The organism is Alkalilimnicola sp. S0819 (genome assembly GCF_009295635.1).
In the GTDB taxonomy this organism is placed as follows: Bacteria; Pseudomonadota; Gammaproteobacteria; order Nitrococcales; family WHIW01; genus S0819.
Genome location: NZ_WHIW01000016.1, coordinates 1 through 56,355 on the forward strand (window position 1 = coordinate 1; position 56,355 = coordinate 56,355).

Here is a 56,355-nt window from a genome sequence, read left to right on the forward strand (position 1 = left end):
TGATCGAGTACAACGAGGAGCGGCCGCACGACGCCTTGGGCGAACGCACACCGCTCGAACATTTTACCCACTACGCCATGGGTTCTAGTTTGGAGGTGTCTACTTGACGGGGGAGCTTACGATCCGCCCTCCCACCCGGCGAGCGCTGGTCGGTCGAGCGAAGGTGGATGGGCAGTGGAAGCTCTGCCGTCTGATGCACAACATCGAGAAGCTTGCCCACCAAAAGCTCGCGCCATTGCATCCGCCGAGGGTCGCCCCGCAGGGCCGGAGAACGCGTCGTCAGGCCACAGAAGTGGGCGTTTTAACCGTTTTGGGCCAGACTAGGCCCAGGAACTGTAAAAAGGCTGTTTGGCTCGTCCGCCAGGCCAGCAAGGCGCAACATCAGCCCCCCTCCCCCTGCCTGCTCGGATACGGGCTTTTCTACGGCCGCGTTAGGGCACGCGAGTAACCGCAACCTCAGGTGAGCCGCCATGGGTTCGAACAAGATGAACAATCCTCGGCCGCGGCAAGTGCGCCCATCCTTCCCACCAGGGCCGCTGGGTCTTGCGGTGGCTGTGTGTCTGGCGCTTCCGATTGGCGCTCTGGTGTGGTGTGAAGCCGTTTACCTCTTCTTCGGCATCACCGGCGAGGATGCACCCGACGCCGTTGGTTTTCTGGCCGCGGTGGTCGCCTTCGGGCTCGCCGTTGGCTGGCCGCTCTTTCGCGCACATCGCCCCGCCGAAGTCCTGCGGCGAGCTTGCCAGCTTGGCATGCTCGTCTCGGGACTTTTGCCAGTGGTGGCGGTCGCCGTGCTGCTGCTGTGGCAAAACGCCTCGGGCCGCCCGGATCTCGGCATGGGCGGTTTGATGCTCTATGCGCTGCCCTATGTTGCACTGGGCATCGCTGCGCTGCTGGCCATCGTCTTCGGGCTCGGCATCCGCTTATCCGGGCGGCGGCTGCAACGTTTGCCGGCAGCGGAAGAAGAACCTGCAAATGAAGAAAACGGAAAAGCGTTCTAACGACAGCACGCAACCGCCTCCCCCCTCGAATCAGGGCCCCGGAGTACCCATGAGAGCCGGGGAGGCCCTTCGTTAATCGCGGCTTCGCCACACCAGAGTGCGCGTTGCGCATCGTTCAGCAATTCGCGGGCCGGCACGCGTCGCGGCGGCCAGTCCGCGGGGCATGTCCATGAAGACGCCAGCACACAGACACAGCACGGTAGTCGCGGACGCGGATCGCTGGCGCATCCTGGCGGTGCTGTTGGCGGTGATCTTCATGTCGCTGATCGGCGTGAGTATCGTCAACGTCGCCCTGCCCTCGATTCAGCGGGGCCTGGGGGCGGATCAGTCGGATCTCCAATGGGTCCTGTCGGGCTATGCGCTGACCTTCGGGGTGTTCCTGGTGGCCGCGGGGCGGGCTGGCGACATCATGGGCCGTGGCGGCATCTTTCTCATCGGGGTCGGCATCTTCACCGCCTCGTCCATCGCCGCCGGGCTCGCCCCCGACGCGATGTGGCTCAATACCGCGCGGTTCATCCAGGGCATCGGTTCGGGGCTGCTCAATCCGCAGGGCGTGGGGATGATCCAGCAGTATTTCCGGGGGGAGCATCGGGGTCGAGCCTTCGGCTATTTCGGCACCGTCGTCGGGTTCTCCGTCGCGATCGGCCCGGTGCTGGGCGGCTTTCTCATCGAGACCGGTGGCCCCGAGCTGGGCTGGCGCCTGACCTTCCTGGTGAATGTTCCGATCGGCATCATCGCCATGATCCTGGGGCTGCGCTGGTTCCCGAAGCCGCTTTTCTCCCGCCCGCCCGGTGGCGCGGGCGGGCGCAGGGCCCGGGCCGCGGCCTGGCTGAAGGCGCTGGATCCAATCGGCTCCGTGTTGCTGGGGCTCGCCATTCTGGCGGTACTTTATCCGTTCATGGAATCGCGCGGCGAAAGGCTCTGGTGGGCGCTGCTGCCGGTCGGGCTCGGGCTGGTCTGGCTGTGGCTGGCCTGGGAGCGACGTTGCGCGCGCTTCGGTCACAACCCCATGGTGGATCTGGCCATCTTCCGCATCCGCAGTTTCACCAACGGCGCGCTCATCATGATGCTCTATTTCATGGGCATGACCAGTGTCTGGGTGCTGGTGGCGCTCTATGTCCAGAACGGCGAGGGCAAGACGGCCTTCGAGTCGGGTCTTTTCGGGATCCCGGCGGCGTTGCTGTCCGCCTATGCCGCGCACTGGTCGGGCCGCCGGGTCAACCGCCATGGCCGGAGGATCGTCATCGTCGGGCTGGTACTGGCCCTGGTGGGCCTCATGAGCAGCAGCATCGTCGTCCTGCTGCACGAGCGCTTCGAGCTGAGCGTGTGGTGGCTACTGCTGTCGCTGTCCTTCATCGGGCTGGCGCAAGGGGCTGTCATCAGCCCGAACCAGACGCTGACCCTGGAAGAGGTGCCTCTGGCCTATGCGGGAAGCTCGGGCGCGATCGTGCAGACGGGCCAGCGCATCGGGACGTCCGTGGGCATTGCCATGATCACGGCGGCGGTTTTTGCCGCGCTGGCGCTGTGGTCCTGGTCCGTCGCCGTGATCGTCGGCTTCGGCCTGATCGCACTGGTCGTGCTCAGCGCGCTGGGCGTGGCCCTCAAGGATCAGAAGGAGCGCAGCAGACGCATCGCGGGGAAAGCGGCCGCGCGGCACCGGGCTCGCCGAACCCTTGAGGCCGGCGACGGCCACTTCTGAGTGAAAGCCGTTCGGGAGCACGCACTTCAAGCGTTCCGCGCGTGACGGTGCCAGCGGAGCCGCAACGCTTGGCCCTGGGCGCGGTCAGTGCTTGCGCGCTTTCGCCGCTGCGGCCAGGTGAATCATGACGCCTTGCCGTCGGGCTCATCAGCCAAGTGCGTAAGCTCCGGCAGCCGCCAGGACCAGGCCGCGCCGAGCAGGCCCATGCTCCCCAGCAGAAGCAGGGCCCAGGACGTGCCCAGCAGCGCCACGCCGGCACTGAGGCCGCCCGCCACCAGCAGCAGCACGCCTATGACGGTATTGCTCACCGCCGTGTAATCGGTGCGCTTGTTGCCACCGGCCATGTCCACCAGATAGGTCTTGCGACCGATACGCACCCCGGAATGGGCTACGGCGAGCACGAAAAAGGCCAGCGGATAGAACCAGGCCCCACCGCGCCAGGAGGGGGACAGCATCGCCAGGCCGGCGACCAGAAGACACACCATGGCCGCCAGGCCGCCGCCACGGATCATCACCTGGCGACTGGAGGCGTCGGCCAGAAACCCCCACACGCTGGCGCTGATGGCACTGGCCAGTGCGGAGGCGACCACGAAGCTGCCCAGTAGCGCCGTGTCCTGGCTGTGGCGCTGGGCCAATACCACCACGAAGGGCGACCCCAGGGCGGAGGCCATCAAGAAGGCCCGGGCGATGACGAAATGACGAAAGGTCCGGTCGCGCACCAGCAGGTTGAGGCTGCGCACGCCTTGCCGCAAAGCGTTGCCGCCACCGCCGGTCTCTCCGCGAAATTCGTCGACACCGGCAAAGACCGCGCCGGCCAGGAACCAGCACAAGCCCGCCGCCAGCAGCAGGACCGCGTAAAAGCCGATATCCGGGTCCTTGTCGCCGCCGAACAGCAGCAGGCCGACCAGCATCGCCGCCAGACCCGACAGGGTGGCCGCCAGCCCCGCCAGGCGACCACGCCGGGCGCGCGGAATGCATTTGCCCTGGACATCCTTCATCGCCACCGAACAGAAGCCGCGGCTGACACTGAACAGCAGCAACAGGGCGATCACCACCAGCGCGGCGGCGAGCGCATCCAGCAGCCAGACCGCCAGGGCCATGCCCAGCACGGCCAGCCCCTGCAACACCGCCCCCATCACCCAAAAGCCCTTGCGCACCGGGTGCCGGCGCACCCAGGCACCGATCAGCAGTTGCGGAATGAGCGAACCGGATTCCCGGATCGGCACCAGCAGCCCGACCAGCGCCTGGGGCGCGCCCACGGCCACGATGAGCCACGCCAGCACCGTCTTCGGGTTGATCAGCAAATCGCCGATCTTGGTGAACATATTGGCGACTATGATGCGGAAAAAATTGCCCGGCACTTCCCGGCACGCTTCCTCGCTGATGTCGGTACAGACGCGGGCGTCTTCCTCATTGGCGACCAGGGCGTACAGCCGTTCGCTGGGGCGGAGGTTTTTCATGGACGCTCGTGGCCTCGTCGGTTGTAGCCTTTGATCCTACAGGAGGTATGATTCTTCGGCGACGGCACCCGGTTGCGCCACCCTCGGCGGGGCCTGATCAACAGGATGGAACGTGCTAAAAATAAATGGAAAAACTGTCTTCATAACCGGCGGCAGTGGCTATGTGGGGCGGAACCTGGTGCGCGCTCTGCTCAGCGAGGGCGCCAACGTACGCGCTCTGGCGCGCAGCCCACGGGCGGCAAGCATCGTGCAGCAGCTTGGGGCGCAACCAGTTCTCGGCGATCTGCTCGACGAAGCCGCGCTGGCTGCGGGGCTCGAGGGAGCCGACTATCTGATTCACGCCGCAGCGGACACCTCTCACGCTGCCCAAAGCGCCTCGCAAAACACGATCAATATTGCGGGCACGTCACTTCTGTATCGCGTTGCCAGGCGGCAAAAGGTGGCCAGAGCGCTGCACATCAGCACCGAAGCGGTTCTGTTGACGGGCAGCCCCCTGCGAAACGCAACCGAGGACATGCCCATCCCGCCGACCCTGGCAGGGGGCTATTCGCACAGCAAATCAAATGCGGAAAGAATAGCGCGCAACGCCAACGGCCGAGAGATGTCCGTGGTGGTCATTCGGCCACGGTTCGTCTGGGGAAAGGACGATACTACGGCGCTGAAACAACTGTTGTCCGCCAATGCCTCGGGCCGACTGGTCTGGATCGGGGGCGGCGACTACCTGACCTCCACCACCCATGTGGACAATCTGTGCCACGGCGCCCTGCTGGCCCTGCTCAAGGGTCAGGGCGGAGAGGTTTACTTCATCAGTGATGGCCCGCCGGTGCGGTTCAGGGAATTCGTCTCCGAGATGCTCGCAAGCCAAGGCGCCAGGCCAACAGCTAAATCCCTGCCCCGATTCCTGGTCCGACGGCTTGCACAACTGAGTGAGTTGCTGTCGCGGGCGACGGGTGGTCGGCTGCAGGGCCCACTGAGCCTGCAGGAGTATTCCACGCTAGGGGTTGAGGTGACTCTGGATATCAGCAAAGCGCAACGGGAACTCGGTTACCGGCCCCGGGTCAGCAGAGCGCAGGGGCTGGCGGAATTGCGCAACTACCCGCTGCGCCACGACGAGGCATGACAGCCCCCTGCGGGGCTTGCGTGTCAGGCCAGCCGCGTCTCTATGGGCGTGCCGGCATGCACGGTACGAGTGACTGGCGTCTTCCCCGCGATTTCCAATAGACGCGCACGCTGCCCATCGTCCAGCGCGGCGCCAAAACGCAGTACCCGTTCGATCCGCTCCTCGCCCTCATGCATGAAGAACTTCATCTCCAAATGGATCTCACCCAGTTCCCATTGCTTGCGCCGGGCGTACATCTGCAGGGTGATCGCGGTACAGGCGCCCAGGGCCGAGAGCAGCAGCTCGTAGGGTGCGGGGGCGCTGCCGTCACCGCCCTGGGCGACAGGCTCATCGGCTCTCCACTCATGGGGCCCCGCCCGCACCTGCTGCACATGCCCGCTCAGGCTATTCATCGTGATCTCGGCGATGGGTTTGACTCTCACTTCTTCGCTCCCGCTCTCGTTGTCCAGCCCCGGCCCCTGAACCCAACCTTAGCAACGATACGGCGACCGCGGCGAGATTCAACGCCCGGGCCGCGACGGACACGGCCGACACCCGCGGAGCCGCGCGCCCTTGTTGCGGGCGACGCGCGGCGGCACACTTTCGTCAGGATGGCGCCCGTCAGCCACCCGAGGCCACGGGATCCGGAGCAGCCGCGCGCTGTACCACGGCGCGTATTGCGACGGTCGAAAGCAGGGAGCGTATTGTGGTGCACAATTCAGACATGGCGCATTTGCGCCGCTGCGTCGCCTTGGCGGCAGAGGCTCTGGAGGCAGGGGATGAACCCTTCGGTTCCGTGCTCGTGGGCGCGGACGGGGCCGTCCTCATGGAAGCCCGCAATCGGGTGGCCTCAGCCGATCGCACCCGCCACCCCGAGTTCGATCTGGCGCGCTGGGCCGCCGCGAACCTGCGCGCGGACGAACGGGCGGCGGCGACGGTCTACACGTCCGGTGAGCATTGCCCGATGTGCGCGGCCGCACACGGCTGGGCGGGGCTTGGGCGGATCGTCTACATCAGCTCCTCGGAACAACTGGCCGCCTGGCTCGCCGAGTTGGGCGCCTCCCCCGCCCCGGTTCGTTCCTTGCCTATCCAGCAGGTCGTCCCCGGCGCCGTGGTGGAAGGCCCGGTCGCCAGCCTGGTGGAGGCGGTGCACGATCTGCACCGCCGCTTCCACCGCGGCCGCGGTGGGGGTGAGCGCTGACCAGCACCAGAGTTCGACCGGGCGGGTGAGGCAGCCATGGGCGCGAAGGGAATGCCACTGAGAGGCCCACCGATACGGTGCGTATGTGGGCACAGATGCTGGGCAAGATACGCCTGGCCCTGGGCCCCTGGATCAACCACCCCCGGGGCAATGCCCTGTACGTGACACTGCGGGGTCTGACGAGCTCCTCCATCCCCTGCCGGGGTGGAAACTTCGCGCTCGACCTCGATTTCATCGCGCACGGAGTGTTGGCGTCACCGAATGCCACCCGGGGCCTATCAATCCGGGTTGTATTCAGTCGGTTGATCGTCGCTGGAGCCGGGATCAACGCTGATCATTTTCCAGGAACCTCTGACCGTCTGGCGCCGATCAACACATCGCCCGAGCCGCCCTGCACCACCCCGCCGCAGTCCACGGCATCACCCTGGCGCGCCCAGGGCCGACCGTTGACCAGCACGCCGGCCGCGCCGGCGGCGATCATTCGCGGGTGGCTGTTGCAGCGGGAGCAGCCGTGATCGAGCAGTGCATCACCCAGGCGCGCCACCGGGCGGCCGTTGCAGATGACATCAGCACTGCCCTCGATAATGGGCGTTTCGGGGTAGCAGCCGTGGGCACTGCCGATGTCGCCCAGGCGGGCGGCGGGCCTGGTGTCGATATAGGCCATGGGTGCGCTCCTCAGTTGAGGCTCACGGGGCTGCCCTGGATGCGCACCGCCCCACCGGTGATGTCGATGCCGCTCTCGCTGATGACGATGCTGTTGCCCCCCACCCGCAGGGTGATCCGCGCACCGGCGGTGATGGTGAGGCTGTCGGCCACGTCGCGGGTTTCACTGGCGCCCACGGTGCTGCTGAGCTGGCGCCCCACGCGCAGGCTCAAATCGTTCAGGACATCGCTGTTGAAGTCCTTTTCCGCCCGCAGGTAGACCTCTTCCGCGTTCTTGCGGTCGTCGAAGCGCAGCTCGTTCCACTTCCCCGGCGCCGCGCCCCGGGCATCGAAGCTTTCGGTGCGTATGCCGCAGCGCCCGGGCTCGGCGCCGTAGGGCGGCGGCCGCTGGGGATGGGGCAAGGCACCCAGCACGAAGGGGCGGTCCGGATTGCCGTTCTCGAAGGCCACCACCACTTCGTCGCCGACCCGCGGCAGGGCGTAGAAGGCACTCACGCCACGCCCCCCGCCCTGCTGCATGACCCGCAGCCAGCAACTGCTCTGATCGGCCAGGCGCTGCTCGCGATCCCAATGAAAGCGCACCCGCACCCGGCCCAGGGCGTCTTCGCCATGGTCGCTGTGCACGGTGCCCGGCTGCTGCCCGGTGACCACCGCGGTTTGCAGGCCCGAGATGCGCGGCTGCTCGGCCTGGGGATAGACCAGCTCCCCCCGGGGCACGGCATCGAGCACGGTGGCGCAGGCCAGACCCGCGCCGGCCTGGGCGGTCAGCTCCCAGTGCACACCGCTGAGGGTGAAGCCCCGCCCCTCGTCCACGGCGCCGCCGCCAGGGGTGGCGCGCAGACGGAAGCCGTGGCCCGGGCGCAGGCAACGGTAGTCGCCTTCGGCGCGCACGCTCGAACGCTGTTGGGTTTCCCGAGCGGCGCGGCGGGCGAGTTGCAGGCGCCCCTGCTCGGCGTTCAGGTAATCCTCGCTGTCGCGATAGGGCTGCAGCCCGGTACTGTGGGGCGGCTGGTCGTGGGGCGCACCCAGGCGCGCCTCGGCGCGCAGAGCGCTCGGGCCGTGCTGGTAGTTGTAGCTGGACTCGCGAAAGTGCGCGTTGACGAAACGCTCGCGCCGGGACCAGTGGCGCAGGTGCTCCTGGGCGGGGGTGTCGGTGGTGAGTAGCAGGGTTTCCGGGTCCAGCAGCGGCACGGCCAGGGGGTCGTCGATGAAATGCAGGGTGTGGCCGTCGTGCTGGTGCGTGAAGTAGTAGGCGATGCCCTCGCGAGCCGCCCAGCGGTTCAGGGCGTTGAGGTCGGTCTCGTTGTACTGCACCAGGTAGCGATGCACCGGGTGGCGAGCTCGCAGGCGGCTGAAATCCACCCGCCCCAGCCCCTGGTTGACCAGGGGCTGGGTGAGGCGCTCCAGCACCTGGGGAATGCTCAGCCGCTGGAAGACTCGGCAGTCGCTGCGCTGCCCGAGCAGCCACAGCCAGGGCACCAGCTTGAGGCGATAATGGCTGCGCCGGCCGGCCTGACTACGGCCCAGGTCCTCCAGGCCATTCACCAGCGCGTGGAAGTGGCGCGCCGCGCCCTGCTCCGTCGCCAGCCCCAGGCCCACCGGACGGCCGATCAGCTCCGCGGCACCCAGGCCGTGGCGGGTGTCGCTGTACGCTTCCAGCTGGAACTCGAAGCCGGCAGAGAGCCGCTCGCTGCCGCTCAGATGCCGCGGAATCAGCGCATCGGCCCCCAGTGGGGTCTCCAGCCGCAGCAGGCGGCGCTCCTGCGGCCCTGAAATGGGTACACCCATGACGTTCACACTCCCTGTGACTTTCTGGTTCAGCCGCCCGGCACCCCGACGACCACGCAGCTGACGTTATCCGGCGCGCCCCGTTCCAGCGTGGCGCGGATGAGGGCCGATACATAATTCGGGGGCCGCTCCCGGGCAAGGACCTCGGCGATTCGCCGCTCATCAAGGAGGCCACACAAGCCGTCGCTGCAGAGCAGGAACAGATCGCCGCGATACAGCGACCCGGCCCGGGCATCCAGCACCAGCTCGGCCTCGGCCCCCACCGCGCGGGTCAGCCGACCGCCATCGCCGGGGGTACGGTGATCCTCGGTGAGCCGATGCAGGATGCCCCGTCGCCACAGATACGCCCGGCTGTCGCCGGCCCACAGACAATGGAAGCGATCGGCCGCGAGTGCCAACACCACGACCGTGCTGCCGATGATGCAGCCCCCGCCCTGCTCCCGGGCCCGCGCCAGCAATGAGCGGTTGGCCGCGGCCAGTGCGGGGGGGATGCCTGCCAGCAGCCGCGCGCCCCGCCACCGGGCGGCCAAGGTAGAGAGAGCCTCGGCCAGCTGACGGCTGGCCAGCCCACCGTGACTGTGCCCGCCCATGCCATCGGCCACGGCCCACAGGCCCGCTTCGGGCCGGGCCAACACGGCATCCTCGTTATGCGGGCGGCGATAGCCCGGGTGGCTGCCCGCGACACTGAGCAGCTGTTGGGCTTGCAGGGCGGCGCTCACAGGCGCTCCGGCAGGGTGAAGCCCCGCAACAAGCCCAGGTTGGCGCCGGCACGCCCCTCGGGGCGCAGCTCGAACTGCGCCTCCACACCGTCCAGTTCCAAGGCCAGCAGCCAGCCATCGCCTTCCGGGTTCAGGCGTCCGTGGCGCTCCAGCATGCGATACCAGCTCCAGGGGCCTTCGGTGCGCGTGCTGAGCGGCAGCGTACGGCTGGCGAGTTGGAACACCAACCGCGATTCCCCCTCGCTGTCCGTGGGCCAGTACAGCCGCTGGGCGCGGCGTGGGCCGTGGCGATACTCCAGGCGCTGCTCGCCGTGATCCAGGGTGACCCCCAGGGCGGCTTTCGCCAGCCGGCGGGGGCGCAGGGTGAACGCCACCCGGGGCGCGCCGGCTGCATCGAAGAAGTCCCGGCGTACCGCCCGGGCGCGCTGGAACAGCATCAGGGTTTCCTGGGGAATGCCGCTGGCCACACGCCATTGCAGGCTATCGCCCCGCTCGCGCACCAGGGGCGTCAGATGGCGCTGGTAGTACTGCTCCAGCCGCCCGCCGGGACCGAAGAAGGCCGCGAAGTCGCGCAAGCTGAGCTCGTGGGGCGCATCCGGGCGCAGCGGATAGCGATCGGCCAGGGGGCGGAAGGCGGTGAGCACTTCGGCCTGCCACAGGGCGTTGAGCCGGGCGCGGGCGAGGCGACGGGTAAGTGTGGTGCCATCGGCGCGCAGCGACGCGAACCAGGCGCGTACCGGTGCCGGCGCGCGCTGTGCCGCGCGGGCGAACCCCTGCATCTGCGCTCCACCCCCCGCGGCCAGCGCGCGCAGGGCGAGCTCGCCTGGGTCCAGCGCCTGATCAAGGGCGGCCAGATGATCGGCCGCGGCCACCAGGGACTGCTGCAAGCCCGCGAGCGGGCTGCCAGCCCCGGGCGCGGCCCAGTGGTTGAACGTGGCGAAGGCTTGGGCCACCGGGGCACCGGGCAGGACCGCGGGCAATGCCTGGGACAGCGCCGCGGCCTGCTCGGGGAGACGCTCGGCGCCGCCGGCGGCCAGTGTCGCGGTTTCGGTGACGGTGTCGGGCAACTGGTCCAGAGCCGTGTGCCGGCGTATCCGCGCCAGCAGCCGCTGCAGGGGCGCGTCGTCGCCGGCCAGCCGGGCGTAACGTTGGGCGCCCGCCGCCGTGCCGCGGAAACCCCGCAGCCGAAGATCCTCCAGAAAGGCCCGCCAGTGTGCGATGTAACCCTGGAAATACAGGGCCTGGACCCGGCCGGCGAGCTGATCCAGGCTCTCGCCGGCCGGTTCCGCATCGGCGTTGTCGCCGTAGATCCAGCGCTCTTCCGCCAGCTTGCGAGCGAGCTGCCGGCTTTGCAGCTGAAAGCTGCCGTGGAAGGCCTCGTAGCTGTAGAAAGCCGGCACGCCCCGAGCGAGGCTCGCGCCGCTGCGCCGGGTGAACAGCTCCTGGGCGCGATCACCCAGCACGCTCCGGAGGCTGAATTCCGCGGGGTTCTTTTGCAGATACTCCTGCTTGAGCCGACGATAGACCCGCCGTTCCAGGCTGGTTCGAGCCAGGCCCTCCCGGGCGAGCGCAATGGCGCGGGCATCCGCCGGGGGCGGCTCCAGGGCATCCGCCAGGGCCGCGGCAAGATGCTCCTGCAGCGCCTCCCGCCGCTGCGCGTGCTCGGCACCGAGCAGCGACCGCGCCCAGAGCCCCTCGGCCCAGCGCTGGATGCTGGCGGCATCCTGGTGGGCCGGCCGGTGGAGCATGAGGTAGTGGCGCAAGGTCTCGTAGAGTGCCTCTTCGTCCGGCGCATCACCCCGCAACCGCGCTTCCATGGCGCGGGTGAGCGCCGGCAGCAACAAGTGGCGCAAGCCCCGCCGGTAGGCTGCCGCCGCTGCCGGGCCAAGCCGCTCGCCCTCATACAGGCCAAACCCGGTGGTGAGCCACGGTGCGTCCGTGCCCTGGGCAAAGCCGCCGGGCAGGCGACGAAGCTGATCAAGAGCCCCGGCCAGGGCCACCCAGTCGGTGCCCTGGCCCGTGTGCGGCGCAGGCGGTTCACGGTAACCCGCCAGCGCCGTATCGAGACCGCCCAGCCAGTCGCTGTTGCGCTGATGGCTTACTCCCAGGGCCGTGACGGCGATGAGAAAGCTCGCCGCCAGCGCCACCCAGCCGGCCTGGCGTCGGCGTTTGCGCCGCTGCCGCCGTGGGCCGTCCTCGGCCGCCAGATCCCGATCGGCGGGCAGCTGCTCGCGCAGCACGCGCTCGATAAAGCAGGCCGGGCGAGCGCTGAGGAAATACACGCCGCGCAGGATCGCACCCTGCTCGAAACGGGTCGGGGCGACTATTTCCTGCAGGAACACCTGCAGCTCATCGGTCAGGGCGAGCATGCGGCGGGGAAACCCGTGGATCTGCCGGCGATGGGCCAGGCTGGGCTCGGCGTGCAGACGCTCCAGTTGGGCCTGCTCGGCCCGCTGCAGCAGCGCGGTGCAGGCCTCGGGGAAGGACTCCGCGGCACTGTCGGCCAGCGGTAGGCGCACCCCCCAGGGCTGGGCGCGCTCAGAGCCATCCAGGCGAGCGAAGAACTCGTTGAAGCCCGGGAATCGGTCCAGGCGAGTGAACAGCAGGTACACCGGCAGGTCCAGGCGCAGATGGCTGTTCAGTTCCTGAACCCGGCGGCGCAGGGTCGCGGCCTGGGCGGCGCGCTCGGTGGGCGTTTGCGCCATGAAGCTGTCCAGGGCGACGGTGAGGATCACCCCGTTGAGCGCGGGCGCGGCCCGACGGCGGCGGAGTTGGTGCAATAGATCGCGCCAGTCCTCGCCTTCGTCCACATCCGGGTTGGCCTGGCTGGTATAGCGCCCAGCCAGGTCGATGTACACGGCCTCCTCGGCCAGCCACCAGCGAGCATCGGGGTTGGCCCCGCCGATGGGTGCCGGGCTCTCGGCGCCGGGCGTGAAACGCAGGCCGCTTTCCGCCAACAAGCGGCTCTTGCCGACATCGGGCAGCCCGATCAGCAGGTACCAGGGCAGGCGCCCGGCGCCCCGGGCCAGGCCCGCGGCGCTCAGGGCGGCAAGCGTGGGCTCCAGGCCCCGGGCCAGCGGATTGGCCGCCCGGGGGTGGGTGTTTGGCGCCCCGCGGCGGGCGCGCCGGGGCGGGTCGCTTGGTTCAGGCGCCCGGCTCGCTGCCCGGCGCCGGCCAATACGTTTGAGCATTCCTTGCTCCACTGGTTGAGGGGGACACGGCTTCATTCACCGGGGCGTCCGCGCCCGGCCAGGCTTCCCGCCAGGGCCATCGATGAGTGCTTTCTTCCAAGGGGTCAGTTCCAGGGTCACCCGACGATTGCGCGCCCGGCCTTCCCGGCTTTGGTTGTCGGCCACCGGCTGGGTGTCGGCCCGCCCCTCGGGGAGCAGGCGGCCGGCCAGCTGGGCCTCGCGCCCCAGGTAATTGGCCACCGCCGCGGCCCGCGCCAGCGAAAGGTGCCAGTTGGAGGGATATCGGGTGCTGCGTATGGCCTGGTTGTCGGTGTGCCCCGCCACCACCACCTGCCCAGGCACCGCCGCCAGGGCATGGCCGAGCTTGTCGAGCACGGGGTAGTAGGCCGGGGCCAGCTCCGCGCTGGCGGAACCGAACAACTCCGGCGCACGCAGCACCACCGCGACCCCTTCGCCCAGCGGCTCCACGGCCAGCACGCCGCGGGCGATTTCCGGCGCAAGCTGACGGCGTAGCAACGCCAAGCCTGGCGGCTGAGTGGGCGCCGAGGCGGACCCATCGGGCAGCTCGGCCTTCGCCGGGGGCGGCACCAGGGCCGCGAGACGCGCCTGCAGACGGCCGCTCTCACGACCAAGGTCCATGCGCAAGAAGCCGTAGGTGGTAGCGACGATCAAACCCAGGATCAGCGCACTCAGCGTCAGCACGGCCTTGAAGCCGAGCCGGCGCGCGTGGGCGCCGGCCGCGGCGGTGGGCTGCTCGGCGGCTTTCCCATCGGCCGGCGCCGCGCCGCGCAGCTCGCGGTACAAGGCGTCGCGCAGGGCGTCCAGCTCGGCACGTCCTCGCTCCCGCACCCGATACTTGCCCTGGAAGCCCAGGGCCAGACAGCGATAGGCCAGCTGCAGATAGGCGCGGCCCTGCGCCGACGCTTCCCGGGCCCGGGCGATGTCATCGAACACCCGCTCACCGCCCCAGGTCTCGCCATGACACAGACGCAGGAGGCTGCGTCGACTCCAGTCGCTGCGCTCGCCCCAGGGAGTGTTGAGGACGGTCTCGTCCAGGAAGGCGCCCAGCAGATAGGCGGCGCGCTCGGCCACCCAGGGGGCCTCCGCCGTCGCTTCGGCCCGGCGCCGAAAACCGCGCAGCCGGCCGAGCAGATCGGCATGCAGGGCGTCCAGCGCCGGCTCCGCGCGGGTCTGGGCCAAATCCGCCGCGATCTGCAGCAGTTCCGCGGCCTCTTCCAGTAGCCCGCCCTGGGGAAAGCGGGCGATCCGCGCCGGGGTATAGCCGGGCGCCGGGGCGGCCATGGGCCGGAACACGGTAGCGTCGTCCGGCGGCTCGTCTTCGGCCGGGTCTTCGGGCAAGGGCCGCGGGCGGATCAGGGTGGGCTCTTCCGCGACGCCGCGCAGCCGGGTCTTGTCATCATCTGCGGCCATTCCTGGCGGCTCCCCGGGGGCATCCCGCCCCCTCGTTCAGGTTCAGGCGCGAATGGCCCAGAATTCCAGCTCCAGCCCCGGGAACTCCCCGGCGATGTGGAAGGCGAAACCGCCGGACTGGCGCAGGGCCTGCCAAGGCTCGCAGCGGCTGTCCAGCTCGAAGTAGACGAAGCCGGCGTGATAGGGGATCTCGCGCGGCACCACCGGCAGGGGGTTGAGGGTGATGCCCGGCAGCTGGTTGTTCACCAGCTCGCGGATGTTCTCCACCGCGCCGGCCTTGATCAGCGGGCCCAGCTGCTCGCGCAGCTGCTCGGTGGCCAAATCGGCCCGTGCCGCGAGTACGAAACGGGCTTGCTTGAGCAGGCCGCGATCGGCCAGGGGCGCGACCCGCAGGCCGTACTGGCGCTCTTCCAGGGGCAGGGCCACGGCGGTCTGCTCCAGCACGGCGCTGAGCTGGCGGCCCAGCTGCTCGATCAATGGCGCGAAGCTCGCCTCCAGCGCCTGGTGCCGGTAGGCCGCCTGCGCCAGCGGGCGCTTGGCGGCGGTGGTGAAAGTGGCCAGCTCCCCGCTCAGGCCCGTCAATTCCCGGTACAGCACCTCCGGGTGCAGTAGCGGGCGTTGCTGCAGGTGGCGCAGGCGGGGTTCTGCCCGGTTGATCAGCTGCAGCAGCAGAAAGTCGGCAATTGCCGAGCTGCCGCCGCTCTTGCCGGGTTGGGCGAAGCGGGCCGCCAGCGCCTCGCCGCGCTGGCGCAACAGGCCAATCAACTCCTCCAGCCACAGGCGAAGGCGCTGGCTGCAGGCGATGTCCAGACAGGGCGGGATGAACCGCCGCTCCAGCACCACCGCCCCTTCGGGGGTAAGCTCCCGTATCCGGGCCAGGGGCAACAGGGTGTATCCACCCAGATCCTCGCCCTCCAGCAGCAAGCGGGGGCTGAGCACGGCGGTTTCCACGGCCTCCGGCTCGCGAGTCTCGCCGCTGTAGTCATAGACATCTAGCAGGCCCAGGCGGTAGCGGGCGATGCCCTGGGCGGTTTCTTCCCGGGCCAGCCAGCCATTGCCCGCCTGGTAGACCGGCATCGCCAGGTACACGGTGCGCTCGCGGGTATGCTCCGGCACCCGCAGGGGCGGGGGCAGCGGGTCCTCGGCGGGCATCTCGAAGGGGGTTCCGTCGGGCATCAGGCCCGAAGCCTGCCGCAACGCGAAGCGCCCTTCGGCCAGGGCACCACTGTCGATACCCAAGCGGCGCAGACCGTACACTTCGGCGCGGATCGCGCCGGCGCGCTGCTCGATGCGGTGCTCGATGTAGCGCTCCTGCTGCTGGAAGTGATGGGGGAACAGGTACTGGCTCTCCAGCCAGGCGATCTTGTTGTTGAGCATCCGTGCTTCCTTCGGGGCGGTGTTTCAGTCTTCGGCCAGCATCAGGCCGTCGGCTTTCAACACCACCCGGTGACTCTGATACCAGTGGGGGTTCACGTCGTAGACCAGTCGCCAGCGGGAGCCGGCTATATCGCGATAGGCCGCGACCAGGGCGATGTGGCGGGTGCGGGGGTCGAGCTCCAGCTTCTCGTGCAGGGTCTCGCCCGGCTGCAGGGTGCGCTCGCGCGCGGCGCGCAGCTGCTCTCCCAGCAGCCTGGGAGCATGGTCCCAGGCGGCGTCGAAATCCAGATTGTCGAAGCTGGTGCGCTCGCTGAGCTGGTAAACGCGCAGGCTCAGGGGTGACGGTACCTGTTCCACATCCGGGTTCAGCGCGGTACTCGCCTGCAGCTTTAGGCGCTCGTAGGGGGTCAGCACGGCCCGGTTGGCCGCGCAGGCACTCAGCAGGATGCCGAGCATCAGACTTGCGATCACGCGTAAAGGCACGCGCACACCTCCTTGTTTTTATTGTTCCTTATCCCTGGAACAAGCCGAACCGCCGCGCTTAGCGACGGGCGGGCGCTGCCGGCCCCTTGGCGCGTTCAGCGTATAGGGCGATAAATTTCTTTTCAAGCAATTGCCGCACTGCACGATGGCCTTGCGCCTGCTGTGCGGCGTACCAGCGGCGGTAATGCCGCCAGCGGGCACCGGCCGGGTTCCACAGGCCCCCCAGATAGCCGCCGAGCCGGCGCAGCCCGCGCGCTCTGCGCCGCTGCAGGCGGTAACGCCCGCACAACTTCTCCGGCGCGAATTGCTCCACCACCGCCCGGGATGCCTGCTCCAGACAACTGGCCGTACCGACCAGGCGCCCGCGCATGCCGGCAATGAAGTCATGCAGGGCGAACAACAGGCGGTCCCGCTCCGGCTCATCGGCCGCCCGCAGCAAGGCGCGCAGATAGCCCGGCACCCCCTCCTCGCCCGCGATTCGGGGGGCCGTTGCCGGGCGACGCCCCCGGGAGGCACGTCGTTCCACGGCATCGAGCTCCTGGCGCAGTTCAAAGGCCCCCTGCAGGGCTAGGCGCAGGGCTTGGGCCAGGGCGCCCACCAGCTCCGGACCCGGCTCCGGCATCGATAGGGGCTTGTCCTCCAGCCGCAGGCCGGCCAGCAGGGCCCGAGCCGTGGGCGGCGCCAGGGCATTGAGCGCGCCGGCCACGGTGGGTTGCGCGGCAGGCTCGGCGCCTTCTCCCGGCGCCGCTACTTGCAAGTCCCAGTCTTCGGGGATCAGGACGGCCGGGGGCTGAAAAGCCTCCGCCGTGTGGCCCAGATCGGGCGCCGGGCGGGATCGGAAGGGGCCGCTGGCGGCTTCGCGGCGGGAATCCGGATCGGGCGCGGGCTCAGCCGCGAAGGCCTCGGGCGCGAGGGCCTGCTCCGTCGGTGTCGGCGACGGGGCGGGCGGCGGCAGCGGCTCGCTTCCCGGCCCCGGTGCAGACTCTGCCAGCGCCTCGGCGGCGGTCTCGGCTGATTCCACCGCGATGGTGTACTCACCGATGCGCAACTCGTCGCCTACGGCCAAGGCCACCCGCCCCCCCGTGCCTATCGGCTGCGCGGCGCCGTTGTGGAACACGCCGTTGGTGCTGCCGTCGTAGAGGTAGAAGGTATCCGCTTCCAGGCTGACCACCGCGTGCTTGCGCGACACCAGCTTGCGCGCACAGGGCAGCGTCCAGCCGAAGCCCGGCTCGCGGCCGATGACACCGCCCCGCTCATCGAAGACGTGGTTGTTTTCCGGCGCGCCGGAGATGGACGCGGACGCGCCCGTGAGGCTCAGTTTGATCTGCATATCCCTTGCCGCTCCGCCCTCCCGCCCAAGGCGCGCATCCGGCGCGCCGGCCCCTGGAGAGCTGCTGAAGACCCGTGTTATGTTGTTCGCGCCCATGGAGTGGGCGGGAAAATACTAGCACGAAGCACACACGGGTCCAGGCATGGAAGCACTGACCACCGGGGAGGCCCTCGCCTGCCCCGCCGCATCGCCTACCGAGCTCGCCGCCCTGGCACCACCCCTGCCCTGCGATCTGGTGCTGGCCGGACGCTACCGGCTGTGCGAGCGACTGGCCAGCGGCGCCACCAGCCATGTGTACCGCGCGGAAGACCTGCTGAGCCGCGCGCTCAGCGGCCGGGAAGCCCCCGTGGCGCTGAAGGTTTACACCGGGCTGCGCCTGGCGGGGCGCGACCTGGCCCCCAGGCTTGCCTTGGCCGAACTGCACACCGCCCGGCGGCTGCAGCACCCGCACATCCTGCGCATTCACGATCTAGGCTGGGAGCCGCCGGTATGCTTTCTGAGCATGGAGTACATCGCCGGCGAGACCCTGGCCCGGCGTTTGCAGCGCAGCCCCGCGGGCGGCCTGCCGGCGGGGCTGGCCCGGGGCATCGCCCTGGCGCTGGCGGCCGCGGTGGATGCCGCCCATGAAGTCGGCATCGTGCACGGCGATATCAAGCCGGCCAATGTGCTGCTGGGGGACTGTGGCGAGATCAAGCTGATCGACTTCGCCGGGGCCCGCGACCGCGACGCCGGCCGCGACGAACGCGCCTGTCTGTCCTACTCCGCCCGCTACGCCAGCCCGGCGCTACTAGCGGGTGCCGCCCCTGGTCCGCGGGACGATTACTACGCGCTGGCCTGCCTGATCTACCAACTGTTCGCGGGCGCCCTGCCCTACGGCACTAGAGATGCGCTGCAGGGCCTGCGCGTAGGCATGCGGCCACAGCGTCCGCCGGGAATGGGCCGGCGGGGATGGCGAGTTCTGCAAGGCGTGCTGGCACAACGGGCGGACCGGGAAGGCGCCACGGCCTGGGTGCGCCGTGTACTGTAGATGGTCGGCGGTGTTGCGCTCAATTTCCCTGATGCTTTTCCGCCTGCTCTCTGATTTCTCCGCCAAGCTTGGCCAGCATGTCCCGGTGAAGGTTTTCCACGCCGATCTTCACCACCTTGGTCCAGGCATCCAAACCGGCGTATGCGGTGCTGAATGTATGCCTTCCCGAAGCCGTAACGTCGAGGCCACCTTCCGGAAGTTCCGACCTGACCCGCAATTTGCTGTCGAAGCTGACGTCGATATTGAATTTCGGCTGCATCCAAGCCCAAAACTCCAGGACTTCGATGGTGACAGGGATCGCTGAATCGTATTCGGCATGATCAGGCGAAACCACATGATAGCCCGCGCTGGACAAGCTGTTACTGACGATTTTCCGGCACGCACCGAATATATCCTCGTCCCCTACAAACGAAAAATTCCATAGAGCGTACTGGTAGGTACCGTGACGCATCCGGCCGATGGATTTACGCCGTTTTTCCGGGTTATCAATATCATCCCCTTCGATAGACGGTGTGTAGGGAGACGAAGGGGAACGCCGGAAATTCCGATAATCGTCGATCGCGGAGATCCTTACATATCCCTTCGTCACTGCGGCTTCGCTGGCTTCGGGAAGGGTGACGGGTATGACTTTGGTCCCACATCCGACGAGCCCCAGACAAACGACCAACAACCATGAAAACTTCAAATTGAACATCACTATTTTTCTTCTTTGGGTTAAAAGGAAACATTGCAGATCAACGCACAGGCAGTCGCCATGCGTTTCGTGCGTGTGCAAGTTCCCGAAGGCTATTTCACCAATCCACACACCGGTTGGGCACGGCGGTCGTCGTGGAATTGGCGGAGGGTCAGGGATTCGAACCCTGGAGGGGCGTTAACCCCTGCCGGTTTTCAAGACCGGTGCATTCAACCGCTCTGCCAACCCTCCTTGTGGAGACGCCGCGTATTCTCCCCGGCCTTCCCCGCCTTTACAAGCGGCTAACCGGCGGCGCGGATGGCTTCCACGCTCTCGCGCACCAGCGCCGGGCCGCGATAGACCAGGCCACTGTAGAGCTGCACCAGCTGGGCGCCGGCGCGCATCTTCAGCGCCGCCCCGGAGCCGTCGACGATACCGCCAATGCCGATCAAGGGCACCGCCCCTTCCAGCAGCTGCGCCAACTGGCGCAGCACCTCCGTGGAGCGTGTCAGCAGCGGCTTGCCGCTCAAGCCCCCCGGCTCGGCGGCGGCGGCGCACTGCTCGACGCCATCGCGAGAGAGCGTGGTGTTGGTGGCGGCCAGACCGTCCACCTGGTAGGCCCGCAGGCGTTGGGCGAAATCCGCCAGCTGCTCGGCGTCCATATCCGGCGCGATCTTCATCACCAGGGGCACGTAACGGCCGTGCCGCTGGGCGAGCCGCGCCTGGGCCTCGCGCAGTCGGTCAAGCAACTCGTCAAGCAGCTTCCCGTGCTGCAAATCCCGCAGCCCCGGGGTGTTCGGCGAAGAGACATTCACCACCACGTAACCGGCGTGAGGGTAGACTTTCTCCAGGCCGATCAGATAATCGTCCACCGCCCGCTCCACGGGGGTGTCGAAATTCTTGCCGATATTGATCCCCAGCACACCCTGGAAGCGCGCCGCGCGCACCTGCTCCACCAGGTAATCCACGCCCTTGTTGTTGAAACCCATGCGGTTGATCACCGCCTGCTCGCGCGGACAGCGGAACAGCCGCGGCCGGGGGTTGCCCGGCTGGGGCCGGGGCGTGACCGTGCCGATCTCGATGAAGCCGAAGCCGAGTCGAGCGAGCGCCGTGATGTACTCACCGTTCTTGTCCAGGCCCGCCGCCAGCCCCACGGGGTTGGGGAAATCCAGCCCCATGACGCGGCATGGCAAGTGCGGGCGCTCGCCACCGATCAGGCCCAGCGCGGCCGCGCGCTGCAGCAGGGTGAGCGTCAGATGGTGGGCTTTCTCCGCCTCCAGGCGGAACAGCAGCGGGCGCAGCAAGGCGTACATGAATTTCATCCCCCAGGGTAAATCGCGCCCGATACTGCCCTTTCCACCGGCCCCAATCAATTCCCGCCGCGCCGTTTGCCGCTCGACCTGCCCTAACGCTTTGCTTACACTCGGAACGATTGATAGACGGGGAGTGCGACAATTCGATGAAACGGGTGATCTTCAACCAGAAAGGCGGGGTGGGAAAATCTTCCATCACCTGCAATCTGGCCGCCATCAGCGCCGCCCAGGGGCTGCGCACCCTGGTGGTGGACCTGGACCCCCAGGGCAATTCCAGCCAGTACCTGCTGGGCAACGACACCGACGAATTGCCCGACATCATCACGGATTTCTTCGAGCAGATGCTCAGTTTCCGGCTCAACGAGAAGCCGGTGCATGAATTCATCCATGAGACCCCCTTCGAGAACCTGCACCTGATGCCCGCCAACCGTGAGCTGGAAAACCTGCAGGGCAAGCTGGAATCCCGCTACAAGATCTACAAGCTGCGCGACGCGTTGGCGCAGCTGGAAGAGGACTACGACCGGGTCTACGTGGACACGCCACCGGCGCTGAACTTCTTCACTCGTTCGGCGCTGATCGCCGCCGACCGCTGCCTGATCCCCTTCGATTGCGACGACTTTTCCCGCCGCGCCCTGTACGAGCTGATCTACAACGTGCGCGAGATCCGGGAAGATCACAACCGTGACCTGGAAGTGGAAGGCATCATCGTCAACCAGTATCAGGCCCGCGCGTCCCTGCCCCGCCAGGTGGTGGAAGAATTGCGCGAGGAAGGTTTGCCGGTGATCGACGCCTATCTCTCCTCGTCGGTGAAGATCCGCGAATCACACCAGTGCCACAAGCCGCTGATCCATCTGGCGCCGCGGCACAAGCTCACCACGGAATTCCAGGCGCTGCACGACAAGCTCGCCTGAGCGGCGCACCAGGAAAAGCTTCAGCAAACGGCGTGGTCGGCCGATACAAGAAGCATGAAGACCGCACATTCCGGCGCAGCCCGCGCGCGCCGTCAGGGGGGAAAGATGGCTCTGAGGCCTGTGCTGATTGCCTTGATGCTGCTGCTCGCACCGAGCCTCGCGGCCCACGCCGCCGACGAGGTGCGGGTGCTGATCGATGTTTCCGGCAGCATGAAGCGCACCGATCCGAACAATCTGCGGGCCCCCGCCCTGCGCCTGCTGGTAGGGCTGCTGCCCGCCGACAGCCGCGCCGGCGTGTGGACCTTTGGCCAGTATGTGAACAACACCGTGCCGGAGGGCGCGGTGGACCGGGCCTGGCGCGCGCAAGCCCAGCGCGCCGCCGGCGCAATCCACTCCCGAGGGCTTTTCACCGACATCGGCGCGGCCCTGGACCGGGCCACCCGCGACTGGCAGGAACCCGACCCGGACACCCGACGCAGCATCATCCTGCTGAGCGACGGCATGGTGGATGTCTCCAAGGAACCCGGCGCCAATGATCGGGCTCGGCGGAGGTTGCTGAAACAGACTCTCCCCGCGCTGCAGCGCGCCGGCATCAATGTTCACACCATCGCCCTGTCCACGGAGGCGGACGCGGCGCTGCTGGAGCGGCTCGCCACCGGCACCGGCGCGAGCTTCGAGCAGACCGACAGCGCCGAGCGCTTGCAGCGACTGTTCCTGCGGCTTTTCGAGCGGGCCGTGGCGCGGGACAGTCTGCCGCTGGACGACAACCGCTTCACCGTGGACGACAGCATCAGCGAGCTCACCCTGCTCGCCTTCCGCGACCCGGCCGGCGAGCCGGTGCGCCTGCTGCCCCCCGGTGGCGTGGAATACAGCCACCAGCAACACCCGCCCCATGTACGCTGGCACCGCGAGAACGGCTACGAGCTGGTCACGGTGGACAAGCCCGCCGCCGGCGAATGGCGCCTGCTGGCCCAGCTCGATCCGGACAACCGGGTGATGATCGTCACCGACCTACAGCTGCAGACCAGCGAGCTGCCGAACAATTTGCTCGCCGGGGAGAAGCTCCCCTTGAAAGCCAGCCTCACCGAGGACGGCAAGATCATAGACCGCCAGGAGTTCCTGGAGGTGATCGCCCTGCGCGTCGAGCAACATGGCGAGGACGGTACGCCGCCGCGCCAGTGGCGCCTGAGCGACAACGGCCTGGGACATGATCGGCGCGCCGGCGACGGGGTGTTCGAACTGCAGCTGGACGAGAGCCTCAGCCAGGGCGCACACCGGCTCAGCGTGCTGGTGGACGGCCGCACCTTCCAGCGCCAGAAAAACCATACGGTTCGGGTCTACGCCTCGCCGCTCAGCGTGGAGCGGGACGCGCTGCCCGGCGGCGAGGGCTGGCGGCTGGACCTGCGCCGCGCGGTGGACTGGGTGGACGCGGAATCCCTGCGCATCGGCGCGAACCTGCGCCTGCCCGAAGGCGGCGCCGAGCAGCTGGACGCCCGCCGCCAGGGCCCGGAGCACTGGCAGCTGGAAGTCCGCGGCCTGATGCCGGGGCTGAGTTACCCGCTCACCCTGGAGGTGGCCGGGCGCACGGAGGACGGTCGAGAGTTTCGGGTGCAACTGGACACGATCGAACTGCGCGGCCCCGCCGCCCAGGACACTCCGGCGGAACCCCCCGCTGAGCCAACACCCGACGAACCGCACACCGAAGAGAATACGCCCGAGGCGCCCGACGACGAGGGCGGCATCAACTGGCTGTTCGTGGGCGCGGTGGTGGTCGTGGGCAACCTCGCCCTGTTCGGTATCATTGGCATCATCGTCCACATGCTGCGCCAGCGCCGCATGGCCATGCCCAGCGTGGGTGAGGACGAGGAAGCCCCGGAAGCGCCGTCCGACGACGGCTCCAAAGACTGAGGGAGCACCGGACCATGTCCAGTTCCGAATGGATTTCCATGATCGCCATGGCGGAATTCGCCGCCTTGGTGACGCTCGTGCTGACGATCCTGCTCACCCGAGGCTGGCGCGGCCGGCGCCGAGACCGCAGCGCCGCCGACAATCTGGTCAGCCGGGTGCGCGAGCAGCGCGACGTGCGCCGCCAGGAGCTGCAGCAGGTGCTGCAGGAGAAATACGGTTTGGAGGGCGAGGAGCTGCAGGCCCAGACCGAGCGGCTGATGGCCGCCGAGCGTGACTTCTACGACCAGTTCATCAGCACCTACCTCACTCGAAACAGTGAGGCGGTGAGCCAGATGGATGAGCAGCTGCGGGACGTGCTCAAGCCCTATACCGAACTGCAGCCGGAACCGGTCAGCGGCGGCGATGCGCCCGAGCGGGCGCCGGGCGGCCGCGAGCCGGGCATGGACCCGAAGCGAGTGGAAGAGCTGGCCGACGATATCCGCCTTTATCGTCAGACCCTGAACCGGGTTTTCGCGGAATACACCGCCATGTTTGGCGTGCACCTGGACGCCTCCCAGGAACTGACCGCTCGGCAGATCCTGGAGCGCCTGGAGAGCGGGCAGCTCACCGGTGAGGAGGAAGGCGCGGAAGACAGCCCCTCCGAGCCCGGCGCGGAGACGCGCGCCGAGGAAGGCGATACCGCCAATGCTGAAGCCACCGCGATGCTGGAGCTGGATGAATCCCTGTTCGACCTGCCCCCGGAGGACGAGGAGAAAAAAGACTAAGCGTCTTCCTCGTGGCGGCTGCGCAGCATGCTCGCCTGGCGGCGCAGCCCATGCTGCACCAACATCTCCCGGTCCGCCTCGCGCAGATGCTCGAAGGCAACACCGATACGGTGACCGCCATCCGGACAAGCCCGGCAGCGTCTCACCTTCCCCAGCACGCGCACACCGCCGCCGGTGGACAGCAACACGATGCGCAGATCCAGATGCGCGCCTTCCGGGTAGGCCACCGGCCACTCGAAGCCCAGGCCGTCGGCGCTGATGTCCACTTCCACCCGACGGGCTGAACCGCCGGCGACGGACTGCACCAGCAGCACCTCGCAGACCCGGTCCAGCTTGCGATCCAGGGTTTCCAGATAACGCCGCAGGGCCGTGGGCTGGCCGCTCAACTGGCGCTGCAGCACGGCCGTTTCCTGGCGGATCAGGTTGAATTCGGAGGCCAGATAGAAGGCATCCGGGGCCGGCTCCTGCAGCTGCTCGACCAGGCCCTTCACCGCGTGGGCGGGCACCGGCTCCACCTGCAGGCAGACCGTGTCCCGCACTCGGAAATAGCTACGCCGCTCATCGCTCATCAACCCGGCCTCCGCTCAGTTCGTCTGCGCTGCTCTCGCTCTCCACAGGCTTGCCCTTGACGATGCGGATCTCCACCCGGCGATTGCGCGCCCGGTTATCCCAGCTGTCGTTGGGCACCAGGGGGCGGGTATCGGCATGCCCGACCACCGTGATCCGCGCTTCGTCAAATGGCTCGCTCTCCTCCAGCAGGTAGTGGGTCACCGTTACCGCCCGGGCCGCGGACAATTCCCAGTTGGAGCGGAACCGGTCTGTGCGTATGGGCACATTGTCCGTGTGCCCCGCCACCACCACCTGGCCGGGTGTGCTCTCCACCGCCCGGGCGATCTTCCGGATCACCGGCACGAAGGGGCGAATCAACTCCGCCTGCCCCGAGGGGAAAGAGCCCTGCTCGCGGATACGGATGGTCACCACCCGCTCGCCGGCCTCAACCTCCACCAGCCCCTGCTGCACCTCCTGGGAGAGGGACTCCCGGATGCGAGCCGCCTCCCGGGCCACCTGCGCGTCGCCCTCCACCGAATCGGGCATGCGCGGCGCGCCATCGGTACCCTGGTGCTGATCGGCACTGGAGGGTTCGCCCTCGCGCACGATCTCCTGATACTGCTGGGGCTGGGGTGCGACCTGCTGGCGCACCATCGCCAGCGGCGTGGGCTGCGGTGGGCCGGGGGAGAACTTCTGGGCCACGAAGCTCGTCCCCAGGGGGCTTTCCTCGGCGGTAACCTCCCGCTGCACGCCAAAGGCGTCACGCATGCTGCCCATGACCATCTTGTAGCGCTGGATGTCCATCTCGGAGAAGGACAGCAGCAGGACGAAGAAGCACAGCAGCAGGGTCGACAGATCGGCGAAGGTGCTCATCCAGGCCGGCGCACCGGCCGCCTTGTTCTTCTTGCGCCGCGCCATCAGGCCGCCTCCGTCTCCAGGGAGTCGCGCATGTTGCCGGGCAGGTAAGTCTTCAGCAGTTCCTCTATGACCCGCGGATTCAAGCCTTCCTGGATAGAGACCAGGCCTTCCAGGATCAGGGTCCGATTGACCCGTTCTTCCTCGTTGCGGTTACCCAGCTTGTCGGCGATCGGCAGGAAGATGGCGTTGGCCATCACCGCGCCGTAAAGGGTGGTCAGCAGGGCGATGGCCATGGCCGGGCCGATCTGCTTGGGGTCGTCCATATTGGAGAGCATCTGCACCAGGCCGATCAGGGTGCCGATCATGCCCATGGCCGGGGCCACATCGCCCAGAGCGCGGAAAACGTTCTCGCCCTGCTCGTGGCGCTCGATCTGCAGATCGATCTCCTGGGTCAGTACCTTCTTGACGAAATCCGGCTCATGGCCGTCGGCTACCAGCTGGATGCCCTTTTGCAGGAAGGGGTTGTCCACCTCGTAGCTCTCCAGCGCCAACAGCCCTTCCTTGCGCGCCACCTGGGCAAGCTCCACGGTAGTGGCGATCAGCTGGCGCGGATCATCGCTCTTGTAACTGAACGCACGGCCCGCGGTCTTGAAGGCGGTAACGAACTGCGCAACGGGAAACTTGATCAGTGTGGAAGTGACGGTGCCGCCCACCACGATGAGCAGCGAGGGAACATTGAAGAAGGTGCCCGCGCTGCCGCCGACCACAATCGCCCCGACGATGACGCTTATGGCACCGATCAACCCGATTAGTGTAGCCAGATCCATCGTCTGTAGATGCTCCCGTACTTATTGGCATGCGACGACGGCCATCCCTGCGCCGGGGCATTCGCGGGCCGTTCCCTGGGGGTTATCGGCCAAGGGCGCGCCCGCTGAAGTCTTGACGGACGACCTGGAGTCTAGACTGTGATGCGCTCCACAGCGAATCGGGCTCAGGGCGGTAATACGTTCGCCCGCACGGTCCGGCGCACCAGGTCCTGCCGGGTGCCGTCCAACGCCCCCTGCTCCGCGGTGGCGCGCAACCAATACAGGGTGAACGGCTGTGGGTCCTGGTAGACCTGGGCCGTGCAACTGACCCGCACCGTGAAATTCTCCACGTTCAGGGTGCTGGCGGCGTCGCACTGGCTGGCATTCACCGCCCGGTGCCGGCCCCACTCCAGCCCGGCGCGAGCGGCGTAGTAGGCGCGGGCGCCCTGCAGATGGCTCGCGCTGGCCACCACCTCGCTGGTGCTCACCCGCACGACGCCCACGCCAAGCGCGCTGAGTACCACGATGATGAAGATCGCGCTGACCAGGGAGAAACCACCTTGTGGGTCACGCATGGGCTCGCTCCTAGGGGGCATTGGGCTGGTGCACCTGGCGCAGCAGGTGCAACACCTGGCCTTCGTTGTCGCGCAGGCGGACCTCCAGGGTCACCAGGGCGCTGCGCTGGCTGTTGCCCGGTTGGTAGGTGAACGTGCAGCTTTCCACGCTGTCCAGCAGCACATCCCCCTGGCCGGCGAAGCTGGGCTGGTTCACCTGCCAGGGGTAGCCGGTGACCCGGCGCAGGGTGCCGGCCGCGCAGTAGTAACTCACCGGCGGCGTGGCCAGGTAGATGCGCTGGCGGGGCGAGCGGTAGAGGAAGCGATGAGCGGGCATGTCCACCCGGAACTCATTGCCGGTCGCGGTGAGGCTGATGGGGCCCACGTCGCCGGCGGCCCGGCTCGCCACGCCGGGGTTGCGCTCATTGGCCGCATCGCCGTAGATGCGCGGCTGATACTGACCGTTGGCCGGCTCGAAATCGGGAATATTGTAGATCACCAGCCGCTCGCCCGCGGCCAGGTTCCCCGCGCTGGCCAGCGCCGTATTGCCGGCGTAGACATTGAAGGCATCGTCGCTGGCATCGAAGCGCAGGCGGTTTTCGGCATTGACGTGGGGCCCGGCGGGAGTCTCCCGGTAACGCGCCAGATCCCGGGTGGGCACGAATTCCAGCCGAGCGCCCTCCCCGCCCGGCACCCGCAGGCTGTTGGGCAGGGCGGTGGCAAGCTCCCGCGCCATGCGCCGCAGCGCCGTGTCGGCGGCGTAGCTCAGCGCCGCCCGGGAACCCACCAGGGCGGCATTCTGCACCGGCCGGGCGATGAAGCTGCTGATCATGGTGGCGAGAATCCCGGCGATGACGATCACCACGATCAGCTCCACCAGCGTGAAACCCCGCTTAGCCCCCTTCATGGCGCCTCCGCGCGGTATGCGCGCAGCACCACCGGCGTGGCGAGCGCGGTGTTGCGCACCTGCACCTCGATGCGCGCCGCCTGGCCGCTGGCCGCCGTAATATCCCCCAGATCCGCACAGCTGATACTGATACTGACCCGGTAAGCGGCCAACTCCTGGATCAACTCGCCGAACTGGTTGCGCACCCGTCCATCGATCTCCAGGCCGTGATAGTCGGTGATGTCGTCGAAACTGTCGCGCGTCTCGCCAGCCTCGGCGCCCGGCGAGGCGCAACCATCGCTGGGGTCGTCCGGGTCGCGCCAGGCGCGCATCAAGATCTCGTCCAGATAGCTCTCGGCCACGGCCACGGCCTGGGCCTGCACCATGGGCTGCACACTCAGGCGGGTGGCGCGGTTGATGGCCAGCAGCACACCGGTGAGCGCCACCGAAATAATGACAATGCTCACGATCAGCTCGATGAGGGTAGCCCCCCGGGCGCGCTCAGGGCAGATAGACATAGCCTGTCTCCTCCTCCACCCGCAGGCTGCGCCCGCCCACGTTCAACACGGTGCCCCCGCCCGCTTCCGGCTGCCCCAGGGCATTGAAGCGCACAGTCGCGTTAAGGGCCGGCGCGGTCTGCCCCTGATAGGCACCGCTGCCCAGCGGGTCTCGCACGGCAACGTTGCCGCCATCGCAGGGCGTGGCGGTGGCGGTATTCTCGGCCGCCACGGTCAGGCTATACGCACCGCCGGCAATGGTCACCGTCACCGGACACTGGCTGGCGATGGCCAGACGCTGGGCATAGCGCAGCGCCGAGGCCAGTTCCTCCCGGCTGCCCAGCTCATCGAAGGCGCGGGTGCCGGCAAAACGACTGCCCGCCACCGCGGCGATCACACCGATGATCACCAACACCAGGATCAGCTCCACCAGCGTAAAACCCCTGGCCAGGCCGGGGCCGGCGCTCAAGCGCCGGTTCTTATTGGTCGCGCCTGCGCTCATAAACGCTCCAGCAAGCGAAAATCCCGCGTACGGCGGGCGGCGTAGCGCAACATGGCGCTCTGCAGCTCATCGGCCCGCGAGCGCAGCGCCGCCGCGCCCTGCTCATCGCCCCGCGCAAGGCGAACATCGGCGGCCAGACGCAGATAGGCCAGCACCGGCCCGTGGGGCGGGTATCGGTATGCCAAGCCCGCTTCCAGCACCCGGGCGGCCCGCGCCTCCTGTCCCTGGCGTAGAAGATACACCGCGTAGGCGGTGCGCGCCTCCACATGCAGGGGATCCAGCGCCAGGGCCTGGCGATAATCTGACTCGATCACGGCGCCGGCGTCGCCGGAGAGAACCCCGAGCCGGGCGCGCATCAAGGGCACCTGGGCGCGCAAGGGATTGGCCCTTGCGGCCCGGTCCAACAGGGCACGGGCGGTCTGCTGCAATTGCCGGCGACTGTCGCCGGGCACCTCGCCGCGCCCCAGCAATTCCAGCATCAGGCCGGCTCGGGCAAGATGGGCGGCATCCTGCCCGGGCAGCAGCCGCTGGACCCGCTGCAGGCGCCGGTCCGCGGCGATGATCTGGCCCTGCTCGGCCAAGGCCTGCGCCTGTTGCATCTGGTATCGGGCGCTGCCCAGGGCGAGGAAGTACAGCAACGGGAAGGCGGCCAAGAGCACCAGCACCAGGCGCGCGGCGCGGGCACCCAGCCAGTCGGGCCTGACCAGCGGCGTGACGGGGACCACGGCCTCCACCGCGGCGAGTTGCAACAGGCGCCCGACGTACAACCCCGCCAGCAGCAGAATGGCGAGGATGTAGAAATTGAAGGTGAACAGGGTGTGCACGCCCACCGCCAGCAGCCCGGCCCACAGGCCGGCGAATTCCGTGCGCGCCCGCGTATCCCGTGCGCGGTGCAGATAACGCAGCCCCAGCCACAGCAGAGCCAGGGAGAAGGCCGTGAGCAGCAGCAACCCCGGCCAACCCGCCTCCACGGCGAACTGCAGATAATCGTTATGCACGTAGAAGCCGCCGCTGCCGTCGGCGGGCTGGCGAAACGGCGGATAGGCGACCCAGAAGGTGCCCAGGCCCCAGCCCAGCCAGGGCCGCTCCAGGAACATCCGCCAGGCGGATTCCCAGATCACGAAGCGATCGGCCCCGGCGCTACCCGGCTCGGCCAGGCTGGCGAGCCGGGCGCCGGCCAGGCCATCGGTCAGCAACTCCCCCAGCACCAACCCCAGCAGCACGCTGACGAGGGCCAGGCCCAGGCTCCGCCACTGGCGACGAACGGTCAGCGCCAGGCTGTAGGCGGCCAAACCCGCCCCCAGGCCCAGCAAGGCGCCCCGGCTGCCCACCAGGGCAAGCCCCAGGGCCAGCAGGACGATCAGCGCATAGCCGCGGGCACGCCCCGCAGCCAGCAGGCCCAGGGTGGCGAGCAGGATCAGGTTCAGGAAGGCCGCCAGAGAGTTCTTGTTCAGGAATGGGCCGGAGGGCTCCAGTTCCCATCTCAGTTGCCAGAGTTGCCACAGCACCAGCAGCAAGCCCAGGGCCAGCACCCCGCCCATGAAGTACCGCCAGGGGCGGGGCTCCGGCTGCCACTGCCAGAGCAGCGCGGCGGCCAGGGGCAGCGCGCCGAACCACCAGAAGCCGATGGCGCTGAGATACCCCACCTCGCTCCACAGCGTGCTGGCGCCCAGCCACAGCCACAGGGCGGCGAGCGTGTACACCGCGGCGCTGCGGGGCAGGCCCCGCAAGGCGGGCGCGGGCAGGAAGCGAGCGGTGAGCAGCGCCAGCAGCAGGCAGGACAGGGCCGCGGAGAACAGCAACAGGCGTTGGCCGTTGAACAGCACGGCGAACAGCAGCGCGGCGCCGGACAGCAGGCCCAGGGCCAGGGATCGAGGCGGGAAACCAGGCATGCGCACCACTTGGAAAACCCCGGGTCCGTACGAGAAAGGGCCCTCCGGTGGAGGGCCCCCTTATGCCTTCAAGACATCAGGCGATGGATCAGCTGCTGGGATCGCTGTCCACGGTCACCTGGCCGTTGCTCGGATCGTAGCTGATCGACATATTCGCGGTGCCCTGGTAGGTGAACACGCAGGGGCTGGCGCCGGTGATGGAATAATCCGCATTGGCACCGGAGGCGCTGGGCGGGTTGCTCATCACACCGTTCCAGCTGCCGAGGCACTGGGCGTTGCTGCTGCCCGCCGGCCAGCCGCTGGCATTCACCGCTACCGTCGTGCCGTCCATGTTCACGCTGGCGCCGCTCTGGCCTTCGGCGAACCACAGGGCATGAGCCAGCTGCACGCCGGAGGCGAAGCCGCCACCGGCACCTTCCACGGCGGCCACGTGGGCCTCTTCACTCACATCGATGAACCGCGGCAGGGCGGTGGCCGCCAGGATGCCAAGGATGACGATGACGATGACCAGTTCGATCAGGGTAAAACCCGCTTGGACGCGCTTCATTATTGCAAGACTCCGCAAAGTAAGAGGATTTTCTTCGCCGCTGCGCGTCCCTGTTCCCGCGGCGCTTTGTACTTTTTCAAAGCCCGGCCGCCCCACGCGGCCCGACATCGGCCTTCCCTGCCCAGCCTTCACTCATCGGCTCAGTAGGCCACGAATATGACGTGCGAGACACGATCTGTAAACCCCGAATGCGGTCATTGTCCGCATCGAAGGCCCCGTCGCCGTCGCGATCCTCGTAGACCAGGCGCAGGGCGAAGCGCAGCCGATCCCCCGCCTCGATGGCGATGGCATCCGCGGCACGGGGCAAATAGACCAGCTCGCGGCTCCCCAGGTCGAAGTACCAGCTGCCCGGCGGCACCGGCGGCTCGGCGCCCAGAAAGGCGCCGGCGTAATTGACCGGCGGCTCTTGCAGAAGACCGATGGGGTTGTCCCCTGCCCGCTCCGGCAGGCGCGCCACGCGCCCCTCCAGGATATGCTCGGCGACATCCAGACCCACGGCGCTGCGCAGGCTGCCCAGGGTGCGCTCCATGGCCACCCGCTCCGCCTCCACCCGCAGCGCGGCCAGGCGGTCGACGGCGAACATTATGAGCACACTCACCAGCACCACGACGATGACCAGCTCCAGCAGCGTGAAGCCGGCCTGGGCGCCCGCCCGTGTTTCGCGCGGCCCGGCCATCAATTGCGCGCCGCGCTGGCCAGATCCCACATGGGCAGGAACACCCCCAGGGCGAGCACCAGCACCATGATGCCGATGGCGATGATCATGATGGGCTCGATATAGGCGCTGAGCCGCTTGAGGTCGTAATCGACTTCCCGCTCATAGAATTCCGCCACCTCCTGCATCATGTCGTCCACCCGGCCGGTTTCCTCGCCCACGGCAAGCATCTGCAGCACCAGCGGCGTGAACATATCGCTGGTCACGGCGGTGCGGGTAAGGCTCTCGCCGCGCTCGATGCCGTTGCGCATGGTCAGCACCCGGGCGGCCACGTAGGCGTTGTCCACGGCGCGGGCCACCACGGTGAGCGCCTGGATCAGCGGCACGCCGGAACGCATGGAGAGCGCGAAGGAGCGGGCGAAGCGGGCCAGGGTCGCGCGCAGGATCAGATTCCCCACCACCGGCAGGCGCAGCTTGTAGCGATCCCAGCGATACTCGCCGGACTCGGTGCGCACGTACCAGATCAGCCCGGCCACGGCGGCGACGAGCAGCACGCTGATATGCACCCAGTAGGCGAGGAAGAAATTCGAGGTGCCGATCAACAGCCGTGTGGCCCAGGGCAGATCGGCATCGAAACTGGCGAACACCCCGGCGAAAGCGGGAATGACCTTGAGATTGATGATGAACATGGCCGCGGTGATGGCCACGAAGACCATCAGCGGATAACGCAGCGCCGTCTTCACCCGCTCGCGGGTTTCCTTGTCCAGCTCCAGGTGGCGGGCGATCTGCAGGAAGGCCTCTTCCAGGCGGCCGGAGTTCTCCCCCACCTGGATGATGCTCACGTACAGGCTGTTGAACACATCCGGGTGGGCGCGCAGGGATTCCCCCAGCGCCCGGCCCGATTCCAGGCTCTCGGTGATCTCACCGAGCACGCGTTTGAGGCGTGTGCTCTTGGCCGTCTCCGCCAGGCCCTTCATGGCGCGGATGATGGGCACCCCGGCGCGGGTGAGCGTGTACATCTGGCGGCTGAACATCACCAGCTCGTCCAGGCTTACCCGCCGCTCCCAGAGCTGCAGGTTCGACAAATCCAGGCCGCCGCCGGATGCCGCCTTCTCGCGGATATCGATGGGCGTGATGCCGTTGTCCATCAGCTGGCTGGCCACGGCGTCCGCCGAGGCCGCCTCCAGTTCGCCCTCCAGGAACTCGCCCCGGCTGCTCCGGGCCTTGTAGTGGAAATGCGCCACCGATCAGGCCTCCGCCGCCTCGTCGAGCACCGTGGGCGCATCCAGCACCGTGTCCAGCTCCCCGGCGACCCGCAGCACCTCTTCCATGCTGGTCACGCCCTGCAGGGCGTAGTCCGTGGCGACGCGCCCCAGGGGGCGGTAGTCGGGGTTGGCGGCGGCGGCACGGGCGAAGGCGGCCTGGTCGTTGCGGCGCAGGGCATCGGTCATGGCGCCGTCCAGTTCCAGCAGCTCGTAGACACCCACGCGCCCCCGGTAGCCGGTGTTGTTGCAGTGGCTGCAGCCCAGGCCCCGGTGCAGCTCCAGCGGGGTGTCCTCGCTCACCACGCCGCGCAGCCAGGCCCGCTCCTGGGCGTCGGGCTCATACGTCTGGCGACAGCTGTCGCAGATCCGCCGCAGCAGCCGCTGGGCGATGATGCCGCGCAGGGAGGCGGCGAGCAGGAAGCTCTCCGCCCCCATATCCAGCAGCCGGATGGCGGTGGAGACGGCGTCGTTGGTATGCAGGGTGGAGAGCACCAGATGGCCGGTGACGGCGGCGCGCAGGCCGATCTCGGCGGTCTCCTGGTCGCGCATCTCACCGACCATGACGATGTCCGGGTCCTGGCGCAGAGCGGCGCGCAGCACGCCGGCGAAGCTCAGGCCGATGCGCTCGGCCACCTGCACCTGGTTGATGCGCGGCAGGCGATACTCCACCGGGTCTTCCACGGTGATGATCTTCTTGGCCGCCTCGTTGAGCTCCGAAAGCGCGCCGTAGAGCGTGGTGGTCTTGCCCGAGCCGGTGGGGCCGGTGACCAGCACCAGGCCGTGGGGGTGGCGCACCAGGGCGCGGAAGCGGCGCATGACCTCCTCGGGCATGCCCAATTGCGCCAGGTTCAACAGGCCGCTGGACTGATCCAGCAGGCGCATGACCACGGATTCGCCGTGCTGCACGGGCATGGTGGAGACACGCACGTCCACGCTGCGCCCCTTGACCTTGATGTTGAAGCGCCCGTCCTGGGGCAGGCGCTTTTCCGAGATATTCAGCCCCGCCATGAGCTTGAGGCGCAGCACCAGCGCCGGCGCGATGCGGTGCTCCTTCATGACGTGCTCCTGGAGCACGCCGTCCACGCGCTGGCGGATGCGCAGCATGCCCTCGTCGGGCTCGATGTGGATATCGGAGGCGCCCACCTGCACCGCGTCCTCGAACACGGTCTGCAGCAGCTTCACCACCGGGGCGTTGGCGGTTTCCTCGTTCTCCACCAGCTGCTGCAGGTCGAAATCGTCCTCGCCCAGCTCTTCGCCCAATTCCTCCGCGAGGTGGCTGATCTCCTCGGTGCGCCGATAGACCGTGTCCACGGTGCGCAGCAGCTCGGATTCGCGCACCACCGCCAGGCGCACGGGCTTGCGCAGGATGCGAGCCAGTTCGTCGTAGGCGAAGATATCGGTGGCGTCGGCCATGCCCACCAGGAAATCCTCGTCGGTCTCGTCCAGGACGATGGCCCGGTAGCGCCGGGCGTGGGTCTCGGGCAGCTTGCGCACCGTCTCCGGGCGGAACTGATAGGTCTTCAGATCGACGAAGGGCACCGCCAGCTGCTGGGAGAGGAAGTTGAGCAGGTCATCCTCGGTGAGGTACCCCAGCTCGATGAGGGTGCGACCGAGCTTGCGCCCGCTGCGCTTCTGCTCGTCGAGCGCCGATTGCAGCTGCCCCTCGGAGATGATCTTGTTCTGAACCAGCAGGTCACCGATTCGGATTTTCTTGCGCATGGGCCGCTCGCCTCACTGCAGCGCCCGCAGGCGCTCCCTGACAAATTGTTCCGCTTCCGCGCCCAGGCCGTCGGCCTGTAGCGCTGCCCCGTAGGCCTGTGCCGCCGACGTGTAGCTCGCCGCCCCTTCCAGCGCGAGCCCCAGGCCCATCCACCATACCGCGCGTTGCGGATCCACTTCGAGTACCCGTTGGTACCAACGCGCGGACTCGGCGTAATTGCCGCCGCGCTGGAGCAGCGCGGCGAGCAAGGCATGATACTCGCCATCGCCCAGGCGCGCCGGGGCATGCTCTTGCAGCACGGCCACGGCCCGTTCCGTGTCGCCCCGAGCGGCCAGCAGCCGGGCAAGGCGGGCGGCGAAATCCGCCTCGGCGGCGGCGGAGAGCGCCGGGCGGGCCAGGGCGGCGCGCAGCTCGTCCATGGCCTGCGCCTCACGCCCCGCGCGCAGCAACGCGTCCACCAGGCCGCGGCGGGCGGCTTCCAGGCCGGGCCGCCAATCCAGCGCTTCGCGGTAGGCGCCCGCGGCGGCACCCGGGCGCCGGGCGCCGAGCAGCTTGTCGCCCTCGCGCAGCAGCGCCCGGGCCCGGCGTTCCGGCGTGGGGGCGGCGGCCTGTTTGCTGAAACGGGCCTGACTGGCGGCTGCATCGCCGCCCGCGGCGGCCCCGCCGGAGGGTGTTGCCCGCGCCGCATGCGGCGCCTGCTGCGTGCTTGCCTGAGGGCGGGCCGCGGCTGTGGGCTCGGTGGATGTACCCTGGGTGGGCGCACCATGGCGGGGGAGCACGGTGGCCGTGGCAACCGGCGCGTCCTTTGGTTCGCCCCGGGGCGACGGCGTCGGTGCCGGCGTCGGCAGATGGATATCCAGCGCCAGCCGCGCGCCGTCCTGACCGCGCTCCCAGCCCGCCTGCACCCGCACCGGCTCGTTGAAACTCATGGCCAGTTGCACGCCCTGCTCCCCCTGGCGCAGGTCCACCGTTTGCAGGCGCCCATCCAGGGCGGCGATATCGGGTAGCGCGGCAGCCAGTTCGGCGCCGGGCAGGAGCAGTTCCAGGCTGCGCTCACCACGGCTGATGCGGTGGGGCAGCAGGCGATCGGTGTGCAGGCCCAGGCGCAGCCACTCGCCCTCGCGCCGCGCGTTCAAGGTATGCAGGCGCGGCGCGGGAGCCGGGGCCGGGGCCTGACGGGGCGCGCGGGGGCGCGATGCGCCGGGATCGCTGCGCGACTCTTCAATGGCGGATGCCCCATCGGCAGCGGCCGGAGTTATCGCGGAAGGCACGACGGGGGTCGCCGTACCCTCGGGCGCCGCGGCGCTCTGCTGGCCAGCCCCGGGCGCGGTGGTCCACAGCCACCAGCCACCGCCGGTCACGGCGGCGAGCAGCAACAGAATCAGCAGCGCCCATAGGGTGCGACGCGCCCCCCCGCTCCGGTGCTGCACCGGGCGCAGGCCGGCCAGGGCGTCGCTCTGCCCCCGCTGGCGGCGCTCCAGGTCCCGCAGCACATCGTTGATCAGACTCATCGGCTCCACCCCAGGCGAGCAAACCAGCCGGCGGGGCTGGCATCATCGGTGTCGATAATCGCGCGGCGCACATGGGCGGCCCGCACACGGCTGCGTCCTTCCCCGAACGCGGCCATCAGCGCCTTGTGAGCGAGAATATTCACCAGCCGGGGAATGCCCCGGCTGCCGCGCAACAGCAGCCCCTCGGCACGGGGTTCGAACAGGGGCTCGCCCTGGTAGCCGGCGGCCTGCAGCCGGTAGCGCAGATAATCCGCCAGCCCCGCCCGGTCCAGCGGCCGCAGCCGGTGGGAGAAGGCGATACGGCTGCGCAACTGGCGCAGCCCCGGCTCGGCCAGGCGCTGATCCAGCTCCGGCTGGCCGAAGATCACCAGTTGCAGCAGCTTGTGGGTTTCCGTTTCCAGATTGCTCAGCAGGCGCAGCGCTTCCAGGGTCTCCGCCGGCATGGCCTGGACCTCGTCCACCAGCAGCACGGTGCGCTTGCCTTCCCGGGCCAGCTCCACCAGGCGCGCGTTGAGCTGTTGCGAGAGCCGGTGCTGGCCGGCGTTGCGCTGGTAGGCAATGCCCAGTTCGTCGGCCAGGGCCATGCGCAGGGCGTTGGCGCCGAGGAAGGGGTTGGGGATGTAGGCGCTGTAGTGGCTGTCGTCCAGGCTGTTGAGCAACTGCCGGCAGAGCAGTGTCTTGCCGGTGCCTACCTCGCCGGTGATCTTGATGAAGCCCTCACCGCTGCGCAGCGCCACCATCAGCACATTCAGCGCCTCATGGTGGCTGCCCCGGTTGCAGAAGAAGCTGGTGTCCGGGGTCAGGGCAAAGGGCGGTTCGCGTAGACCGAAATGCGCCAGGTACACGGTCGCCGCCCCTCAGCGACCGCGGTCATCCCGCAGCGAGGAGCGGCGACGCAGATCCTCGTAGCGCCGCAGGCTGTCCTGCACTTCCCGCTCCCAAGCCTGGTCATCCACCACCAGGGGCTTGAGCAGGATCACCAGCTCCTTTTTCACCGAGCCGGTGCTGGTGTGGCGAAAGAGGTTGCCCACCAGCGGAATATCGCTGAGGAACGGCGTGCCGCCACGGTTCTCCGCCTGACGCTCCTGCATCAAGCCGCCGATCACCACCATCTGGCCGCTGCGAGCGCGCACGATGCTGTCGGATTCACGAATGGTGCTGAAGGCGAGCGGCAGGCTCTGCTGCTGTCCGGCCACGGTGATGGTCTTCACCAGTTCGGTGACCTCGGTGACCGAGGGGCGGATGTGCAGGGTGACCACGTCCTGCTCGGAGATCTGCGGGGTCACGTCCAGGGCGATGCCCGAGAAGAACGGCGTGAGGGTGATGTCCGGGCTGACCACGGCATTGTCGCCCACGGAGGTGGTATCGCTCTCCACGTCGGTGACGAAAAACTCGTCGCTGCCCACCTTGATCACCGCCTTCTGGTTATTGACGGTGGACACCCGGGGGCTGGAGAGCACCTGCACATCGCCCTGGGTCTGCAGCAGCTCGATGAGCGCGGCGAAATCGCCCAGATCCACCACGGCCAGGTTGAACACACCGCCGAAGGTGCTGAAGTCCGGCCCCACCGGGTTGCCGTTGCCGTCCACGCCGAAAAGCGGCAGCGTCTGGCTGCCGCCGCTACGCTGGTAGGCGCTGTTGTTGCCGGCATTGTTCAGATTGCCACCGCCGCGCTGGGTGGTGGTCCAGGAGGTGTCCTTGCCGCCACGGCCCAGGGCCTGCCAGTTGATCCCGGCCTGGAAGCCCTCGTTCAGCTCCACCTCCAGGATCTTCGCCTCCAGCACCACCTGACGGTGCACGCTGTCCTGCAGACTGTCCAGATATTGCGCCACCTGGCGCTGTATGGCGGGGTTGGCGCGCACCACCAGCAGACCCGCCTGGGGGGTGATGACCACGGAGGCCTGGGGGTCGCTGGCCACCAACGCCTGCAACGCGTCACGCAGTTCAAGCCAGAAATCCGCCTGGTTGCGGGTCTCGACCCGGCTGGCGTCCTGGTTCTCGCGGCTGCGGGTAGTGCCCGAGCCGCCTTCCTGGTTGTCCACCCGCTCGCTCACCTGTCCCGAGCTCACCCGGGTCTGGGACAGGCCGCTGCGCTGCACGTTCAGGTAATCGAGCTGGTAGATACGGCTCTGGGGCTCGCTGGGGAGCACCAGATAGCCATTGTCGCTGCGCTTGTATTCGTAGCCGAAGACTTCCCGCACGGCGCTCATCACCGCGGGCACGGTGACGTTCTTCAGGCTCAGCGAGATTTCGCCGCTCACCGAAGGGTGCACCACCATGTTGTAGGGCGTGCCCTCCACCAGCCCCATGAAGAACTCACGGGCGGGCACGGCGGTCACGGCCAGATCGAAGCGCGGCTCCTCGGGGGCGGCGCGCGCCTGCTCCGCTCGCGACGCCAGCAGCGCCTGCTGCACCGAGGCGGGCACCTGCGGCGGCGCGGGGCGAGCGGCGGGCTGCTCGGCCCGGGGGGGTGCGGGCTTCGGCTCGGGCTGCGCCCTCTCGGCGGGCGGATTGGCGGCGCATCCGGCGAGGATCAGTACCAGCGCCAGTATGCCCGCTCGGCTCATGCAGGGGCGTTTCATGCTCATTGTTTCCGCTCTCGAAAGACTTTGCCCAGGGCAGGCGCTTCGCCACCCCCCAGCATCAATACCAAAGGGCCGTCGGCACGCTGCAGGCGCACCCGGTCCGGGCGGATATCCACCACCCGCGCCCCGTCGATTTCATCGCCTACGCCCAGCCAGCGCTCACCGATACGCGCCCGACGACGCTGCTCGCCGTAGAGAATGGCATTCAGGCGCAACTCGGTGGTGTGCGCGCGGCTGACGGGCGCGGGCGTCTGCCCGACCCAGCCTGCGGCGGGCCGGGTGGGGTCGCGATCCGCCACGGCGGCGCCGCTGCACAGCATAAGGACAAGCGCCAGACCCGCAATACGCTCAGACACCGATCCACTCCCGATACAAGCTGATGGTGTGCACCCGCAGCCGCACCCGCGCCCGCGGATACTCCTGCACCTCGTACTCCAGGCCATCGCGGTTAAGCCGCCAGGGCAGCGCCTGCAGCGCGCGCAGGTAGCGGCGGGTAGCGGGGAAGTCCCCTTCCCAGACCAGCTCCAGGCCATGCCGGTAGACCGGCACGCTGCTCTGCTCCTCGTCCAGGCCCAGATCCACCTGGGCCACCGGCAGGCTCTCCATGCTGATCAGGCGCAGCCCGCGCTGGGCGCGCAGCAGATCACGCAGCAGCGGCGCCATCTGCGAGGGCGCGACGAAGCCCGCGGTGCGCTCGGCGATGCGAGCATCCAGCCCCTCGCGCTCGGCCTCCAGCTGTGCCAGACGCAGACGCAGGCTGCGGTTCGGGTCCTGTTGGGCGCGGGCGGTGACCGCGTCGATCTGCGAGCGCGCGGTCTCCATGGCGTTGCGGGCCTGCTCCCGGCGCAGCTCCAGCTGCTCCAGCGCCTGCTCCCGCGGCTCGTAGAACCCCACGAACCACAGCCCGCCCAGGGCGCTCAGCACCGCCAGGAAAACCAGCAGCCGCTCGCGCAGGCTGAAGCCGTCGATGCGCTGGCCGATACGCTCCAGAAATGCCTTCACTGATCGCCCCCCGCCGCTTCCAGCTCGAAGCGCAGGGCGCGCTCGTCCAGCCGCTCCACCCGCAGCCCCTGGAAGCGCTGCTCGGCCAGGCCGGGTTGTTCACCCAAGCGTTCCATCCACAGCGGCAAGCGGGCCGCATCCAGGGTCAGACCTTGCAGGCTCGCCGCGCCACGGCCATCGAGCACTATACGGGTGAGCCAAAGATCGTCCTCGGCGGCGCGCGCCAGACCATCCAGCACGGCGGCGTAATCCGCTCCCGCCTGGCTGCCCGCGCCGAACACTTCCAGAAAGCGTCGCTTGCGCCGCAGTTCCTCCTCGCCCGCCGCCACCTGGCGCTCCAGCGCGGGGTCTCGGCGCGGCTCGGGAAAGCGGACCTCCAGCACCGTGAGCCGCTGCTGCAGCCCCTGGCGCTGGGCTTCCAGTTCGGCCAATTCCGCTTCCTGCACGCGCAGGCGCCATTCCACCACCGCGGACAGAGCCAGCAAGCCCAAGGCCACCAGCAGCAAACCGAGCAACATGGCCCGGGAGGAGAAGACCTTGGCCTCCCGGCGCAGAATCGGCTGATACAGATTGATCTGCTGGTTCACAGGGCCTTCCGCTCCCGGCGCAGCGCGCCCCCCAGGGCGTAGAGCAGCGGCGCCTGCGCCGCCGGCTCGGGCGTCTGGTCGAATTCCACGACCTGGTGCAGATCCAGGCCGAAGGCCGGCACCCCCAGCTGCTCGTTGAGATACTCCACCAAGCGATCCCGCGGACCGTCCATGGGGGCGACCAGGATGCGCGAGGCGGGCACGCCGGCCAGCTGGCTTTCGTAGTAATCCAGCGAGCGCTGCAACTCCAGCACCAGCGATTCATAGCGCAGGGTGCCCTCGTCGATCAGCGCCTCACTGCCGAAATCCAGCCCGCGCGCCAGATACAGGGCCTGGTCCCGGCACACGGTGATCAGGCCCCGCCGCTCACCCAGCGCCAGCACCACCACGCCACCGGCCTGCTCCGGCACCTGGGCGGCGATATTGCGCAGCCCCAGCTCCGCCACATCCACCGCCTGCAGCCACAGCCCCGAGCCCTGGACGGTATCCACCAGCTCCTGCACCCGGCGCAGCCGCGCGGATACGGCGAACATCATTTTCACGGCACCGCGGTTGACGGATTCAGGGACGGCGAAGGCGTCCACCACCGCATCGTCCACGTGGTAGTCGATCAGGTCCTTGATGCGCCACCGAATGGCGGCGCGCAGTTCGGCGGGATCCACATCGGGTGCTTCCACCTGCAGCAACTGGTAGTCACCGGGGCTCAGCATGCAAACACAGGGCCGGCGCTCCAGGCCATGCTCGCGCACCAGTTCGGCGAGCACCCGGGCGCGCTCGTCCGCGCCTTCCACCGGCCGGCTCAACGCCAGTTCCACCCGGCCGTCATCGTCCCGGCAGCGAACCAACGCGAGCTGCCGATCGGTGAAATGCACGCCCACCAGAGAGCCGCTTTTGGGTTTTTTCCGCAGGAAGCGCAACAGGACCGTACCCCCCCAGTCCGTACCCGTCGGCTTCCCTGCCTGCGGGGGTTTATATGGTTATTCGATGAGCAGCGAGCTTATCCAGCTTTTTGCCCATGGGCAACAGCCAAGACCCCACGCTACAATAGCTTTTGGGCGGCTTGCGGAGACTCCATGAACCCTGACTCACCCCTGTGCGAGGCCCTGCGTAGCCAGCTTTGCGACCCGCCGCCGGCGCGGCTGCTCTGCATCGGCGATGGCGCCCTCAGGCTGGCGAACGCCTGCGGCCTGACGGCGCCATCACGCGCCTTGAGCCCCGCGCAGGCGGCAAGCGCACTGCCCTCGCCGGAGGGCGACGCGCCCGTGGAGCTGGCGCTGCTCTGCGGGCTGACCGAGCTCCAGCGGGCGCAGGCGGGGCCACTGATCGCCGCCCTGCGTGACCGGGGGGCGCGACAACTGATGGTGCTGGTGGATGCCCCGGCCGGGCACTGGGCGCACGATGACATGATCGCCTACGGGCTGACCCGGCGCTTTCGCGAGGCGCGGGATGGCCGGCTGCGCGCCCTGTATGAATTCGCCATCGCCACCTACAAGACCACGCCGGATTGGTTGAATGCCAACAACTGGGCCAATCCGCAGCTGTGGGACAAGTACCGCTGGTGAGCGGCCCCGGGGCATATAACGACCCCACCTACTTTTATACTTAAATATTCCTTTTGAGTATAAGCGGCGACTGTTAGCGTGCGCCCCATCAGCCCCATTCCATGCAGGTTCACGCGCTTCCATGTATCTCTACGATCAATACGACCAGACCCTGGTCGAACAACGTGTCGCCCAGTATCGGGAGCAGACCCGGCGCTATCTCGCCGGTGAGCTCAGCGAGGAGGAATTTCGCCCGCTGCGCCTGATGAACGGCCTCTACATCCAGCGACACGCCCCGATGCTGCGGGTATCCATCCCCTACGGGCTGCTGGCGAGCCGGCAGCTGCGGCGCCTGGCCTCCATCGCCCGGAAATACGACAAGGGCTACGGCCACTTCACCACCCGTCAGAACATCCAGTTCAACTGGCCGGCCCTGGAGCGGGTGCCCGACATCCTCGCCGAGCTGGCCGAGGTGCAGATGCACGCCATCCAGACCAGCGGCAACTGCATCCGCAACGTCACCTCCGACCACCTGGCCGGCGTCAGCCAGGACGAACTGGAAGATCCGCGCCCGTATTGCGAGATCATCCGCCAGTGGGCCACCTTCCACCCCGAGTTCAGTTATCTGCCGCGCAAGTTCAAGATCGCGGTCAGCGGCGCCGACCGTGACCGGGCCGCCACCCGGGTGCACGACATCGGTCTGCAACTGGTGCGCAACGAGGACGGCGAGACCGGCTTCCAGGTGCTGGTGGGCGGCGGACTCGGCCGTACGCCGATCATCGGCGAGGTGATTCGCGAATTCCTGCCCAAGCGCCACCTGCTCTCGTACCTGGAAGCAATCCTGCGGGTCTACAACCTGCACGGCCGCCGGGACAACATCCACAAGGCGCGGATCAAGATTCTGCTGCGCGCCTGGGGCGCCGAGCATTTCGCCCGCGAGGTGGAGGCCGAGTGGGAGCAGCTGCGCGATCAGCCTTCGCTCACCCTGGACGAGGCGGAAGTGCGCCGCATGCAGGCCTTCTTCACCCCGCCCGCCTACGCGACGGATGCCGGTGAAGGCGAGCTGCCGACGCGTATCGACGCCGATCCCGAGTTCGCCCGCTGGGTGCAGCGCAACGTGGTCGCCCACAAGCAGCCCGGCTACGCCGCGGTGTTCGTCTCGCTCAAGGCGCCCGGCGTACCGCCCGGCGACATCACCGCCGAGCAGATGGAAGCCCTCGCCGATCTGGCCGATGAATTCAGCTTCGGCGAGATCCGCGCCAGCCACAACCAGAACCTGCTGCTCACCGACGTGCGTCGCGACCGCCTGTATGCGCTGTGGCAGGGCCTGCGGGCGCAGGAGCTGGCCGCCGCGAACATCGGCACGCTTAGCGACATGATCTGCTGCCCGGGGCTGGATTTCTGCGGCCTGGCCAACGCCAGCTCCCTCTCCATCGCCCGCCAGATCAACGAGCGCTTCGACGATCTGGACCACCTCTATGATCTGGGCGACATACGCCTGAACATATCCGGCTGCATGAACGCCTGCGGGCACCACCATGTGGCCCACATCGGCATTCTGGGCGTGGACAAGAAGGGCGAGGAGTTCTATCAGCTCACCCTGGGCGGCTCCTCCGCCAACGACAGTGCCCTGGGCGACCGGTTGGGCCCGGCCATCGCCAAAGCCGAGGTAGCCGAAGCCCTGGCGCGCATCCTCCAGGTCTACGTGGCGCGCCGCGTGGAAGAAGAACCCTTCGTGGAGACCTATCGCCGGGTGGGCATGGCCCCGTTCAAGGAGGCTGTCTATGCGTAACATCATCAAGGATCGGCAGATCGTCGCCGACCGCTGGCTGCACCTGGACGACGATGCCCTGGTGCCGGATACCGGCGAGCTGATCGTCAGCTGGGCGCGCTGGCAGCGTGAAGGCGAAACGCTACGCGCCCGCCGCCAAGGCGTGGGCGTGCGCATCGACGGCGATGTGCCCGTGGCCGAGGTCGCCGAGCAACTCCTGGACCGGCCCTTGATCGCGCTGGATTTCCCGGTATTCAAGGACGGGCGCTGCCTCACCCACGCCCGGCTGCTGCGCGAACGCTACGGCTACACCGGCGAGCTGCGCGCCGTAGGCGATGTGCTGCGGGATCAGATGTTCTATATGCAGCGCGTGGGCATCAATGCCTTCGAGGTGCGCGAGGACCGTGATCTGGCGGACGCCCTGCAGTCGCTGAATGATTTCAGCCTGAGCTATCAGGCGGCGGCGGACCAGCAGGAGCGGATCTACCAGCGGCGTTTGCGCAGCGCCTGAAGCGCCCGCGCCGCCTGTCCAAGGGGCCATGCGCCGACTGCAGGAACGGCTCATGGCCGCGATTGCCGCCGCCCAGCGACGGCGAGAGAGAATCGCGGTCATGAGCCGCCCCTGGATAACGGACAGGCCACCGATCAGCGCCAGGCAGGCGTCGATCAATCCCTAAAAGCCCCGCTCCCCCAGCCACGTCAGCAGGCAGTCCGCCGCTTCCTGCCAGCGGGTCTCCAACATCATGGCGTGGTTCATGTGCTCGAACAGCACCGCCTCGGTGCCGTAGTGGCGGGCGGTAGCCTCGATCTCCCGGGGCTTGAACAGGCCGTCCTCCACCCCACCCATGACCAGCATGGGCACTTCGTGCAGGCGCGAGCGCCGCGGCAGATCCCCCACGGTCATGTCCCAGATCGCCCGTTGAGATTCGCCCTGGAACCGGTCCATATAGCGACACAGATCGGCCTCGGGCAAATCCTCGGAGAGCACCGCCCGGCGCGCGGTGCGCATATCCGCCAAGGCCGGGCTCACCCCCTGCACCAGGGAGATCTGGGTGAACAGCCAGGGGTCGCCCATCATCAGCCGCATGGTCGGCCCGGCCAGCCCCGTGGGCGGCACCGAGGCCATCAGCACGACGCCCGGCGCGCTGTAACGCTCCAGATACTTCTGCAGCACCATGCCGCCCATGGAGTGCCCGATCAGCACCGGCTCCTGCCCGAGGCGCTTGACCGTGCGGCGCACGTCGTTGACGTAATCGCGGATACCACTACTGTGCAGTTGGCCAGCACTGGCCCCATGGCCGCGCAGGCTCAGCGCGTGGGCATGGTACCCCCGGGCGGCGAAGTACGGCAGGAAATGCTCCTCCCAGCACCAGGCGCCGGCATAGGCGCCGTGGACGAACAGCAGGGGCCGCTCACTGCGCGGCTGCTCCGCCGTATAGCTGATCAGTTCCAGTTCCGGGGCAGCAACCACCGGTTTGAAGAAATCCTGAGCAAAGGCTGCAAACATGGTCCTTATCCTGTGCAGGTTCGGAGGGCGTATTCACTCACACCCGCGTCCGGGCACATGATAACAGCTTCACTTGTCGCGACAGTCCGTGCTTACAGGCTAAGCTGTGACGAAGCGGCCAATACGGAGCTCCGAGGCCGACCACTTACCAGCAGCAAAGCGAACCGCATGAACCCGCACACGCCACAACCCATTCTGCTCAGCGACTACACCCCGCCCGCCTACACCGTGGAGCAGGCGGAGCTGCGCTTCGAGCTCGCCGGCGAGCTCACCACCGTGGACAGCCGGCTCAGCATGCGCCGCCTGGGCGAGCACAGCCAGCCCCTGTGCCTGGACGGCCAGGAGCTGGAGCTGCTGGAGCTGCGCCTGGACGGCCGCCCGTTGAGTGCGGATGAGTACCGGCTGGACGAGAACTCCCTCACCATCCCCGAGGTGCCGGCGCAGTTCGTGCTGGAGGTCCGCAACCGCATCCGCCCCGATCGCAACACCGCCCTGGAGGGCCTGTATCAATCCGGCGAGATGCTCTGCAGCCAGTGCGAGGCCCAGGGCTTTCGCCGCATCACCTGGTATCCGGACCGCCCGGATGTGATGGCCCGTTTCCGGGTCACCCTGGTGGGAGAGCGCGAGCGCTACCCGGTGCTGCTGTGCAACGGCAACCCGGTGGAGCGCGGTGAGCTGGAGGGTGGCCGGCACTGGGTCACCTGGGAAGACCCCTACCCCAAGCCGAGCTACCTGTTCGCCCTGGTGGCGGGTGACCTGCAATGTCACCGGGACCGTTACCGCACCGGCTCCGGGCGCGAAGTCGCGCTGGAGCTCTACTACGAGGCGGAGAACGCAGGCAAGACCGCCCATGCGCTGGAATCGCTGAAAAAGGCCATGGCCTGGGACGAGGAAACCTACGGCCTGGAATACGATCTGGACATCTACATGATCGTGGCGGTGGGCGATTTCAACATGGGGGCCATGGAGAACAAGGGCCTCAACATCTTCAACACCGCCTGCGTCCTGGCCTCGGCCCAGACCGCCACCGACGGCGACTTCGAGACCGTGGAAGCGGTGATCGGCCATGAGTACTTCCACAACTGGACCGGCAACCGGGTCACCTGCCGGGACTGGTTCCAGCTGAGCCTGAAGGAAGGCCTGACGGTGTTTCGCGAACAGCAGTTCTCCGAAGCCATGGGCTCGCCGGCGGTGCAGCGCATCAACCAGGTCCGGCTGCTGCGCGCCGTGCAGTTCCCCGAGGACGCCGGCCCCACCGCCCACCCGGTGCGCCCGGAGAGCTACCTGGAGATCAACAACTTCTACACCTCCACCATCTACAACAAGGGTGGCGAGGTGATCCGCATGTACCACACCCTGCTGGGGGCCGAGGGCTTCCGCCGGGGCATGGATCTCTACGTCCAGCGCCACGACGGCCAGGCGGTGACCTGCGATGATTTTCGCGCCGCCATGGCCGATGCCAACGACCGGGATCTGGCGCAGTTCGGCCGGTGGTACAGCCAGGCCGGCACGCCGCGGCTGCGGGTCAGCGATCACTACGACCCGGACAAGCAACGCTACACCCTGAAGGTGATGCAATCCTGCCCCGCCACCCCGGGCCAGACGGAGAAGCAGCCCTTCCACATTCCGCTCAAGCTCGGGCTGCTGGCCGCCGACGGCCGGGATCTGCCCCTGCGCCTGGCCGGCGAGAGCGAAGCCCGGGCCGGCAGCCGCGTACTGGAGTTGCGCGAGCGGGAGGAAACCTTCGTCTTCGAGGATCTGCCCGAGCGCCCGGTGCCCTCGCTGCTGCGGGGCTTCTCGGCGCCGGTGCAACTGGACTATCCCTACAGCCTCGAACAACTGGCCTTCCTGTTCGCCCGGGACAGCGACCCCTTCAACCGCTGGGAGGCCGGCCAGCGGCTGGCCTGCAGGGTGCTGCTGGAATGGGCCCGGCGCGGCCCGGCGAGCCAGCTGCCCGAGGAGTTGCTGGAGGGCTTTCGGCGCACCCTGGCCGATACGCGCCTGGACCGAGCCCTGATCGCCGAAGCGCTGAGCCTGCCCGGCGAAGCCTACCTGGCCGAGCAGATGCAGCCCGCCGACCCCGGCGCCATCCATGACGCCCGGGAGGCCCTGCGCCGGCAGCTCGGCCGCGCCCTGCGCCCCGAGTGGCTGCGGCTGCACGCGGCGCTGGCCGATGACACGCCATACCGCTACCGGGCCGAGGACGCCGGCCGGCGCCGACTGCGCAACCTGGCGCTGGATTACCTGCTGAGCGAGCCGGACGCGGACACCCTGGCACTGGCCCACCGCCAGCTGGAACAGGCCGACAACATGACCGCCGGCATCGCCGCGCTCTCGCTGCTGGCCGATCAGCGGGATGAGGCCAGCGAGCAGGCCCTGGAGCGCTTCCACAAGCGCTGGCGCCACGATGCCCTGGTGCTGGATAAATGGTTCCGGGTGCAGGCCACCTCCCGCCGGGAAGACATCCTGAAGCGGGTCGCCGGCCTGGCGCGGCATGCGGATTTCCACATCACCAACCCCAACCGGGTGCGCGCCCTGCTCGGCGCCTTCGCCCAGGGCAACCCCTCCGCCTTCCACCACCCCTCCGGCGGGGGTTATCGTTTCCTGGCGGACCATGTTCTCAAGCTCAACGACATCAACCCGCAGATCGCCGCCCGGCTGGTGACCCCGCTGAGCCGCTGGCAGCGCTTCGACGAGACCCGCCAGGGGCTGATGCGCGCCGAGCTGGAACGAATAATGTCGCACCCGACCTTGTCAAATGATGTATACGAACTTGTATCGAAAAGCCTGAACCCTTAATGATGGAGCCTTCCGGCGGCCAGGCCGCCGAACAGGACGGACCGAGCCCATGAACATCACACGCCTGTCTCCGGTGCGCGCCCTGCTCACCGGGCTGCTGGCCCTGCTGCTCAGCCTCCCGGGCGCCTGGCCGGAGCTCGCCGGCGCACGGCAACTGGAAGCCGCGCCGCATCAGCAACGCACCGCTCGCCTGGTGGGGGAGTTGCTCTCCCAGTACCACTACCGGGAAGAGGCCGTGGGCGACCCCCTGGCCGAGAAGGCCCTGGAAGCCTATCTGGACCTGCTCGACCCGCAGCGCTACTACTTCCTCGCCGCGGACATCCGCGAATTCCGTGCCTTTCAGCACCGGCTGGACGAGCAGCTGCTCGCCGGCGAGCTGGACGCCGCGCTGCATATCTACGAGCGCTTCACCCGGCGGGTGCTGGAGCGCTCCGCCCATGCGGGGAGGCTGCTGACCGACGAACCGGCCTTCGACGAGAACGAGGCGCTGGAGCTGGACCGTCGTGAGGCCGACTGGGCCGAGAGCCCCGCGGAACTGGATGGCCTCTGGCGCCAGCGGGTGCGGCACGATGCCCTTACCCTGCGCCTGACCGGGCTGGAATGGGAAAAGGTGCGCGAGACCCTGGCCGATCGCTACCAGCGCATCGCCCGCACCACCGAAGAGAGCAAGATCGCCGACGTCTTCGAGCTGTACATGATGGCCTGGGGGCACGCCTACGACCCCCACTCGGCGTATATGTCGCCGCGCAGCGCGGAGAACTTCGACATTCACATGCGCCTGTCCCTGGAAGGCATAGGCGCCATGCTCAAGAGCAGCAACGACTTCACCGAGATCGTCGAGCTGATCACCGGCGGCCCCGCCGCCCGCAGCGAGCAGCTCAAGCCCGGCGACCGGATCATCGGCGTCGCCCAGGGCCGCTCCGGCGAGATGAAAGACGTGGTCGGCATGCGCCTGCAGGACGTGGTGGACCTGATCCGCGGCCACAAGGGCACGGTGGTGCGGCTGCAAATACTGCCCACCGTCAGTGGCGGCACGGCCACCCCCCGCGAAGTGAGCCTGGTGCGCAACGAGATCCAGCTAGAGGAGCAGGCCGCCCAGGCGGAAGTGATCGAAACGCCCGACGCCCGGCGCATCGGCGTGATCAGCATCCCCGCCTTCTACAGTGACTTCGCCGCCGCCGAGGCCGGCAAGAAGAATTACCGCAGCACCACCCGGGACGTACACCGGCTCATCGAGGAGCTCCAGCAGGAGCAACGCCTGGACGGGCTGATCGTGGATCTGCGCGGCAACGGGGGCGGTGCGCTCAACGAAGCCGTGGACCTGACGGGGCTGTTCATAGACCGCGGCCCCGTGGTGCAGATCCGCGACAGCGCCGGCCGCGTGGAAGTGCTGCAGGATCAGAACGCGGGCACCGCCTGGGACGGGCCGCTGGGCGTACTGGTGGATCGCTACAGCGCCTCCGCCTCGGAGATCTTCGCCGCCGCCATCCAGGACTACCAGCGTGGTCTGGTGATCGGCGAGACCACCTTCGGCAAGGGCACGGTGCAGACCCTCATCCCCCTGGACCGTTTCAGCCTGCGGCGCAGCGAACCGGCCGGGCGGCTGAAGCTGACCATCGCCAAGTTCTACCGCGTCAACGGCGCCAGCACCCAGCTGCGCGGCGTCGAGCCGGACCTGAAACTGCCCAGCCCCGACGATGAGAGCGACTACGGTGAACGGGCCGTGGCCAACGCCCTCCCCTGGGACCGCATCCGCCCGGTGAGTTATCAGCCCGACGAGGGGCTGGGCCCGCTGCTGCCGCGCCTGCGCGACCATTACGAGCAGCACATCGGCGAAAGCGCCGCCTTTCAGGCGCTGCTGGAGGAGTACGCCCAGATCCGCTCCCTTCAGGGGCAGACCCGGGTGTCACTGAACGAATCCGCCCGGCGCGCCCAGCGGGAGAGCTTCAGCACGGAACGCCTGGAGGCGCTGAACCGGCGCCGGGCCGCCTACGAGCTGCCGCCACTGCAGAGCCTGGACGAAGCGGAACAGGACGAATCCACCCCGGATACGCTACTGCGAGCCGCCGCGGCCGTGGTGAGCGAACTGGCCCGCCTGAGCTCCCCCACCGGCACTGGGCCGCTGCATGCCACCCAGGCCTCTCGCTGAGAAACCCCCCGCCCCCTCGCCCGCGCCCCCCTGGCGCTTGGCGAGGGGGCAACGCTTGCGTAATCTTTGACGCCGGCCCAGGCAACAGGAACAACCCCCATGAGTGAACAAGAGCCCGTGGTGGCCTGCCACGAACTCACATGCGCCGCCGGGCGGATCGGCGTCGCCCGGTTGAACACCCCGCGCAAGCTCAATGCCCTGGGGCTGGACATGATCCAGACCCTGGACCGGCAGCTCAGCGCCTGGGCAGAGGACCCGGCCATTGCCGTGGTGGTCCTGCACGGGGCCGGCGGCAAGGCCTTCTGCGCCGGCGGCGACATCCGCCTGGTCACCGATGCCATACGGCGGGGCGAAACCGGCCCGCGGGACATGCCGGCGACCTACTTCGCCGAAGAGTACCGGCTGGATTACCGCATCCATACCTACCCCAAGCCCTTGCTGGTCTGGGGCGAGGGCATCGTCATGGGCGGCGGCATGGGCTTGATGGCCGGCGGCTCCCACCGGGTGGTGACCCCCAACAGCCTGCTGGCCATGCCCGAGATCACCATCGGCCTGTTCCCGGACGTGGGCGCGACCTGGTATCTGAACCGCATGCCCGCCGGGGCGGGGCTGTACCTGGGCCTCACCGGCGCGCGTTTCAACGCCGCCGACGCCCTGTTCCTCGGCTTCGCCGACTGCTTGCTGGAGGACGGCAGTCTGGACGCCGTGCTGGAGGCGCTGCAGGCCTGCCGCTGGGGCGCCGAGCCCGCCGCCGACCATGACCGGCTGAGCGAGCTGCTGCGTCGCTTTGTCGCCGCCAGCGCGCCGGCCGAGCAGATCGGCCCGCGCCTGCCGCGCATCCGCGAGATGCTGCGTTATCGGGACGTGGCGCGCACGGTGGCGGAGATCCGCCGCCTCAGCGCGGGCGATGCGTATCTGCAAGAGAATGCCGAGCGACTGTTGGCGGGCAGCCCGCTTTCCGCCCACGTCATCAGCGCCCAGCTGCGCGGCGGCAAGCACCTCTCCCTGGCCGAGTGCTTCCGCCTGGAACTGACCCTGGCGGTGCGCTTCGCCCAGGGGCACGATTTCGCCGAAGGGGTGCGGGCACTGCTGATCGACAAGGACAGGCAGCCCCGGTGGGAATGTACGGATTTCGCCGATGTGGCACCCGAGCGGGTGACGGAGCATTTCCGCTCGCCCTGGGAGCCGGGAGAAGGCCCGTTGGACTGACGGACCGCGCACGGGGTCGGGAGGGGGATCCGCGATGCCGCGGCGCCAGGTCGCGGTTGCGCGGACCTGGCCGCCCAGCGAGGCGTAGCCCGGATGTAGCCGAAGGCGAGAACCCGGGAGTCCCGGGGCCGCCATGATCCCCGTTACCCGACGGGCTCCATGTGCTCCACGATCAGCTGCACGCTGTCACGGCCCCGGAAACTGTTGACGTCCAGCCGGTAGCCCAGGCGCACCCGCCCGTCCAGTTCGGCCCAGCCCTGTTCCGCCGCCCGAAAGGCGATGGCGTCGATCACCGCCCCACCCTGCTCGTGGCGCAGCCGCAGCTTGAGATGCTTGCCGCCCCCCACCAGACGAGCGTCGACGATATCGAAGCGCCCGTCGAACAGCGGCTCGGGGAAGCCCTGACCCCAGGGGCCGGCATCCCGCAACAGCCCCGCCAGTTCCAGGTTGAGCTCATCGGGCATGAGTTCGCCATCGGTGTACAGCACGCGCTCCAGCGCATCGCCATCCAGGCTCTCGCCCACCACGGCCTGAAAGGCGGCGACGAAGCGTGGGTAATCCGCCCGCGCCAGGCTCAGCCCCGCCGCCATGGCGTGGCCGCCAAAACGCGGCACCAGGCCCGGGTTGAGGGTCGCCACCCGCTCCAGCGCATCGCGCACATGCAGCCCCGGGATGGAGCGCGCCGAGCCCTTCAGGGTCTCGCCCCGCTCATCGGCGGGGGCGAACACCAGCACCGGGCGGTGAAAGCGCTCCTTGATGCGCGAGGCCAGCAGGCCGATCACCCCCTGGTGCCAGCTCTGGTCCATCAGGCACAGCGCATCGGGCAGCTCGCCCTGGGCCAGCTCGGCGATCAGCCCTTCCACATGCCCCAGCGCTTCGCCTTGCATCTGCGCCTCGATCTCGCGGCGCTGGCGGTTGAGCTCATCCAGGCGTTCGGCCAGGGGGGCGGCGGCGTCGGGGCTGTCGGCCAACAGGCATTCTATCCCGAGCGCCATGTCCTCCAGCCGCCCGGCGGCATTGAGCCTCGGCCCCACGGCGAAACCCAGATCGGTGGCGGACACCCGCGAGCGCTGCCGCCCGGCCAGTTCCAACAGGGCGCTGATGCCCGGTCGGCAACGCCCGGCGCGGATCCGCTCCAGGCCCTGGGCCACCAGCACCCGGTTGTTGCGATCCAGCGGCACCACGTCGGCGACACTGCCCAGGGCCACCAGGTCCAGGTAATCGGCCAGGTTGGGTGTACTCAGCCCCCGGGCGTCGAACCAGCCCAGCGCCCGCAGCCGGGCGCGCAGCGCGGCCATGACGTAGAAGGCCACCCCCACCCCGGCCAGGGCCTTGCTGGGGAACTGATCGCCCTGCAGGTTCGGGTTGACGATGGCCGCGGCCTCGGGCAGTTCCGCGCCGGGCAGATGGTGATCGGTGACCAGCACCCGGATGCCCCGGGCGTTGGCCGCCGCCACGCCCTCGATGCTGGAGATGCCGTTGTCCACGGTCATGATCACGTGGGGCTCGCGGGGCGCGGCCAGCTCCACGATCTCGGGGGTGAGCCCGTAGCCGTACTCGAAACGGTTGGGCACCAGGTAATCCACCCGCCCCGCGCCCATGGCGCGCAGAGCCAGCATGGAGAGCGCGCAGCTGGTGGCGCCGTCGGCGTCGAAATCGCCAACGATGAGGATGCGCTGGTCGGCCTGAATGGCCTCGGCCAGCAGCGCGGAGGCCGCCTCCAGGCCGTGCAGGCCGGCGGTGGGCAGCAGGCTCGCCAGGCGGGTGTCCACCCCTTCGCCGGGCTGCAGGCGCGCGGCATAGAGCCTGCGCAGCACCGGATGAAGCTCACCGGGCAGTTCGCGAGGGTCGGCGCGCAGGGCGCGGCGCTGGATGCGGCGAGGCGTGCTCATGACTGCAACTGCGGAAAGTCGCCGAAGGGCTTGCGCCGGCGCCACAGCCGCCAGCGATCCCGGCGACTGTAGACGCGCCCGGTTCCCAGATCGGTGTGCAGCACGAGCCTGGACCACTCGCCCTGCCCCAGGGCCTTCAGCGCCGGGGCGATGTACTGTGCCTCCAGCGCCGCCAGGGCACTGAGCCATTGCGCCATATCACCACTGCCCAGCGCACGCCGGGCGTCATCGAGCACCAGCAGTTGTCGTCCGCCCGCCCGGGGCAGCCCCCGCGGGCGCGGCGCGATGGCCGCGCCCCCCAGGCCGGCCAGGCCTCGGGCGTAGGTATCATCCGCATACACCCAGTCCCAGGGGGCGGCGAAACGCTCGGGCTGGCGGCCACCGCCCCAGATCCACAGCCCGTTCACCGGGAGCTCACCGCGGGCTTCCCGTTCGGTGTTGAGCGCCAGCGCGTGGAAGAGCATCTGGGTTTCGTTGAGACGATTGATCCAGGCGCGAGCATCCTCGCCGGTGGGCAGATAGGCATCCAGATAGGCCCCCAGCACCCGCTCCAGCGGCGAGGTATTCAGGCGCGGCGCCTGCTCGCTTCGCAGGAACCAGGCGCCCTCGTGGACGTGCAGGGACAGCCCGTCTTGGGCGAAAAACTCGTTGAAGGCCTCCGCCAGGGCCGCATGTTCCGCGGCGCGCACCGGCAGCATGGCGCCGCCGAAGGCCATGACCCGGTCGCGATCGGCGCGCAGGTGCAGCGGCGCGGCGCGAAACCAGAAACCCTCGCCCGCCGGCTGGCCGGCGCCGATCAGGCTCACCGGCCCCACCGGCGCCTGCTCGGCGCGGACACCGAACAGCGCCGCCAGGGCGGGCTCGAAACCGGGTGCAAGTGTTCGGCGGCGGCCCCGGGAGAAGAGCGTGCCGAGTGCCGGCAGCTCCCGCAGCTCCGGCAGGCGGGCCGCCTGGGCGGGCACCGGGCCCAACAGGCCCGGCAGCAGCAGATGCAGCTCCGTGGTGCTCAAAGCTTGTCGAGGATGGCCCGCTTTACCGCATCCAGGGTGGCGTCCACGCTAACGATGGCATCGCCGGTCTGCTGGATGGCGATGTCCGGATCCTTCAGGCCATGGCCGGTGAGGGTGCAGACCACGGTGCTGCCCTCGGGGATCTTGCCCGAGCGGATGTCGCGCATGGCACCGGCCAGCGAGGTGGCCGAGGCCGGCTCGCAGAACACGCCCTCGCGGCTGGCCAGCAGGCGCTGGGCGGCGAGGATTTCCTCATCGGCGCACTCATCGAACCAGCCGCCGGATTCCTTCTGCACCGCCCAGGCATGGCCCCAGGACTGGGGATGGCCGATGCGGATGGCGGTGGCCACGGTCTCGGGCTGGTCCACCATGGCGCCGCGCAGGAAGGGGGCGGAGCCGCTGGCCTGATAGCCCACCATGACCGGGCGGCTGTTGACCACCGCGGTCTTGAAGCGGCTGTGGCCCTTGGAGTAGGTGTCGGCGGCGGTGTCCACGCCGGCGTACTCGCTGTAGCCGATCCAGTGGGCGGTGATGTTGCCCGCGTTGCCCACCGGCAGGCAGTGGTAATCGGGGGCCCGCTCCAGCTCCTCGACGATTTCGTAGGCGGCGGTCTTCTGGCCCTGCAGCCGGTAGGGGTTGATGGAGTTGACGATGGTCACCGGGGCTTCCGCCGCCACCTCTTTCACCAGGCGCATGCCCTCGTCGAAGTTGCCCTTGATCTGCACGATCACCGCGCCGTGCATGATGGCCTGGGCGAGCTTGCCCATGGCGATCTTGCCGTCCGGGATCAGCACGAAGGCGGTGATGCCGGCGCGGGCGGCATAGGCCGCGGCCGCCGCGGAGGTGTTGCCGGTGGACGCGCAGATGATGGCCTTGGCGCCCTCGTTCACCGCCTGGGTGACGGCCATGGTCATGCCCCGATCCTTGAAGGAGCCGGTGGGGTTGAGCCCCTCGTACTTGACGTAGATGTCCACGTCCTTGCCCAGATCCCGGGGGATGTTGTTCAGCTTGATCAGCGGCGTGTTGCCCTCGCCCAGGCTGATGAGCCGGGTGTCGTCCTTCACGGGCAGGCGGTCGCGGTAGTTGTTGATCAGGCCGGTGTAACGGGGTCGGAACGGCATGGCGAATCCTTGGGCTGCGGGTCTTGGTATTTTACGCGAGCTGTTCCACGCGGATGCGGGTCAGCTCGCCGTTGATGGAATCCAGCGCCTCGATCTGGGCGGTGGCGTCGTTCATCTGCCCTTCCGTTACCGGATGAGTGAGCAGGATCACCGGCACGTCCTCGGCGCCCGGGGCCGGCTGTTTCTGCAGGATGGCCTCGATGCTGATGCCGTGCTCGCCCAGGATACGGGTGACATGGCCCAGCACGCCGGGTTCGTCCTGCGCGCTCAGGCGCAGGTAATAAGCGGTGTGGACCCGCGCCATGGGCAGCACCGGCGCATCGGACAGCGCATGGGCCTGGAAGGCGAGGAAGGGCACCCGGTTCTCGGGCGGCAGATTGAACTCGCGCACCACGTCCACCAGGTCCGCCACCACCGAGGAGGCGGTGGGTTCGGAGCCGGCGCCGGAGCCGTAATACAGCGTCGGCCCCACCGCATCGCCGTTGACCATCACGGCGTTCATCACGCCGTCCACATTGGCCAGCAGCTGGCGGGCCGGCACCAGGGTCGGATGCACCCGCAGGCTGACGCCGTCCTCGTACTGGTGGGCGATGCCCAGATGCTTGATGCGATAGCCCAGCTCCTGAGCGTAGGCCACGTCCTCGCCGGTGATCTGGCTGATGCCCTCCACGTGCACCTTGTCGAACTGCAGCGGAATGCCGAAGGCGATGGAGGCGAGAATGGTGAGCTTGTGGGCGGCGTCCACGCCCTCGATGTCGAAGGTGGGGTCGGCCTCGGCGTAGCCCAGGCGCTGGGCCTCGGCGAGCACATCGGCGAAATCCCGACCCTCGTAGAACATCTCGCTGAGGATGAAGTTCGCGGTGCCGTTGATGATGCCCGCCAGCCACTCGATGCGGTTGCCGGTA

General features: G+C 68.4%; 50 protein-coding genes, 1 tRNA gene and 1 pseudogene (1 of these 52 only partly in view). 15 read left to right on the forward strand and 37 right to left on the reverse strand.

All coding sequences use genetic code 11. The features are described from left to right. The first annotated feature begins 470 nt into the window (after positions 1-470). Both GBG68_RS12125 and GBG68_RS12130 read left to right on the forward strand, forming a co-directional pair. Positions 471-998: a hypothetical protein gene (locus tag GBG68_RS12125; protein ID WP_152147708.1), complete on the forward strand. Its 528-nt coding sequence runs from the start codon at positions 471-473 to the stop codon at positions 996-998. Positions 999-1,161: 163 nt separating this feature from the next. Continuing rightward, on the forward strand, positions 1,162-2,697 hold the full coding sequence (locus GBG68_RS12130; protein ID WP_152147710.1) for an MFS transporter: 1,536 nt from the start codon (positions 1,162-1,164) through the stop codon (positions 2,695-2,697). A 122-nt stretch (positions 2,698-2,819) separates the two neighbouring features. On the opposite strand, the gene GBG68_RS12135 is transcribed toward GBG68_RS12130, so the two are convergent. Continuing rightward, the gene (locus GBG68_RS12135) at positions 2,820-4,157 is read right to left on the reverse strand and encodes an MFS transporter (RefSeq protein ID WP_152147712.1); all 1,338 of its coding nucleotides are present in this window, start codon (positions 4,155-4,157) and stop codon (positions 2,820-2,822) included. 112 nt (positions 4,158-4,269) lie between these two features. On the opposite strand from GBG68_RS12135, the gene GBG68_RS12140 reads away from it, so the two are divergent. Next, on the forward strand, positions 4,270-5,277 hold the full coding sequence (locus GBG68_RS12140) for an NAD-dependent epimerase/dehydratase family protein (protein ID WP_152147714.1): 1,008 nt from the start codon (positions 4,270-4,272) through the stop codon (positions 5,275-5,277). A gap of 23 nt (positions 5,278-5,300) precedes the next feature. Here GBG68_RS12140 and GBG68_RS12145 read toward each other — a convergent pair whose 3' ends face one another. Then, on the reverse strand, positions 5,301-5,699 hold the full coding sequence (locus GBG68_RS12145) for an OsmC family protein (RefSeq protein ID WP_226801790.1): 399 nt from the start codon (positions 5,697-5,699) through the stop codon (positions 5,301-5,303). A gap of 263 nt (positions 5,700-5,962) precedes the next feature. Here GBG68_RS12145 and GBG68_RS12150 point away from each other — a divergent pair, with 263 nt between their 5' ends. Both GBG68_RS12150 and GBG68_RS14725 read left to right on the forward strand, forming a co-directional pair. Further along, positions 5,963-6,457 (forward strand): nucleoside deaminase, encoded by a 495-nt coding sequence (locus tag GBG68_RS12150; protein WP_226801791.1) that lies wholly within the window; start codon positions 5,963-5,965, stop codon positions 6,455-6,457. A 74-nt stretch (positions 6,458-6,531) separates the two neighbouring features. After that, a pseudogene (locus GBG68_RS14725) lies at positions 6,532-6,711 on the forward strand (DUF5996 family protein); the annotation flags it as partial. Between the two features lie 80 nt (positions 6,712-6,791). Here GBG68_RS14725 and GBG68_RS12155 read toward each other — a convergent pair. Genes GBG68_RS12155 through GBG68_RS12190 form a run of 8 tightly spaced genes read right to left on the reverse strand, consistent with a single transcriptional unit; the run spans position 6,792 to position 17,439 of the window. Continuing rightward, positions 6,792-7,121: a PAAR domain-containing protein gene (locus GBG68_RS12155; protein WP_152147718.1), complete on the reverse strand. Its 330-nt coding sequence runs from the start codon at positions 7,119-7,121 to the stop codon at positions 6,792-6,794. 11 nt (positions 7,122-7,132) lie between these two features. Continuing rightward, complete coding sequence (locus tag GBG68_RS12160; protein WP_152147720.1) at positions 7,133-8,908, reverse strand: type VI secretion system Vgr family protein; 1,776 nt, start codon at positions 8,906-8,908, stop codon at positions 7,133-7,135. A 29-nt stretch (positions 8,909-8,937) separates the two neighbouring features. Further along, positions 8,938-9,627: a PP2C family protein-serine/threonine phosphatase gene (locus GBG68_RS14195; protein ID WP_193222326.1), complete on the reverse strand. Its 690-nt coding sequence runs from the start codon at positions 9,625-9,627 to the stop codon at positions 8,938-8,940. Then, the gene (gene tssM / locus GBG68_RS12170) at positions 9,624-12,818 is read right to left on the reverse strand and encodes a type VI secretion system membrane subunit TssM (RefSeq protein ID WP_193222327.1); all 3,195 of its coding nucleotides are present in this window, start codon (positions 12,816-12,818) and stop codon (positions 9,624-9,626) included. The genes GBG68_RS14195 and tssM overlap by 4 nt, the downstream gene beginning before the upstream one ends. Positions 12,819-12,854: 36 nt before the next feature. Then, positions 12,855-14,249, reverse strand: a complete 1,395-nt coding sequence (gene tssL / locus GBG68_RS12175) for a type VI secretion system protein TssL, long form (RefSeq protein ID WP_152147727.1) — start codon at positions 14,247-14,249, stop codon at positions 12,855-12,857. Between the two features lie 42 nt (positions 14,250-14,291). After that, positions 14,292-15,626 (reverse strand): type VI secretion system baseplate subunit TssK, encoded by a 1,335-nt coding sequence (gene tssK / locus GBG68_RS12180; protein WP_152147729.1) that lies wholly within the window; start codon positions 15,624-15,626, stop codon positions 14,292-14,294. Between the two features lie 24 nt (positions 15,627-15,650). Next, positions 15,651-16,109 carry a type VI secretion system lipoprotein TssJ gene (tssJ, locus tag GBG68_RS12185; RefSeq protein WP_152147731.1) on the reverse strand — a complete coding sequence of 153 codons (459 nt, stop codon included), beginning with the start codon at positions 16,107-16,109 and terminating at the stop codon, positions 15,651-15,653. Between the two features lie 58 nt (positions 16,110-16,167). After that, positions 16,168-17,439, reverse strand: a complete 1,272-nt coding sequence (locus GBG68_RS12190) for an FHA domain-containing protein (RefSeq protein ID WP_193222328.1) — start codon at positions 17,437-17,439, stop codon at positions 16,168-16,170. Between the two features lie 142 nt (positions 17,440-17,581). On the opposite strand from GBG68_RS12190, the gene GBG68_RS12195 reads away from it, so the two are divergent. After that, positions 17,582-18,466: a serine/threonine-protein kinase gene (locus GBG68_RS12195; protein WP_152147735.1), complete on the forward strand. Its 885-nt coding sequence runs from the start codon at positions 17,582-17,584 to the stop codon at positions 18,464-18,466. Positions 18,467-18,485: 19 nt separating this feature from the next. On the opposite strand, the gene GBG68_RS12200 is transcribed toward GBG68_RS12195, so the two are convergent. From GBG68_RS12200 to GBG68_RS12210, 3 genes are all read right to left on the reverse strand, one after another. Then, a complete protein-coding gene (locus GBG68_RS12200; protein WP_152147737.1) occupies positions 18,486-19,160 on the reverse strand; it encodes a hypothetical protein in 675 nt (224 codons plus the stop codon). Between the two features lie 141 nt (positions 19,161-19,301). Further along, positions 19,302-19,391 (reverse strand) — tRNA-Ser (locus GBG68_RS12205). A 50-nt stretch (positions 19,392-19,441) separates the two neighbouring features. Continuing rightward, entirely contained in the window at positions 19,442-20,452 is a 1,011-nt protein-coding gene (locus GBG68_RS12210) for a quinone-dependent dihydroorotate dehydrogenase (RefSeq protein WP_152147739.1), read from the reverse strand. Between the two features lie 146 nt (positions 20,453-20,598). Between GBG68_RS12210 and GBG68_RS12215 the strand changes: the two genes are divergently transcribed. The 3 genes from GBG68_RS12215 (at position 20,599) to GBG68_RS12225 (ending at position 24,035) form a co-directional block, all read left to right on the forward strand. Further along, complete coding sequence (locus tag GBG68_RS12215) at positions 20,599-21,363, forward strand: ParA family protein (protein ID WP_152147741.1); 765 nt, start codon at positions 20,599-20,601, stop codon at positions 21,361-21,363. A gap of 105 nt (positions 21,364-21,468) precedes the next feature. After that, positions 21,469-23,271 (forward strand): VWA domain-containing protein, encoded by a 1,803-nt coding sequence (locus GBG68_RS12220; RefSeq protein WP_193222329.1) that lies wholly within the window; start codon positions 21,469-21,471, stop codon positions 23,269-23,271. Positions 23,272-23,285: 14 nt separating this feature from the next. Then, a complete protein-coding gene (locus GBG68_RS12225; protein ID WP_152147745.1) occupies positions 23,286-24,035 on the forward strand; it encodes a hypothetical protein in 750 nt (249 codons plus the stop codon). On the opposite strand, the gene GBG68_RS12230 is transcribed toward GBG68_RS12225, so the two are convergent. The 19 genes from GBG68_RS12230 to pilM all read right to left on the reverse strand — a co-directional run bounded on the left by GBG68_RS12230 (position 24,032) and on the right by pilM (position 41,329). After that, on the reverse strand, positions 24,032-24,604 hold the full coding sequence (locus tag GBG68_RS12230; RefSeq protein WP_152147747.1) for a PilZ domain-containing protein: 573 nt from the start codon (positions 24,602-24,604) through the stop codon (positions 24,032-24,034). The genes GBG68_RS12225 and GBG68_RS12230 overlap by 4 nt on opposite strands. Further along, positions 24,594-25,502, reverse strand: a complete 909-nt coding sequence (gene tssL / locus GBG68_RS12235) for a type VI secretion system protein TssL, long form (protein ID WP_152147750.1) — start codon at positions 25,500-25,502, stop codon at positions 24,594-24,596. Before tssL (GBG68_RS12235) ends, GBG68_RS12230 begins: the two co-directional genes overlap by 11 nt. Next, positions 25,502-26,269 (reverse strand): flagellar motor protein PomA, encoded by a 768-nt coding sequence (pomA, locus tag GBG68_RS12240; protein WP_152147752.1) that lies wholly within the window; start codon positions 26,267-26,269, stop codon positions 25,502-25,504. The genes tssL (GBG68_RS12235) and pomA overlap by 1 nt, the downstream gene beginning before the upstream one ends. Positions 26,270-26,433: 164 nt before the next feature. Further along, positions 26,434-26,823: a pilus assembly protein MshP gene (locus tag GBG68_RS12245; RefSeq protein WP_152147754.1), complete on the reverse strand. Its 390-nt coding sequence runs from the start codon at positions 26,821-26,823 to the stop codon at positions 26,434-26,436. 10 nt (positions 26,824-26,833) lie between these two features. Next, on the reverse strand, positions 26,834-27,709 hold the full coding sequence (locus GBG68_RS12250) for a type II secretion system protein (RefSeq protein WP_152147755.1): 876 nt from the start codon (positions 27,707-27,709) through the stop codon (positions 26,834-26,836). After that, positions 27,706-28,206: a prepilin-type N-terminal cleavage/methylation domain-containing protein gene (locus GBG68_RS12255; RefSeq protein WP_152147757.1), complete on the reverse strand. Its 501-nt coding sequence runs from the start codon at positions 28,204-28,206 to the stop codon at positions 27,706-27,708. The genes GBG68_RS12250 and GBG68_RS12255 overlap by 4 nt, the downstream gene beginning before the upstream one ends. After that, positions 28,190-28,687: a GspH/FimT family pseudopilin gene (locus GBG68_RS12260; protein ID WP_152147759.1), complete on the reverse strand. Its 498-nt coding sequence runs from the start codon at positions 28,685-28,687 to the stop codon at positions 28,190-28,192. Before GBG68_RS12260 ends, GBG68_RS12255 begins: the two co-directional genes overlap by 17 nt. Next, entirely contained in the window at positions 28,684-30,579 is a 1,896-nt protein-coding gene (locus tag GBG68_RS12265; protein WP_152147761.1) for an O-antigen ligase family protein, read from the reverse strand. The genes GBG68_RS12260 and GBG68_RS12265 overlap by 4 nt, the downstream gene beginning before the upstream one ends. An 88-nt stretch (positions 30,580-30,667) precedes the next feature. Continuing rightward, a complete protein-coding gene (locus GBG68_RS14690; protein WP_152147763.1) occupies positions 30,668-31,126 on the reverse strand; it encodes a pilin in 459 nt (152 codons plus the stop codon). A 76-nt stretch (positions 31,127-31,202) separates the two neighbouring features. Further along, the gene (locus GBG68_RS12275) at positions 31,203-31,802 is read right to left on the reverse strand and encodes a prepilin-type N-terminal cleavage/methylation domain-containing protein (protein WP_152147765.1); all 600 of its coding nucleotides are present in this window, start codon (positions 31,800-31,802) and stop codon (positions 31,203-31,205) included. After that, the gene (locus tag GBG68_RS12280; protein WP_152147767.1) at positions 31,802-33,025 is read right to left on the reverse strand and encodes a type II secretion system F family protein; all 1,224 of its coding nucleotides are present in this window, start codon (positions 33,023-33,025) and stop codon (positions 31,802-31,804) included. Before GBG68_RS12280 ends, GBG68_RS12275 begins: the two co-directional genes overlap by 1 nt. Before the next feature lie 3 nt (positions 33,026-33,028). Continuing rightward, positions 33,029-34,765 (reverse strand): GspE/PulE family protein, encoded by a 1,737-nt coding sequence (locus tag GBG68_RS12285; protein ID WP_152147769.1) that lies wholly within the window; start codon positions 34,763-34,765, stop codon positions 33,029-33,031. A 12-nt stretch (positions 34,766-34,777) separates the two neighbouring features. Beyond that, entirely contained in the window at positions 34,778-36,277 is a 1,500-nt protein-coding gene (locus GBG68_RS12290) for a tetratricopeptide repeat protein (RefSeq protein WP_152147772.1), read from the reverse strand. Next, positions 36,274-37,122 carry an ExeA family protein gene (locus tag GBG68_RS12295; RefSeq protein ID WP_152147774.1) on the reverse strand — a complete coding sequence of 283 codons (849 nt, stop codon included), beginning with the start codon at positions 37,120-37,122 and terminating at the stop codon, positions 36,274-36,276. The genes GBG68_RS12290 and GBG68_RS12295 overlap by 4 nt, the downstream gene beginning before the upstream one ends. Before the next feature lie 12 nt (positions 37,123-37,134). Next, entirely contained in the window at positions 37,135-38,865 is a 1,731-nt protein-coding gene (gene mshL, locus GBG68_RS12300) for a pilus (MSHA type) biogenesis protein MshL (RefSeq protein ID WP_226801792.1), read from the reverse strand. Then, a complete protein-coding gene (locus tag GBG68_RS12305) occupies positions 38,862-39,218 on the reverse strand; it encodes a hypothetical protein (RefSeq protein WP_152147776.1) in 357 nt (118 codons plus the stop codon). The genes mshL and GBG68_RS12305 overlap by 4 nt, the downstream gene beginning before the upstream one ends. Further along, positions 39,211-39,864, reverse strand: a complete 654-nt coding sequence (locus tag GBG68_RS12310) for a hypothetical protein (RefSeq protein ID WP_152147778.1) — start codon at positions 39,862-39,864, stop codon at positions 39,211-39,213. The genes GBG68_RS12305 and GBG68_RS12310 overlap by 8 nt, the downstream gene beginning before the upstream one ends. Next, entirely contained in the window at positions 39,861-40,451 is a 591-nt protein-coding gene (locus GBG68_RS12315; protein ID WP_152147780.1) for a PilN domain-containing protein, read from the reverse strand. Before GBG68_RS12315 ends, GBG68_RS12310 begins: the two co-directional genes overlap by 4 nt. Continuing rightward, the gene (gene pilM / locus GBG68_RS14470; RefSeq protein ID WP_152147782.1) at positions 40,448-41,329 is read right to left on the reverse strand and encodes a pilus assembly protein PilM; all 882 of its coding nucleotides are present in this window, start codon (positions 41,327-41,329) and stop codon (positions 40,448-40,450) included. Before pilM ends, GBG68_RS12315 begins: the two co-directional genes overlap by 4 nt. 195 nt (positions 41,330-41,524) lie before the next feature. Between pilM and GBG68_RS12325 the strand changes: the two genes are divergently transcribed. The 3 genes from GBG68_RS12325 to GBG68_RS12335 all read left to right on the forward strand — a co-directional run bounded on the left by GBG68_RS12325 (position 41,525) and on the right by GBG68_RS12335 (position 44,274). Next, positions 41,525-42,013: a DUF6231 family protein gene (locus GBG68_RS12325; protein ID WP_152147783.1), complete on the forward strand. Its 489-nt coding sequence runs from the start codon at positions 41,525-41,527 to the stop codon at positions 42,011-42,013. A 121-nt stretch (positions 42,014-42,134) separates the two neighbouring features. Next, positions 42,135-43,784: a nitrite/sulfite reductase gene (locus GBG68_RS12330; RefSeq protein WP_152147785.1), complete on the forward strand. Its 1,650-nt coding sequence runs from the start codon at positions 42,135-42,137 to the stop codon at positions 43,782-43,784. Continuing rightward, entirely contained in the window at positions 43,777-44,274 is a 498-nt protein-coding gene (locus tag GBG68_RS12335; RefSeq protein ID WP_152147787.1) for a DUF934 domain-containing protein, read from the forward strand. The genes GBG68_RS12330 and GBG68_RS12335 overlap by 8 nt, the downstream gene beginning before the upstream one ends. A 162-nt stretch (positions 44,275-44,436) precedes the next feature. Here the strand turns inward: GBG68_RS12335 and GBG68_RS12340 are convergent, their stop codons facing one another. Then, positions 44,437-45,270, reverse strand: a complete 834-nt coding sequence (locus tag GBG68_RS12340; RefSeq protein ID WP_152147789.1) for an alpha/beta hydrolase — start codon at positions 45,268-45,270, stop codon at positions 44,437-44,439. A 168-nt stretch (positions 45,271-45,438) separates the two neighbouring features. Here GBG68_RS12340 and pepN point away from each other — a divergent pair, with 168 nt between their 5' ends. The 3 genes from pepN (at position 45,439) to GBG68_RS12355 (ending at position 51,427) form a co-directional block, all read left to right on the forward strand. Then, on the forward strand, positions 45,439-48,069 hold the full coding sequence (pepN, locus tag GBG68_RS12345) for an aminopeptidase N (RefSeq protein ID WP_152147792.1): 2,631 nt from the start codon (positions 45,439-45,441) through the stop codon (positions 48,067-48,069). 49 nt (positions 48,070-48,118) lie between these two features. Next, entirely contained in the window at positions 48,119-50,218 is a 2,100-nt protein-coding gene (locus GBG68_RS12350) for a carboxy terminal-processing peptidase (RefSeq protein WP_152147794.1), read from the forward strand. 99 nt (positions 50,219-50,317) lie between these two features. Further along, positions 50,318-51,427 (forward strand): enoyl-CoA hydratase/isomerase family protein, encoded by a 1,110-nt coding sequence (locus GBG68_RS12355; protein ID WP_152147796.1) that lies wholly within the window; start codon positions 50,318-50,320, stop codon positions 51,425-51,427. 143 nt (positions 51,428-51,570) lie between these two features. On the opposite strand, the gene recJ is transcribed toward GBG68_RS12355, so the two are convergent. The 4 genes in view from recJ to GBG68_RS12375 are tightly spaced (at most 31 nt apart) and all read right to left on the reverse strand, a layout consistent with a single transcriptional unit that may run on beyond the window. Next, on the reverse strand, positions 51,571-53,319 hold the full coding sequence (recJ, locus tag GBG68_RS12360; protein WP_152147798.1) for a single-stranded-DNA-specific exonuclease RecJ: 1,749 nt from the start codon (positions 53,317-53,319) through the stop codon (positions 51,571-51,573). Beyond that, the gene (locus GBG68_RS12365; protein WP_152147800.1) at positions 53,316-54,329 is read right to left on the reverse strand and encodes a hypothetical protein; all 1,014 of its coding nucleotides are present in this window, start codon (positions 54,327-54,329) and stop codon (positions 53,316-53,318) included. The genes recJ and GBG68_RS12365 overlap by 4 nt, the downstream gene beginning before the upstream one ends. Then, a complete protein-coding gene (thrC, locus tag GBG68_RS12370; protein ID WP_152147802.1) occupies positions 54,326-55,450 on the reverse strand; it encodes a threonine synthase in 1,125 nt (374 codons plus the stop codon). Before thrC ends, GBG68_RS12365 begins: the two co-directional genes overlap by 4 nt. Positions 55,451-55,481: 31 nt before the next feature. Then, positions 55,482-56,355, reverse strand: the 3' portion of a protein-coding gene (locus GBG68_RS12375; protein ID WP_152147804.1) for a homoserine dehydrogenase. 437 nt of this gene lie beyond the right edge of the window; only the last 874 of its 1,311 coding nucleotides appear in the window; its start codon lies beyond the right edge, outside the window; it ends in the stop codon at positions 55,482-55,484.

What these genes read in the sequence shown, in the direction of transcription:
- GBG68_RS12245 (WP_152147754.1), bottom strand. Translation starts at nt 26,823, where the DNA reads ATGCGTGACCCACAAGGTGGTTTCTCCCTGGTCAGCGCGATCTTCATC.
- thrC (WP_152147802.1), bottom strand. Translation starts at nt 55,450, where the DNA reads ATGCCGTTCCGACCCCGTTACACCGGCCTGATCAACAACTACCGCGAC.
- tssL (WP_152147727.1), bottom strand. Translation starts at nt 14,249, where the DNA reads ATGGCCGCAGATGATGACAAGACCCGGCTGCGCGGCGTCGCGGAAGAG.
- GBG68_RS12330 (WP_152147785.1), top strand. Translation starts at nt 42,135, where the DNA reads ATGTATCTCTACGATCAATACGACCAGACCCTGGTCGAACAACGTGTC.
- mshL (WP_226801792.1), bottom strand. Translation starts at nt 38,865, where the DNA reads ATGAGCATGAAACGCCCCTGCATGAGCCGAGCGGGCATACTGGCGCTG.
- GBG68_RS12335 (WP_152147787.1), top strand. Translation starts at nt 43,777, where the DNA reads ATGCGTAACATCATCAAGGATCGGCAGATCGTCGCCGACCGCTGGCTG.
- recJ (WP_152147798.1), bottom strand. Translation starts at nt 53,319, where the DNA reads ATGAGCACGCCTCGCCGCATCCAGCGCCGCGCCCTGCGCGCCGACCCT.
- GBG68_RS12230 (WP_152147747.1), bottom strand. Translation starts at nt 24,604, where the DNA reads ATGAGCGATGAGCGGCGTAGCTATTTCCGAGTGCGGGACACGGTCTGC.
- GBG68_RS12265 (WP_152147761.1), bottom strand. Translation starts at nt 30,579, where the DNA reads ATGCCTGGTTTCCCGCCTCGATCCCTGGCCCTGGGCCTGCTGTCCGGC.
- tssM (WP_193222327.1), bottom strand. Translation starts at nt 12,818, where the DNA reads ATGCTCAAACGTATTGGCCGGCGCCGGGCAGCGAGCCGGGCGCCTGAA.
- GBG68_RS12225 (WP_152147745.1), top strand. Translation starts at nt 23,286, where the DNA reads ATGTCCAGTTCCGAATGGATTTCCATGATCGCCATGGCGGAATTCGCC.
- GBG68_RS12125 (WP_152147708.1), top strand. Translation starts at nt 471, where the DNA reads ATGGGTTCGAACAAGATGAACAATCCTCGGCCGCGGCAAGTGCGCCCA.
- GBG68_RS12215 (WP_152147741.1), top strand. Translation starts at nt 20,599, where the DNA reads ATGAAACGGGTGATCTTCAACCAGAAAGGCGGGGTGGGAAAATCTTCC.
- GBG68_RS12340 (WP_152147789.1), bottom strand. Translation starts at nt 45,270, where the DNA reads ATGTTTGCAGCCTTTGCTCAGGATTTCTTCAAACCGGTGGTTGCTGCC.
- GBG68_RS12220 (WP_193222329.1), top strand. Translation starts at nt 21,469, where the DNA reads ATGGCTCTGAGGCCTGTGCTGATTGCCTTGATGCTGCTGCTCGCACCG.
- pepN (WP_152147792.1), top strand. Translation starts at nt 45,439, where the DNA reads ATGAACCCGCACACGCCACAACCCATTCTGCTCAGCGACTACACCCCG.
- GBG68_RS12155 (WP_152147718.1), bottom strand. Translation starts at nt 7,121, where the DNA reads ATGGCCTATATCGACACCAGGCCCGCCGCCCGCCTGGGCGACATCGGC.
- GBG68_RS12275 (WP_152147765.1), bottom strand. Translation starts at nt 31,802, where the DNA reads ATGGCCGGGCCGCGCGAAACACGGGCGGGCGCCCAGGCCGGCTTCACG.
- GBG68_RS12260 (WP_152147759.1), bottom strand. Translation starts at nt 28,687, where the DNA reads ATGAGCGCAGGCGCGACCAATAAGAACCGGCGCTTGAGCGCCGGCCCC.
- GBG68_RS12190 (WP_193222328.1), bottom strand. Translation starts at nt 17,439, where the DNA reads ATGCAGATCAAACTGAGCCTCACGGGCGCGTCCGCGTCCATCTCCGGC.
- GBG68_RS12255 (WP_152147757.1), bottom strand. Translation starts at nt 28,206, where the DNA reads ATGTCTATCTGCCCTGAGCGCGCCCGGGGGGCTACCCTCATCGAGCTG.
- GBG68_RS12130 (WP_152147710.1), top strand. Translation starts at nt 1,162, where the DNA reads ATGTCCATGAAGACGCCAGCACACAGACACAGCACGGTAGTCGCGGAC.
- GBG68_RS12160 (WP_152147720.1), bottom strand. Translation starts at nt 8,908, where the DNA reads ATGGGTGTACCCATTTCAGGGCCGCAGGAGCGCCGCCTGCTGCGGCTG.
- GBG68_RS12290 (WP_152147772.1), bottom strand. Translation starts at nt 36,277, where the DNA reads ATGAGTCTGATCAACGATGTGCTGCGGGACCTGGAGCGCCGCCAGCGG.
- GBG68_RS12325 (WP_152147783.1), top strand. Translation starts at nt 41,525, where the DNA reads ATGAACCCTGACTCACCCCTGTGCGAGGCCCTGCGTAGCCAGCTTTGC.
- GBG68_RS12210 (WP_152147739.1), bottom strand. Translation starts at nt 20,452, where the DNA reads ATGTACGCCTTGCTGCGCCCGCTGCTGTTCCGCCTGGAGGCGGAGAAA.
- GBG68_RS12355 (WP_152147796.1), top strand. Translation starts at nt 50,318, where the DNA reads ATGAGTGAACAAGAGCCCGTGGTGGCCTGCCACGAACTCACATGCGCC.
- GBG68_RS12135 (WP_152147712.1), bottom strand. Translation starts at nt 4,157, where the DNA reads ATGAAAAACCTCCGCCCCAGCGAACGGCTGTACGCCCTGGTCGCCAAT.
- GBG68_RS12250 (WP_152147755.1), bottom strand. Translation starts at nt 27,709, where the DNA reads ATGAAGGGGGCTAAGCGGGGTTTCACGCTGGTGGAGCTGATCGTGGTG.
- pomA (WP_152147752.1), bottom strand. Translation starts at nt 26,269, where the DNA reads ATGGATCTGGCTACACTAATCGGGTTGATCGGTGCCATAAGCGTCATC.
- tssL (WP_152147750.1), bottom strand. Translation starts at nt 25,502, where the DNA reads ATGGCGCGGCGCAAGAAGAACAAGGCGGCCGGTGCGCCGGCCTGGATG.
- tssK (WP_152147729.1), bottom strand. Translation starts at nt 15,626, where the DNA reads ATGCTCAACAACAAGATCGCCTGGCTGGAGAGCCAGTACCTGTTCCCC.
- GBG68_RS12285 (WP_152147769.1), bottom strand. Translation starts at nt 34,765, where the DNA reads ATGCGCAAGAAAATCCGAATCGGTGACCTGCTGGTTCAGAACAAGATC.
- GBG68_RS14690 (WP_152147763.1), bottom strand. Translation starts at nt 31,126, where the DNA reads ATGAAGCGCGTCCAAGCGGGTTTTACCCTGATCGAACTGGTCATCGTC.
- GBG68_RS12195 (WP_152147735.1), top strand. Translation starts at nt 17,582, where the DNA reads ATGGAAGCACTGACCACCGGGGAGGCCCTCGCCTGCCCCGCCGCATCG.
- GBG68_RS12350 (WP_152147794.1), top strand. Translation starts at nt 48,119, where the DNA reads ATGAACATCACACGCCTGTCTCCGGTGCGCGCCCTGCTCACCGGGCTG.
- GBG68_RS12200 (WP_152147737.1), bottom strand. Translation starts at nt 19,160, where the DNA reads ATGTTCAATTTGAAGTTTTCATGGTTGTTGGTCGTTTGTCTGGGGCTC.